General features: G+C 64.1%; 52 protein-coding genes and 1 tRNA gene. 29 read left to right on the forward strand and 24 right to left on the reverse strand.

Annotated elements, in window-relative coordinates:
• Nucleotides 1-357 precede the first annotated feature (357 nt).
• The 4 genes from rlmN to GGQ67_RS09435 all read left to right on the forward strand — a co-directional run bounded on the left by rlmN (nt 358) and on the right by GGQ67_RS09435 (nt 4,699).
• On the forward strand, nt 358-1,593 hold the full coding sequence (gene rlmN, locus GGQ67_RS09420) for a dual-specificity RNA methyltransferase RlmN (RefSeq protein ID WP_183899903.1): 1,236 nt from the start codon (nt 358-360) through the stop codon (nt 1,591-1,593).
• A gap of 119 nt (nt 1,594-1,712) precedes the next feature.
• Nucleotides 1,713-2,669, forward strand: coding sequence for an ABC transporter substrate-binding protein (locus GGQ67_RS09425; RefSeq protein ID WP_183899904.1), 957 nt, complete (start codon nt 1,713-1,715; stop codon nt 2,667-2,669).
• 357 nt (nt 2,670-3,026) lie between these two features.
• Complete coding sequence (locus GGQ67_RS09430; protein ID WP_183899905.1) at nt 3,027-3,908, forward strand: ABC transporter permease; 882 nt, start codon at nt 3,027-3,029, stop codon at nt 3,906-3,908.
• Nucleotides 3,905-4,699: an ABC transporter ATP-binding protein gene (locus GGQ67_RS09435; RefSeq protein WP_183899906.1), complete on the forward strand. Its 795-nt coding sequence runs from the start codon at nt 3,905-3,907 to the stop codon at nt 4,697-4,699. The genes GGQ67_RS09430 and GGQ67_RS09435 overlap by 4 nt, the downstream gene beginning before the upstream one ends.
• 12 nt (nt 4,700-4,711) lie before the next feature.
• On the opposite strand, the gene GGQ67_RS09440 is transcribed toward GGQ67_RS09435, so the two are convergent.
• Together GGQ67_RS09440 and GGQ67_RS09445 are read right to left on the reverse strand one after the other, a co-directional pair.
• Complete coding sequence (locus tag GGQ67_RS09440) at nt 4,712-5,362, reverse strand: LysE family translocator (RefSeq protein ID WP_183899907.1); 651 nt, start codon at nt 5,360-5,362, stop codon at nt 4,712-4,714.
• Nucleotides 5,363-5,460: 98 nt separating this feature from the next.
• Nucleotides 5,461-6,312, reverse strand: coding sequence for an SDR family NAD(P)-dependent oxidoreductase (locus tag GGQ67_RS09445; protein ID WP_183899908.1), 852 nt, complete (start codon nt 6,310-6,312; stop codon nt 5,461-5,463).
• Between the two features lie 97 nt (nt 6,313-6,409).
• On the opposite strand from GGQ67_RS09445, the gene GGQ67_RS09450 reads away from it, so the two are divergent.
• From GGQ67_RS09450 to GGQ67_RS09485, 8 genes are all read left to right on the forward strand, one after another.
• Nucleotides 6,410-6,652, forward strand: coding sequence for a type II toxin-antitoxin system ParD family antitoxin (locus GGQ67_RS09450; RefSeq protein WP_183899909.1), 243 nt, complete (start codon nt 6,410-6,412; stop codon nt 6,650-6,652).
• Between the two features lie 10 nt (nt 6,653-6,662).
• Nucleotides 6,663-6,905 carry a type II toxin-antitoxin system ParD family antitoxin gene (locus GGQ67_RS09455; RefSeq protein WP_183899910.1) on the forward strand — a complete coding sequence of 81 codons (243 nt, stop codon included), beginning with the start codon at nt 6,663-6,665 and terminating at the stop codon, nt 6,903-6,905.
• Nucleotides 6,906-7,117: 212 nt separating this feature from the next.
• Nucleotides 7,118-8,341 (forward strand): argininosuccinate synthase, encoded by a 1,224-nt coding sequence (locus GGQ67_RS09460; protein ID WP_183899911.1) that lies wholly within the window; start codon nt 7,118-7,120, stop codon nt 8,339-8,341.
• A 583-nt stretch (nt 8,342-8,924) separates the two neighbouring features.
• Nucleotides 8,925-9,836 carry a diaminopimelate epimerase gene (gene dapF / locus GGQ67_RS09465; RefSeq protein ID WP_183899912.1) on the forward strand — a complete coding sequence of 304 codons (912 nt, stop codon included), beginning with the start codon at nt 8,925-8,927 and terminating at the stop codon, nt 9,834-9,836.
• Nucleotides 9,833-11,107 carry a tRNA (N(6)-L-threonylcarbamoyladenosine(37)-C(2))-methylthiotransferase MtaB gene (mtaB, locus tag GGQ67_RS09470; protein ID WP_183899913.1) on the forward strand — a complete coding sequence of 425 codons (1,275 nt, stop codon included), beginning with the start codon at nt 9,833-9,835 and terminating at the stop codon, nt 11,105-11,107. The genes dapF and mtaB overlap by 4 nt, the downstream gene beginning before the upstream one ends.
• 15 nt (nt 11,108-11,122) lie before the next feature.
• Nucleotides 11,123-12,715 (forward strand): signal recognition particle-docking protein FtsY, encoded by a 1,593-nt coding sequence (gene ftsY / locus GGQ67_RS09475; RefSeq protein WP_183899914.1) that lies wholly within the window; start codon nt 11,123-11,125, stop codon nt 12,713-12,715.
• A gap of 129 nt (nt 12,716-12,844) precedes the next feature.
• Complete coding sequence (locus GGQ67_RS09480) at nt 12,845-13,489, forward strand: septation protein A (RefSeq protein ID WP_183899915.1); 645 nt, start codon at nt 12,845-12,847, stop codon at nt 13,487-13,489.
• The gene (locus GGQ67_RS09485; RefSeq protein ID WP_183899916.1) at nt 13,486-14,073 is read left to right on the forward strand and encodes a DUF2585 domain-containing protein; all 588 of its coding nucleotides are present in this window, start codon (nt 13,486-13,488) and stop codon (nt 14,071-14,073) included. Before GGQ67_RS09480 ends, GGQ67_RS09485 begins: the two co-directional genes overlap by 4 nt.
• Before the next feature lie 37 nt (nt 14,074-14,110).
• Here the strand turns inward: GGQ67_RS09485 and GGQ67_RS09490 are convergent, their stop codons facing one another.
• Together GGQ67_RS09490 and GGQ67_RS09495 are read right to left on the reverse strand one after the other, a co-directional pair.
• Nucleotides 14,111-14,941 (reverse strand): aldo/keto reductase, encoded by an 831-nt coding sequence (locus GGQ67_RS09490; RefSeq protein ID WP_183899917.1) that lies wholly within the window; start codon nt 14,939-14,941, stop codon nt 14,111-14,113.
• A gap of 148 nt (nt 14,942-15,089) precedes the next feature.
• Complete coding sequence (locus GGQ67_RS09495; protein ID WP_210279591.1) at nt 15,090-15,638, reverse strand: L,D-transpeptidase family protein; 549 nt, start codon at nt 15,636-15,638, stop codon at nt 15,090-15,092.
• Nucleotides 15,639-15,783: 145 nt separating this feature from the next.
• On the opposite strand from GGQ67_RS09495, the gene GGQ67_RS09500 reads away from it, so the two are divergent.
• Together GGQ67_RS09500 and GGQ67_RS09505 are read left to right on the forward strand one after the other, a co-directional pair.
• Nucleotides 15,784-16,467, forward strand: coding sequence for a response regulator transcription factor (locus GGQ67_RS09500; RefSeq protein ID WP_183899918.1), 684 nt, complete (start codon nt 15,784-15,786; stop codon nt 16,465-16,467).
• A 2-nt stretch (nt 16,468-16,469) separates the two neighbouring features.
• On the forward strand, nt 16,470-16,925 hold the full coding sequence (locus GGQ67_RS09505) for a cyclic nucleotide-binding domain-containing protein (RefSeq protein ID WP_183899919.1): 456 nt from the start codon (nt 16,470-16,472) through the stop codon (nt 16,923-16,925).
• Nucleotides 16,926-16,941: 16 nt separating this feature from the next.
• On the opposite strand, the gene GGQ67_RS09510 is transcribed toward GGQ67_RS09505, so the two are convergent.
• Nucleotides 16,942-17,745 carry an exodeoxyribonuclease III gene (locus GGQ67_RS09510; RefSeq protein ID WP_183899920.1) on the reverse strand — a complete coding sequence of 268 codons (804 nt, stop codon included), beginning with the start codon at nt 17,743-17,745 and terminating at the stop codon, nt 16,942-16,944.
• Nucleotides 17,746-17,968: 223 nt separating this feature from the next.
• Nucleotides 17,969-18,043 (reverse strand) — tRNA-Gly (locus GGQ67_RS09515).
• Nucleotides 18,044-18,306: 263 nt separating this feature from the next.
• Between GGQ67_RS09515 and GGQ67_RS09520 the strand changes: the two genes are divergently transcribed.
• The 4 genes from GGQ67_RS09520 to GGQ67_RS09535 all read left to right on the forward strand — a co-directional run bounded on the left by GGQ67_RS09520 (nt 18,307) and on the right by GGQ67_RS09535 (nt 20,863).
• Nucleotides 18,307-18,816, forward strand: coding sequence for a prolyl-tRNA synthetase associated domain-containing protein (locus tag GGQ67_RS09520; protein ID WP_183899921.1), 510 nt, complete (start codon nt 18,307-18,309; stop codon nt 18,814-18,816).
• A gap of 53 nt (nt 18,817-18,869) precedes the next feature.
• A complete protein-coding gene (trxA, locus tag GGQ67_RS09525; RefSeq protein ID WP_183899922.1) occupies nt 18,870-19,859 on the forward strand; it encodes a thioredoxin in 990 nt (329 codons plus the stop codon).
• A gap of 133 nt (nt 19,860-19,992) precedes the next feature.
• Nucleotides 19,993-20,664 carry an LON peptidase substrate-binding domain-containing protein gene (locus tag GGQ67_RS09530; protein ID WP_183899923.1) on the forward strand — a complete coding sequence of 224 codons (672 nt, stop codon included), beginning with the start codon at nt 19,993-19,995 and terminating at the stop codon, nt 20,662-20,664.
• 10 nt (nt 20,665-20,674) lie between these two features.
• Nucleotides 20,675-20,863 (forward strand): Trm112 family protein, encoded by a 189-nt coding sequence (locus GGQ67_RS09535; protein ID WP_018901898.1) that lies wholly within the window; start codon nt 20,675-20,677, stop codon nt 20,861-20,863.
• Nucleotides 20,864-21,496: 633 nt separating this feature from the next.
• On the opposite strand, the gene GGQ67_RS09540 is transcribed toward GGQ67_RS09535, so the two are convergent.
• Nucleotides 21,497-22,711 carry a ubiquinone biosynthesis hydroxylase gene (locus GGQ67_RS09540; RefSeq protein WP_183899924.1) on the reverse strand — a complete coding sequence of 405 codons (1,215 nt, stop codon included), beginning with the start codon at nt 22,709-22,711 and terminating at the stop codon, nt 21,497-21,499.
• A gap of 85 nt (nt 22,712-22,796) precedes the next feature.
• On the opposite strand from GGQ67_RS09540, the gene tesB reads away from it, so the two are divergent.
• The 6 genes from tesB to GGQ67_RS09570 all read left to right on the forward strand — a co-directional run bounded on the left by tesB (nt 22,797) and on the right by GGQ67_RS09570 (nt 30,950).
• Nucleotides 22,797-23,681 (forward strand): acyl-CoA thioesterase II, encoded by an 885-nt coding sequence (gene tesB, locus GGQ67_RS09545; RefSeq protein ID WP_183899925.1) that lies wholly within the window; start codon nt 22,797-22,799, stop codon nt 23,679-23,681.
• Nucleotides 23,682-23,892: 211 nt separating this feature from the next.
• Nucleotides 23,893-24,243: a P-II family nitrogen regulator gene (locus GGQ67_RS09550; RefSeq protein ID WP_183899926.1), complete on the forward strand. Its 351-nt coding sequence runs from the start codon at nt 23,893-23,895 to the stop codon at nt 24,241-24,243.
• 29 nt (nt 24,244-24,272) lie between these two features.
• A complete protein-coding gene (locus tag GGQ67_RS09555) occupies nt 24,273-25,637 on the forward strand; it encodes an ammonium transporter (protein ID WP_183899927.1) in 1,365 nt (454 codons plus the stop codon).
• Nucleotides 25,638-25,982: 345 nt separating this feature from the next.
• Nucleotides 25,983-28,664, forward strand: a complete 2,682-nt coding sequence (locus GGQ67_RS09560) for an FtsK/SpoIIIE family DNA translocase (RefSeq protein WP_183899928.1) — start codon at nt 25,983-25,985, stop codon at nt 28,662-28,664.
• Between the two features lie 168 nt (nt 28,665-28,832).
• Complete coding sequence (locus GGQ67_RS09565) at nt 28,833-29,510, forward strand: outer membrane lipoprotein carrier protein LolA (protein WP_183899929.1); 678 nt, start codon at nt 28,833-28,835, stop codon at nt 29,508-29,510.
• 111 nt (nt 29,511-29,621) lie between these two features.
• Nucleotides 29,622-30,950, forward strand: coding sequence for a glucoamylase family protein (locus tag GGQ67_RS09570; protein WP_183899930.1), 1,329 nt, complete (start codon nt 29,622-29,624; stop codon nt 30,948-30,950).
• An 81-nt stretch (nt 30,951-31,031) separates the two neighbouring features.
• On the opposite strand, the gene GGQ67_RS09575 is transcribed toward GGQ67_RS09570, so the two are convergent.
• From GGQ67_RS09575 to hglS, 7 genes are all read right to left on the reverse strand, one after another.
• Nucleotides 31,032-32,069, reverse strand: coding sequence for an ABC transporter ATP-binding protein (locus GGQ67_RS09575; RefSeq protein ID WP_183899931.1), 1,038 nt, complete (start codon nt 32,067-32,069; stop codon nt 31,032-31,034).
• Nucleotides 32,066-33,577 carry an ABC transporter permease gene (locus tag GGQ67_RS09580; RefSeq protein WP_246400155.1) on the reverse strand — a complete coding sequence of 504 codons (1,512 nt, stop codon included), beginning with the start codon at nt 33,575-33,577 and terminating at the stop codon, nt 32,066-32,068. Before GGQ67_RS09580 ends, GGQ67_RS09575 begins: the two co-directional genes overlap by 4 nt.
• Before the next feature lie 225 nt (nt 33,578-33,802).
• On the reverse strand, nt 33,803-34,834 hold the full coding sequence (locus GGQ67_RS09585; RefSeq protein WP_183899933.1) for an iron ABC transporter substrate-binding protein: 1,032 nt from the start codon (nt 34,832-34,834) through the stop codon (nt 33,803-33,805).
• Between the two features lie 135 nt (nt 34,835-34,969).
• Nucleotides 34,970-35,959: an Ldh family oxidoreductase gene (locus GGQ67_RS09590; RefSeq protein ID WP_183899934.1), complete on the reverse strand. Its 990-nt coding sequence runs from the start codon at nt 35,957-35,959 to the stop codon at nt 34,970-34,972.
• A 79-nt stretch (nt 35,960-36,038) separates the two neighbouring features.
• Nucleotides 36,039-37,577, reverse strand: coding sequence for an L-piperidine-6-carboxylate dehydrogenase (gene amaB / locus GGQ67_RS09595; RefSeq protein WP_183899935.1), 1,539 nt, complete (start codon nt 37,575-37,577; stop codon nt 36,039-36,041).
• A gap of 25 nt (nt 37,578-37,602) precedes the next feature.
• Complete coding sequence (locus GGQ67_RS09600) at nt 37,603-38,886, reverse strand: NAD(P)/FAD-dependent oxidoreductase (protein ID WP_183899936.1); 1,284 nt, start codon at nt 38,884-38,886, stop codon at nt 37,603-37,605.
• A gap of 22 nt (nt 38,887-38,908) precedes the next feature.
• Nucleotides 38,909-40,318: a 2-oxoadipate dioxygenase/decarboxylase HglS gene (gene hglS, locus GGQ67_RS09605; RefSeq protein WP_183899937.1), complete on the reverse strand. Its 1,410-nt coding sequence runs from the start codon at nt 40,316-40,318 to the stop codon at nt 38,909-38,911.
• A gap of 112 nt (nt 40,319-40,430) precedes the next feature.
• On the opposite strand from hglS, the gene GGQ67_RS09610 reads away from it, so the two are divergent.
• The 3 genes from GGQ67_RS09610 (at nt 40,431) to GGQ67_RS09620 (ending at nt 42,932) form a co-directional block, all read left to right on the forward strand.
• The gene (locus tag GGQ67_RS09610) at nt 40,431-41,321 is read left to right on the forward strand and encodes a LysR family transcriptional regulator (protein ID WP_183899938.1); all 891 of its coding nucleotides are present in this window, start codon (nt 40,431-40,433) and stop codon (nt 41,319-41,321) included.
• A gap of 72 nt (nt 41,322-41,393) precedes the next feature.
• Nucleotides 41,394-41,630 carry an Lrp/AsnC ligand binding domain-containing protein gene (locus GGQ67_RS09615; RefSeq protein ID WP_112425684.1) on the forward strand — a complete coding sequence of 79 codons (237 nt, stop codon included), beginning with the start codon at nt 41,394-41,396 and terminating at the stop codon, nt 41,628-41,630.
• Nucleotides 41,631-41,768: 138 nt separating this feature from the next.
• Nucleotides 41,769-42,932: a glycosyltransferase family 4 protein gene (locus tag GGQ67_RS09620; protein WP_183899939.1), complete on the forward strand. Its 1,164-nt coding sequence runs from the start codon at nt 41,769-41,771 to the stop codon at nt 42,930-42,932.
• Between the two features lie 79 nt (nt 42,933-43,011).
• Here the strand turns inward: GGQ67_RS09620 and GGQ67_RS09625 are convergent, their stop codons facing one another.
• The 8 genes from GGQ67_RS09625 to epmA form a co-directional block, all read right to left on the reverse strand.
• Nucleotides 43,012-46,320, reverse strand: a complete 3,309-nt coding sequence (locus tag GGQ67_RS09625) for an alpha/beta fold hydrolase (protein WP_183899940.1) — start codon at nt 46,318-46,320, stop codon at nt 43,012-43,014.
• Nucleotides 46,321-46,411: 91 nt separating this feature from the next.
• On the reverse strand, nt 46,412-48,886 hold the full coding sequence (locus GGQ67_RS09630; protein ID WP_183899941.1) for a glycoside hydrolase family 2 protein: 2,475 nt from the start codon (nt 48,884-48,886) through the stop codon (nt 46,412-46,414).
• Nucleotides 48,887-48,902: 16 nt separating this feature from the next.
• On the reverse strand, nt 48,903-49,865 hold the full coding sequence (locus GGQ67_RS09635) for a DUF1839 family protein (RefSeq protein ID WP_183899942.1): 963 nt from the start codon (nt 49,863-49,865) through the stop codon (nt 48,903-48,905).
• Nucleotides 49,866-49,873: 8 nt separating this feature from the next.
• Entirely contained in the window at nt 49,874-50,782 is a 909-nt protein-coding gene (locus GGQ67_RS09640) for an amino acid--[acyl-carrier-protein] ligase (RefSeq protein WP_113197578.1), read from the reverse strand.
• A gap of 5 nt (nt 50,783-50,787) precedes the next feature.
• Nucleotides 50,788-51,969, reverse strand: a complete 1,182-nt coding sequence (locus GGQ67_RS09645; protein ID WP_183899943.1) for an acyl-CoA dehydrogenase family protein — start codon at nt 51,967-51,969, stop codon at nt 50,788-50,790.
• Nucleotides 51,969-52,220, reverse strand: a complete 252-nt coding sequence (locus GGQ67_RS09650; RefSeq protein ID WP_183899944.1) for an acyl carrier protein — start codon at nt 52,218-52,220, stop codon at nt 51,969-51,971. The genes GGQ67_RS09645 and GGQ67_RS09650 overlap by 1 nt, the downstream gene beginning before the upstream one ends.
• Before the next feature lie 258 nt (nt 52,221-52,478).
• A complete protein-coding gene (locus tag GGQ67_RS09655) occupies nt 52,479-53,534 on the reverse strand; it encodes a lysine-2,3-aminomutase-like protein (RefSeq protein WP_183899945.1) in 1,056 nt (351 codons plus the stop codon).
• Nucleotides 53,531-54,595, reverse strand: coding sequence for an EF-P lysine aminoacylase EpmA (gene epmA, locus GGQ67_RS09660; protein WP_183899946.1), 1,065 nt, complete (start codon nt 54,593-54,595; stop codon nt 53,531-53,533). Before epmA ends, GGQ67_RS09655 begins: the two co-directional genes overlap by 4 nt.
• 151 nt (nt 54,596-54,746) lie before the next feature.
• Between epmA and efp the strand changes: the two genes are divergently transcribed.
• Nucleotides 54,747-55,316, forward strand: a complete 570-nt coding sequence (gene efp / locus GGQ67_RS09665) for an elongation factor P (protein WP_112982824.1) — start codon at nt 54,747-54,749, stop codon at nt 55,314-55,316.
• Between the two features lie 110 nt (nt 55,317-55,426).
• Nucleotides 55,427-55,630, forward strand: coding sequence for a hypothetical protein (locus tag GGQ67_RS09670; protein WP_183899947.1), 204 nt, complete (start codon nt 55,427-55,429; stop codon nt 55,628-55,630).
• 95 nt (nt 55,631-55,725) lie between these two features.
• Here GGQ67_RS09670 and GGQ67_RS09675 read toward each other — a convergent pair whose 3' ends face one another.
• Together GGQ67_RS09675 and GGQ67_RS09680 are read right to left on the reverse strand one after the other, a co-directional pair.
• Nucleotides 55,726-55,986, reverse strand: coding sequence for a YMGG-like glycine zipper-containing protein (locus GGQ67_RS09675; protein ID WP_183899948.1), 261 nt, complete (start codon nt 55,984-55,986; stop codon nt 55,726-55,728).
• Between the two features lie 27 nt (nt 55,987-56,013).
• A complete protein-coding gene (locus GGQ67_RS09680; RefSeq protein ID WP_081619995.1) occupies nt 56,014-56,169 on the reverse strand; it encodes a DUF3309 family protein in 156 nt (51 codons plus the stop codon).
• Between the last annotated feature and the right edge of the window lie 310 nt (nt 56,170-56,479).

A 56,479-nucleotide genomic window follows, 5' to 3' on the forward strand; every position in this document is an offset into this window, starting at 1 on the left:
ACGGCTGAGAAGGTGACGATCCGACAACCAGCTGCCGGGCGGGTGGCCACCCGCCCGGCAGAAACAACTATCTCATATTTTGATCATCCAAGAAGGTGGCCCGAAGGGTCGGATGAGGGGGCCACGCGGCATACCGCTAAACGTCTATTCCCCCACACCCCATCCCCTTGCGCCGGCCTTCGTCGTTTCCATCTATAGTGACGGATGGCAAAAATGATGCTAAAGGCGCGCACAACAGCGGATGGATCGCGGCTCGGCCGCCAAGGTCCGCATTCACTTTCTGCCTTCATGCCCGTTCCGCCCGCCAGTCGTTGAGACTATCGGGAGGATCGCATGTTGAATTCGGGATTAGATGAAATGTCCGTCATGGATGCGATGACCGTTCTCAAGCCCGCGGGCAACCAGTCCGCGCGCGGCGAAGCCCTGCCGAAGCCCTCGCTGATCGGCCTCACCCGCGAGGAGATGGGACAGGCACTGCGCGAAAAGGGCGTGCCGGACAAGCAGATCAAGATGCGCGTGGCGCAGCTGTGGAACTGGATCTATGTGCGCGGGGTCTCCGACTTCGACCACATGGCCAATATCTCCAAGGACATGCGCGAGACGCTGAAGGCGCACTTCACCATCGCAAGGCCGGAGATCGTCGAGGAGCAGGTCTCCAACGACGGCACCCGCAAGTGGCTGCTGCGCTTTCCGGCGCGCGGCGCCGGTCGTCCCGTCGAGATCGAGGCGGTCTATATCCCCGAGGAAGGGCGCGGCACGCTCTGCATCTCCAGCCAGGTCGGCTGCACGCTCACCTGTTCCTTCTGTCACACCGGCACGCAGCGCCTGGTGCGCAACCTGACGGCGGAGGAAATCCTGTCGCAGCTCCTGCTCGCCCGCGACCGGCTGGGCGATTTCCCCGATCGCGAGGCGCCGCAGGGCACGATCATGCCGGCCGAGGGCCGCAAGGTTTCGAACATCGTGATGATGGGCATGGGCGAGCCTCTCTACAATTTCGACAGCGTCAAGCAGGCGCTCCTGATCGCCACCGACGGCGACGGACTTTCCCTGTCGAAAAGACGCGTCACGCTCTCGACCTCTGGTGTCGTTCCCGAAATCTTCCGCACCGGCGACGAGATCGGCGTCATGCTGGCGATCTCGCTGCATGCCGTGCGCGACGACCTGCGCGACATCCTGGTGCCGATCAACAAGAAGTATCCGCTGAAGGAGCTGATCGACGCCTGCCGCAAGTATCCGGGGCTGTCCAACGCCCGGCGCATCACCTTCGAATATGTGATGCTGAAGGACGTCAACGACAGCCTGGAAGACGCCAAGGGGCTGATCCAGTTGCTGAAGGGCGTGCCGGCGAAGATCAACCTCATTCCGTTCAACCCATGGCCGGGCACCAACTACCAGTGCTCCGACTGGGCGCAGATCGAGAAGTTCGCCGATTTCATCAACTCGGCCGGCTATGCCTCGCCGATCCGCACGCCGCGCGGCCGCGACATTCTCGCCGCCTGCGGCCAGCTGAAGTCGGAATCGGAGCGCATGCGCAAGACCGAGCGTCTGGCCTTCGAGGCGATGATGATCGCCAATCACGGCTCGGATGACTGATGTTTGCGTGATGGGTGCGCGAGTGATCAGCAAGTTTGATCCTCACAGCATCTTCTGATGATTGATTTCGGGGCCCGCTTTTCCTACAAGCGGCCCAAAATCATAGTTGGAGGATACCCATGCGTTCCGTACTGCTCGCCGCCGTGGCCGCGACACTTGCCCTTTCCCTTCCCGCGAAAGCCGAAGACGTGACCGTCGCCGTCACCGCGATCGTCGAACATCCGGCGCTCGACGCCGCCCGCAAGGGCGTTCTCGACGTGCTGACGGCATCAGGCTACAAGGAAGGCGAGAACCTCAAGTTCGTGTTCCAGTCGGCGCAGGGCAATCCCGCGACCGCCGCCCAGATCGCCCGCCAGTTCGCCGGCGACGGCCCCAACGTCATCGTGCCGATCTCGACCCCTTCGGCGCAGGCCGTGGTCTCGTCGACCCGCGACATCCCGGTCGTCTTCACCGCCGTCTCCGATCCGCTCGGCGCGCAGCTGGTCAAGAACATGGACAAGCCGGGCGGCAACGTCACCGGCCTCTCCGACATGTCGCCGGTTGCCGAGCATGTGGCGCTGATCAAGGAAATCCTGCCGAACGCCAAGACCATCGGCTACCTCTACAATTCGGGCGAAGCGAACTCGGTGTCGCTGCTCGCCGTGCTCAAGGTCGAGGCTGAAAAGGCAGGCCTCAAGGTCGTCGAATCCGCCGCCACCAAGTCCGCCGAAGTGCAGGGTGCCGCCCGCGCCCTCGTCGGCCGCGCCGACGCGATCTACGTGCCCACCGACAACACCATCATCTCGGCGCTCGAGGGTGCCGTGGCCGTCGCCGAAGAGGCCAAGCTGCCGCTCTTCACCGCCGATACGGATTCCGTTTCGCGCGGCTCGGTCGCCGCTCTCGGCTTCAACTACTACGACGTCGGCAAGCAGACCGGCGAGATCGTCGTTCGCATCCTGAAGGGCGAGAACCCCGGCGACATCCCGGTCAAGGTCGCCGCCGGCAGCGACCTCGTCATCAACAAGGGCGCCGCCGCCAAGATGGGCGTGACGTTGCCCGAGAGCGTGCTGAAGCGCGCGACGAAGACGATCGACTGAGGACATATTCTCCACCCTCATCCCTGTGCTCGTCACAGGGATCCAGCCAACCCAAGTCCTTGGGTTGAAAAGACTCTTCCGCATCGCAGACGCGATGCTGCTGGATCCCGGCACAAGGCCGGGATGAGGGGGATAACAGTTGCAGCCGCTCCCGTTTGCACGGGGGCGGCTGATCGCATAGAGATGAAGACCCCTCCCAACCCTCCCCACAAGGGGGAGGGCTTAACCTGGCCGAGCCCTCGACGCCCAATTGAGGCAATCGAGTGCCACGGGTCTTCTCCCCCCTTGTGGGGGAGATGGCCGGCAGGCCAGAGAGGGTCTTTGCCACGGAAAACAGCACAGGAAAGGGCAAAAGCCTTGAGTCAGATCGCATTCTGGGGAGCCGTGGAGCTGGGGCTGGTCTATGCCTTCGTCGCGCTCGGCGTTTACCTCGCATTCCGTGTGCTCGATTTTCCGGATCTGACCGTGGACGGCTCGTTTCCGCTCGGCGCCGCCGTCACCGCGGTGCTGATCATCGCGGGCGTGAACGCCTGGCTGGCGGCGCTGATCGCCATGGCGGCGGGGGCGGCGGCCGGCATGGTCACCGCCATGCTCAACGTCCGCTTCAAGATCCTCAACCTGCTCGCATCGATCCTGACGATGATCGCGCTGTTTTCCGTGAACCTGCGCGTCATGGGCAAGCCGAACGTCGCGCTGATCAATGCCGACACGATGATCAGCCCGTTCTTCGGCCTCGGCTTGCGCGATTTCTACGTGCGGCCACTCTTCGTAGGCGTGCTTGTCGTCGTCGCCGTCGTGGTCGTCTGGCGCTACCTTGAGAGCGATTCCGGTCTGGCGATGCGCGCCACCGGCGCCAATGCCCGCATGGCCCGCGCCCAGGGCGTCGATACCAACCGCCAGATCTATCTCGGCATGGCGATTTCCAACGCGCTGGTGGCGCTCGGCGGCGCGCTGTTCGCGCAGACCAACGGCTTCGCCGACGTGACCTCGGGTGTCGGCACCATCGTCGTCGGCCTTGCCGCCGTCATCATCGGCGAGACGCTGCTCGGCCGGCGCGGATTGCTGATCGCGCTGATCGGCTGCGTCATCGGCTCGATCCTCTACCGCATCGCCATCCAGCTGGCGCTGTCGAGCGACGTCATCGGCCTGCAGGCCTCCGACCTCAATTTCGTCACCGCGGCCCTGGTCACGGTGGCGCTCATCCTTCCCCGCCTTCGCCGCGGAGGTGCCTCGTCATGATCACGCTCAAGGATATCAAGGTCGTCTTCGGCAAGGGCACGCCGCTGCAGAAGCAGGCGCTATCAGGCGTCAGCCTGACGATCGAGGAAGGCTCGTTCGTCACCGTCATCGGCTCCAACGGCGCCGGCAAGTCGACATTGCTTGGCGTGCTCGCCGGCGATGTGCTGGCAAGCGAGGGACAGGTGATGATCGGCCACACCGACGTCACCCGCAAGCCGACGGCCGCGCGCGCCGGCCTCGTCGCCCGCGTCTTCCAGGACCCGCTGACGGGGAGCTGCGGCGCGCTGTCGATCGAGGAGAACCTGGCGCTGGCCGCACGGCGCGGCGAGCGGCGCGGGCTGACCTCGGCGCTCGGGCCACGTCGGCGCGAACATTTCCGCGAACGCATCGCCGAGCTCAATCTTGGGCTCGAAACCCGGATGAAGGACCGCATGGACCTGTTGTCCGGCGGCCAGCGGCAGGCGATCTCGCTTGTGATGGCGACGCTTGCCGGCTCCGAAGTGCTGTTGCTCGACGAGCATACGGCGGCTCTCGATCCAGGGATGGCCGAGTTCGTCATGGGGCTCACCGACCGCGTGGTCTCGGAGCGCAAGCTGACGACGCTGATGGTGACGCACTCGATGCGCCAGGCGCTGGATTACGGCCACCGCACGATCATGCTGCATGGCGGCGAGATCATGCTCGATGTGTCGGGCGACAGCCGCAAGGACCTGCAGGTCGAGGACCTGATCGACATGTTCCGCAAGATGCGCGGCCAGACGCTCGACGACGACGCGCTGCTGATCGGCTGATATCGTCCGATATCAGCGCGCCTGGGTGAAGAAGATCTTGGCCGCGAAGACGGAGAAGACGCCGGCGAAGGTGTAATCCATCCCGCGCAGCACCTTCCTGTTGTTCTGCAGCCAGGTCGCCAGCCAGTCGGAGGCGAGCACGACGAGCGCGTTCACCGGCATGCCGATGACGATAAAGAAGAAGCCGAGGAAGAGCAGCTTCTGCGTGACATCAGGATCACCTGACGTGACGAACTGCGGCAGGAAGGTCATGAAGAAGATGATGACCTTGGGGTTCAACAGGTTGACCCAGAAGCCGCTCGATATGTTCGACAAAGGCGTGCCTTTCGCGTCCTCGACCTTTTCGACCGAGAGCTTGGAGCCGTAGCGGATCGCCTGAACCGCCATCCAGAGCAGATAGGCGGCGCCGCCCGTCTTCAGGATCATGAAGGCCGTCGGCGAGGCGGTGATCAGCGCCGAGATGCCGAAGGCGACCAGCATGGTGTGGACGACGATGCCGAGGCTGGTGCCGAGCACGACATAGAGCGCCGGCTTCTTGCCCTGCGACAGCGCCCGGCTGATCGACAGCGTCATGTCAGGGCCGGGTGTCGCGGCCAAAAGCAGGCTCGCGGCGGAGAAGGTCAGAAGCGTCGGCAGGCTCGGCAGGCTCGGCAGAAAATCCATGGCACACTCTTGAAGCCGGATGTGAAAGCAATGTCTCATATCCGGCTTTCCAGGAATGCACCAATCAAACCTTCTAATAGGCCCGATCGCTTCAGCTCTTACTTGCCTTCGAGAAACGCCTTGAAGCGCTCGGCGTAATCGGGATGCCAGCGCGACAGCGGCGGGCGGTTCTCGATGATGTCGCCGATCGCCCAGGCCATGCGGCGCTCGTCGACCGGGCGGGCGACGTCGTTATCGGGGCAGAGGATGTAGAAGTCGCCCTTTTCGATGCTCTCGATCATGAAATCGACCGTCTGTTCCGGGGTCCAGGCGGCGGCGGGCTTGTCGGTACGGTCGCCCTTGGTAAGCCCGGTGAAGACGAAGCCGGGGATCAGCAGGTGGGCGGAGATTTTCCCGCCCTTGGTGTTGCGCAGCTCGTGTTCCAGCGCCTCGGTGAACACCTTCACACCTGACTTGGAGACGTTGTAGGCGGGGTTGCCGGGTGGCGTGGTGATGCCCTGCTTGGAACCGGTGTTGATGATCAGGCCCGGCTCACCATGGGCGAGCATGCCGGGGCCGAAAGTACGCGTGCCGTTGACGACGCCCATCAGGTTGACGCCCAGGATCGCGTCCCAACCGCTGTCGTCGCTGAAGATCGAGGTCTCCGGCCCGATGCCGGCATTGTTCATCAGCACATGCACCTTGCCGAAGCGCTGGACGACCTGCCGCTCGAGAGCCTGCAGCGCTGCCTTGTCGGAGACGTCGGTCTCGACCGCCATGACCCGGTCTTCGCCGGACATGGCCGCGACCGCCTTTGCCGCCTCAGCCAGCCGGTCGGCGCCGAGATCGGCGATGACGACGTTCATGCCTTGTGTCGCGAAGTGCTTGGCGGCCGCCAGGCCTATGCCAGAGGCGCCACCGGTGATGACGGCAACGTTGGAGGGCTTGATGATATCGGTGAGATCGGTCACGGCTTCAGCCTTTCGCCTGGGATTGTTCGCTCGCGGCCAGATATGGTAATCTCGAAGGGCAAGTCAAACCACGGGCAAGCGGATCGCGGGAGCCTTGATGACCAGGGTCATGTCGGTAACGATCGATGATCGCATGGAAGATTTCATCGAAGAGCAGCTCGGCGATGGCCGTTACGCCTCGGCGGGCGAAGTCATCGATCACGGCCTTCAGCTCTTGCGCGACCAGGCCGAGATCGAGGCGATCCGGGCAGCCATCATCGAGGGCGAGCAGTCAGGCGAGCCGGAGGAATTTGACGGCGAGGCATTCCTGAAAGAGGTGCATCGCAAATATATCCGCTAGGAGCTCCCGCATGGACAGGCTGGAAACGATCCGCCTCGACGCGCAGATGGAAGAGTTCATCGATACACAGTTGCGGGACGGCAATTACGGTTCCGTCGACGAGGTCGTCGATGCGGCATTGCGTGTGCTGCAGCACAAGGCCGAGCGTGATGCGATCGAGGCGGCGATCATCGAGGGTGAGGAATCCGGTGTTCCGCGCCCCTTCGATTTCGATGCTTTCATAAAGGCAAAACGCGTGCGACGCGCTCGATGATCAGGCAATTCGTCTCAGCGATCGCGCGGTCGGCGACCAACTCACCATCATCCGCATCCTGCATCGTCGCATGAACATCGCAAAGCACCTCTAGCGGCCCGGTTTCTCGACGTCCTTGCCCTTGCGTCCGGCGTCAATCTCGCTAAAAGTGCCCGGCGATACCGGGTCTTGCGGCTGGCCGCGACCCTCCTGGCACAACGGATCTCATCATCATGGCATCGCACAAAGACGTAAAGAAAGTCGTCCTCGCCTATTCCGGCGGTCTCGACACCTCGATCATCCTGAAGTGGCTGCAGACCGAGCTTAACGCCGAAGTCGTCACCTTCACGGCCGACCTCGGACAGGGCGAAGAGCTCGAGCCGGCGCGCAAGAAGGCCGAGATGCTTGGCATCAAGGAGATCTATATCGAGGACGTGCGCGAGGAATTCGTGCGCGATTTCGTCTTCCCGATGTTCCGCGCCAATGCCGTCTACGAAGGCGTCTACCTGCTCGGCACCTCGATCGCCCGCCCGCTGATCTCCAAGCACCTGATCGACATCGCCAGGAAGACCGGCGCCGACGCGATCGCCCATGGCGCCACCGGCAAGGGCAACGACCAGGTTCGCTTCGAGCTCTCGGCCTACGCGCTGAACCCGGACATCAAGATCATCGCTCCCTGGCGCGACTGGTCGTTCAAGTCGCGTACCGACCTGCTCGCCTTTGCCGAAGCCCACCAGATCCCGGTTGCCAAGGACAAGAAGGGCGAAGCGCCGTTCTCCGTCGACGCCAACCTGCTGCACTCCTCTTCCGAGGGCAAGGTTCTGGAAGATCCGGCCGTCGAGGCGCCCGAATACGTGCACATGCGCACGATCTCGCCGGAAGCCGCACCCGACAAGGCCACCATTATCAAGGTCGGCTTCGAGAAGGGTGATGCCGTCTCGATCAACGGCGTGCGCATGAGCCCGGCGACGCTGCTCGCCGCGCTCAACACTTACGGCCGCGACAATGGCATCGGCCGCCTGGACCTCGTCGAGAACCGCTATGTCGGCATGAAGTCGCGCGGCGTCTACGAGACCCCCGGCGGCACGATCCTGCTGTCGGCTCACCGTGCGATCGAGAGCATCACGCTCGACCGTGGTGCCGCCCACCTCAAGGACGAGATCATGCCGCGCTACGCCGAGCTGATCTATTACGGCTTCTGGTTCTCGCCGGAACGCGAAATGCTGCAGGCGCTGATCGACAAGAGCCAGGAGCATGTCGAGGGCGAAGTGACGCTGAAGCTCTACAAGGGCAACGTCATGGTCATCGGCCGCGAGAGCGACAAGTCGCTCTACTCCGACAAGCTGGTTACCTTCGAGGACGACCAGGGCGCCTACGACCAGAAGGACGCCGCCGGCTTCATCAAGCTCAACGCGCTGCGCCTGCGCACGCTGGCCAAGCGCAATCTGGTCAAGTGATCGACTGCTGATCTGGTTTCGAAAGGCCCGCCTCGCGCGGGCCTTTTTGTATTCGGATGCTGCTCTTGTATGGGGTGGACGGCGCGTACCACGAAACCCCGCGCGGAGCAAAGCTCGGCGACGGCGGCGGACCCAAAAACGGGAACGGGCAGGCGGCATTGTATGGGTGGTATGTGTGTCAGGCGGTCCGCCTGCCCGGCTGCTTCGAGGTTTCCGGGTCGTCCGGGCCGACAGGAGCGTCTCTCGGCCTTTCCTCGCCGGATGGATGTCGGGCCCCGACGGCCTTCGATCCACCTCTGACAACCATCACCAAACGCCGGATGCCAACCTTGGCGTTACCGGTTCGCGAACCCGGCTCCCTGTCCGATGACCTGGACAGTGTGTGGCGATCGCGGGCGACGGGGATGAAAAACTGTCGCGAATTTCGCTATGCTGCTGATAATGTCGCGATGTTTCTTGGCCACGGCGCGAAATTTTCCCCGTTGCGACGGGATGAAGGAAGCAGATGGACCGCGCGCCGCCCACTGGTAATTCCCGCGCATTTCCGCCATATACAGCCCGAACAGACATGGATCAGAGACAAATGAGCGCAACGGTCGAATTCGCGAAGATGAACGGGCTTGGCAACAAGATCCTGGTTGTCGACATGCGCGGGCGCACCGACAAGGTGACGCCTCAGGCCGCCATCGCGCTCAATGCCGATGCCGCGACTGCGTTCGACCAGATCATGGCGATCCATGATCCGAAGGCCGAGGGCACCGATGCCTGGATCGACATCTTGAACTGCGACGGCACCAAGGCGCAGGCCTGCGGCAACGGCACGCGCTGCGTGGTGCAGGCGCTTTCGGCCGAAACCGGCCAGAAGGTCTTCACCTTACAGACCGTTGCCGGCATCCTGAACGCCGCCGAACTCGCGGACGGGACCATCTCGGTCGACATGGGCAGACCGGTGTTTGAGTGGGACAAGATCCCGCTGGCTGAAGAGTTCTTCGATACCAGCCGCATCGAGCTGCAGATCGGCCCGATCGACAATCCGGTGCTGCATTCGCCTTCAGCCATGTCGATCGGCAATCCGCACGCGATCTTCTGGGTCGACAGGGATCCGATGAGCTTCGATCTGGAGCGCTTCGGGCCGCTGCTCGAAAACCATCCGATGTTTCCCGAGAAGGCCAACATCACGCTGGCGCAGGTGACGTCCGACGCAAGCCTGCGCACCCGCACCTGGGAACGCGGCGCCGGCCTGACGCTTGCCTGCGGTTCGGCCGCCTGTGCTGCCGGCGTTTCCGCCGCGCGCACCGGCCGCACAGGGCGCAAGGTCACCATCGACGTCGCAACCGCGCCGAGCCGGCAGCCGCTCACCATCGAATGGCGTGAGGACGACCACGTTGTCATGACCGGTCCCGCCGAATGGGAATGGTCGGGCACCGTCGATCCCGTGACCGGCGCCTGGCAGCGCGATGAGGCGGTCGAGGCTCCGGGGGCGGAAGCCAAGTGAGCGGGGTCGAGGTCATCACCTTCGGCTGTCGTCTGAATATCTACGAATCCGAAGTGATGCGGGCCGAGGCCGAGAAGGCCGGGCTCAACAACGCGATACTGGTCAACACCTGCGCGGTAACCGGCGAGGCCGTGCGCCAGGCGCGCCAGGCGATCCGCCGCGCGCGTCGCGACAATCCCGAAGCCCGCATCATCGTCACCGGCTGCGCCGCGCAAACCGAGAAGGAGACCTTCGCCGGGATGGCCGAGGTCGATGCGGTGCTCGGCAACGAAGAGAAGCTCGCAAGCGCCAATTACCGCGCGCTGCCGGATTTCGGCGTCTCGGCCGAAGAGAAGCTGCGCGTCAACGACATCATGAGCGTCAAGTCGACCGCGCCGCAGATGGTCAAGCACATCGACGGCCACGTGCGCGCCTTCATCCAGGTGCAGAACGGCTGCGACCACCGCTGCACCTTCTGCATCATCCCCTATGGCCGCGGCAATTCGCGCTCGGTGCCGATGGGGTCGGTGGTCGATCAGGCGCGCAAGCTCACCGAAAGCGGCTATCGCGAGATCGTGCTGACGGGCGTCGACGCCACCAGCTACGGCGCCGACCTGCCGGGCGAGCCGACACTCGGGCTGCTGGCGAAGACGCTTCTGAAGCAGGTGCCGGATATCCGGCGTCTCCGGCTATCGTCGATCGACAGCATCGAGGCGGACCGGCATCTCCTCGATCTCATCGCCGACGAAGCGCGCTTCATGCCGCATCTGCATCTGTCGCTGCAGCATGGCGACGACATGATCCTGAAGCGGATGAAGCGCCGGCACTCCAGCGCCGATGCGCTTGATTTCGTCAACGAGGTCAGAAGGCTGCGGCCGGAGATCTCGATCGGCGCCGACATGATCGCCGGTTTCCCGACCGAGACGGAAGCGATGTTCGACAACGCGGTGAGGCTCGCCGAGGACGCGCGGATCGCGCATCTGCACGTCTTCCCCTACAGCCCGCGACCGGGAACCCCGGCGGCACGGATGCCGCAGCTCGACCGGCGGCTCGTCAAGGAGCGGGCGGCGCGGCTGCGCGCCACTGGACATATGCTGCATCAGTCCCATCTCGACGGCATGGTGGGCACGCGGCAATGGCTGCTGGTGGAAAACAACGGACTGGCCCATACGGAAAACTTCACGCTTGTCGCGGCACCGGGGCTCAAGCCACGGGCGCTGGTCGAGGTCGATATCATCGGCCACGACGGCAAGCACCTCGACATGCAACTGACGGCCGCCGACGCGGCCTGACCTGACGGAATTCTCATGGCGTTCAGCTTCATCAAAAAGGTCTTCACCTTCGGCCCCGACAAGACGGCGGAAGAGCAGGCGCCGGATACCAAGACCCCCCCTGGCCTGCCGGCCATCCCCCCCACAGGTGGGGGGACGGACACGGGGCACGATCGTCGCCAACCATCCGACGACCTGCCTGTTGCCGCCGATCCGGCGCTGCCGGAGGAGATGGAGACGGCCGGTGGACCTTCGGCCGATCGTCAGGATGTCGCCGAGGACGAGGTGTCCGAGGATTTGCCGACGGCGCTGGCGACCGATGATGTCGGACTGGTGCCTTTGTCCCTGCTGGAGGCCGAGGCGGAGGCGGAGTCTGTTGAAAAGACCCCCCCTACCCTGCCGGGCATCCCCCCCACAGGTGGGGGGATTGAGCTGGAGCACGACCTTCGCCAGCCGGCTGACGACAGCGCGGATGGACCCGATGCCGACCTCGCCAAGAGCGAAGACGATATCGGGGCGCAAGACGCCGCCGCGAGTCTCCCCCCACCTGTGGGGGGGATGCCCGGCAGGGTAGGGGGGGAAGCCGCGGACGCCGACGCCCCCGAACCAACGCAGGTCAACACAGACACCCCCATCCTCCCCAAGGGCTTCTCCACCGCCGCCGCGACCCCCGAATCCGTCGCCATCGTGGCCCCGGCCAAGCTCAACTGGTTCCAGCGCCTGCGCGCCGGGCTGGCCCGCACCTCCTCGCAGCTGACAGGCCAGATCTCGGCGCTCTTCACCAAGCGCAAGCTCGACGACGACACGCTGCAGGATCTCGAGGACCTCCTGATCCAGGCCGATCTCGGCGTCGAGACGGCGCTGCGCGTCACCGATACGCTGGCGTCGGAACGCTACGGCAAGGACGTGTCGGGCGAGGATGTGAGCCGGATCATGGCGGCCGAGATCACCAAGGTGCTGAAGCCGGTCGCCAAGCCCCTGCAGCTCGATCTCAGCCACAAGCCGCATGTCATCCTGGTCGTCGGCGTCAACGGCACCGGCAAGACCACCACGATAGGCAAGCTCGCCGCCAAGCTCTCCGGCGCCGGACTGAAGGTGATGGTTGCTGCCGGCGATACGTTCCGCGCGGCGGCGATCGAGCAGCTGAAGATCTGGGCGGACCGCACCAAGTCGGAATTCGTCGGCACCAAGCTCGGCGCCGATGCGGCCGGGCTTGCCTATGATGCCTTCGAGCAGGCCAGGCAGAAGAAATGCGACGTGCTGATCATCGACACGGCCGGCCGCCTGCAGAACAAGACCGAGCTGATGGCCGAACTCGAGAAGATCGTGCGCGTGCTCGGCAAGCTCGACCCCGACGCGCCGCACACCGTGCTGCAGACGCTCGACGCGACCACCGGCCAGAATGCCCTGAGCCAGGTCGAGATCTTCCGCAACGTCGCCGGCGTCAACGGCCTGATCATGACCAAGCTCGACGGCACGGCGCGCGGCGGCATCCTCGTCGCCATCTCCGCCAAGCACAAGCTGCCGGTCTATTTCATCGGCGTCGGCGAAGGCGTGGACGATCTGGAGCCCTTCGAGGCCGAGGATTTCGCTCAGGCGATCGCGGGGCTGGGAGAGGCGCGGGGCTGATCGGCCCGATCAGCGCGGTGCCATTGCCGTCAATGGCGATTGATGCCACAGATATGCCCGCAACGGCGCGCAAGCGTCGCGGATCAAGACTAGACCCAAGACTACACCAGGGAACGGATTAGGGACCTCATGACGACCGAAAGCGATATCACCCCGTCGGCTGCCGACAAGCATCATCCGATGCTCAAGCTGGCGCTGGAGCTTGGGCCGTTGCTGATCTTCTTCTTCGCCAATCTGCGCGGCCCCTGGCTGGTCGAGAAGTTCCCCGTCCTGGCCTCGCTCGGCGGCCCCCTCTTCGTCGCCACGGCCCTGTTCATGGCGGCGACGGTGATCTCGCTCACCATCTCGAAGATCGTCCTCAAGCACCTGCCGGTCATGCCCTTCGTTTCGGGCGTCGTCGTTTTGATCTTCGGCTCGCTGTCGATCTATCTGCAGGACGAGACCTTCATCAAGATGAAGCCGACGATCATCAACGCGCTGTTCGGCCTGACGCTGCTCGCCGGGCTTCTGTTCGGCAAATCATTGCTCGGCTACGTCTTCAACGCCGCCTTCCAGCTCGACGCCGAGGGATGGCGCAAGCTGACGGTCCGCTGGGGCCTGTTCTTCCTGTTCCTCGCCGTTCTGAACGAGATCGTCTGGCGCAACTTCTCCGACGACACCTGGGTCGCCTTCAAGGTCTGGGGCACGATGCCGATCACCATCCTGTTCACGCTGGCGCAGATGCCGCTGATCATGAAGCACACGATCGCGCCCGAGGGAGAAGCCGGCCAGTGACGGCGCTCGGAGCGGCGGAGAGAGCCAGGAACCAGACCTTCTGGTTCATCGCCTGCCTGGCCGTTCTGCTGGCGCAGATCGTCGCCGAATATCTGATGGGGCGCACGCTGATCTGCACCTGCGGCTATGTCAAGCTGTGGGAGGGCACCGTCAATTCCAGCGGCAACTCGCAGCACATCTCCGACTGGTACACGCCGTCGCACATCATCCACGGCTTCGTGTTCTACGGCCTGGCGCATCTCGTGCTGCGCGGCAAGCCGATCGCGATGAAACTGCTCCTGGCGGTGGTGATCGAATCCGGCTGGGAGCTTCTGGAGAACTCGCCCATCATCATCGACCGCTATCGCACCGCAACGATCTCGCTCGACTATTACGGCGACAGCATCCTGAACTCCGCGATGGACACCGTGTTCATGGCGCTCGGCTTCTTCTTCGCCTGGCGTGCGCCGGTCTGGCTGACGGTGACGCTCGCCATCTTCTTCGAGCTCTTCACCGGATACATGATCCGCGACAACCTGACGCTCAACGTGCTGATGCTGGTCTGGCCGCTGGAGGCGGTGAAGACGTGGCAGGGCGGGGCCTAGAGCTGCAAGCTCCAGGCCCAGACCTTAATTCAAATCCTTAGAACGTCGCCATCTTCGGGTCCGGCCCCATGCGCGCCGTGCTGCTGTCGAGCTTGGCGATCTCGGCCATGTCGTCGCCATCGAGCTTGAAGTCGAAGACCTGGAAGTTCTCGACGATGCGCGACGGCGTCACCGATTTCGGGATGACGACGAGGCCGCTGTCCATGTGCCAGCGGATGATCACCTGCGCCGGCGTCTTGCCGTGCTTCTGAGCGATCTTGGCGAGAACCGGGTGGGCGATCAGCTTGCCCTGGCCGAGCGGGCTCCAGGACTGCGTGGCGATGTTGAGCTTCTTGTGCGCCTCCTGCGCCACCTTCTGCTGGAAGTCGGGATGCAGCTCGATCTGGTTGATGACGGGCACGGCGCCGGTCTCCGAAACCAGCCGTTCGATATGCTCGGGGTAGAAGTTCGATACGCCGATCGATTTCGCCCGGCCCTCTTCGCGCAGCTTGATGAAGGCCTTCCACGTATCGACATAGGCGTCGCGGTTCGGCGCCGGCCAGTGGATGAGGTAGAGGTCGACGTAATCGGTGCCCAGTCGCTTCAGGCTGTTGTCGAACGCCTTCAGCGTCGTCTCGTAGCCCTGCTCCGAATTCCAGAGCTTGGTCGTGAGAAAGATGTCCTTGCGGTCGACGCCCGACGAGCGGATGCCCTCGCCGACGCCCTCCTCGTTTTCATAGACGGCGGCCGTATCGACATGGCGATAGCCGGCCTCGATGGCCGCGCGCACCGCGGGTGCCGCCATGTCGTTGGGCGTCTGCCAGACGCCGAGGCCGACCTGGGGAATGGAATGCCCGTCGTGAAACGTGATGATGGATTGCTGTGCCACAATAAATCTCCGCGAAAGCGATGAATGGAACGGGGCGTGTTGAACGGCGACCGTGCCGCCGTTTCCCGAAGCGCCTCTCAGCCCGGGCGCCGGTCGCATTGCATATAGGTCAGGCGGGCGGCGATATCACCCCTCGCCCGCGCCAGCTTCATAAAACCCTGACGACGGTACCCTTGCGCAGATGCGGCAATACCCGGTTCATGTCGCGCCGATGAATGGCGATGCAGCCCTCCGTCGGCTGGTAGCCGGGGCGGATCAGGTGGAAGAAGATCGCCGAGCCCCGGTTGCGGACGCGCGAGGTGACGTTCCAGTCCATGACCAGGCAGACGTCGTAGAGCCCGTCGTCGCGCTTCATCTTTTCGTGGCTTTTGCCAAACGGCGCCCTGACCAGCCTGTTGTAGTTGGCGTTTTCAGGCTGATCGCACCACAGCATGTCGGCACGGATCAGGCGAATCGGTAGCCGGGTTCGCAGGCCGGAGATTCTTTCGCCGCGCGCGAAGCCCGAAAGCAGCCGCATTTCGCCGATCGGCGTGGCGCCGTCGCCTTCACGCTTGCGTGTGGTGCGCCCCGAGCGACCAACAGCGGCGGGCACCGTGATTGTCCCGAATTGCAGCAAAGCCCGGCTTTTCTGCCCCGGTGACGGTCGAACGGTGATGATCCTTGGTTGTATAGACGGTTTCCGCCTTGTTTTTTCCATGTTTCTCACATGTTTTTGCAATTGCCGGGGCAGTGATTGAAATCATATAGCACCATATACGACAACAGCTTGGTATCCTGATCTTTGCCAACATCCTAAAGTTGGCGTAGGAGTAAGGGGACCAGATGGCGAGGGACATAGCCGCATGACAGCACGCACCATTTTGTTGGTGGATGATGACGACGACCTCCGCGAAACCCTCACGGAGCAGCTCGCGCTCTATGACGAGTTCACGGTTCTCCAGGAATCCACGGCTGCCAAGGGCGTCGAGCGCGCCCGCGCGACGGCCATCGATCTCCTGATCATGGATGTCGGCCTTCCCGATATGGATGGCCGCGAGGCGGTGAAGCTCTTGCGCAAGGGTGGCCTCAAGGCGCCGATCATCATGCTGACGGGCCATGACACCGATTCGGATACCATCCTCGGCCTCGAGGCCGGCGCCAACGACTACGTGACGAAGCCCTTCCGCTTCGCCGTGCTGCTTGCCCGCATCCGCGTGCAGCTGCGCCAGCACGAGCAGAGCGAGGACGCCACCTTCAGTGTCGGCCCCTATGTCTTCAAGCCGAGCCAGAAGCTTCTGACCACGGAAAACGGCCAGAAGATCCGCCTCACGGAAAAGGAAGCGGCGATCATCCGCTATCTCTACCGCGCCGAACAGAAGGTCGTGACCCGCGACGTGCTGCTCGAGGAAGTCTGGGGCTACAATTCCGGCGTCACCACCCATACGCTCGAAACCCACGTCTACCGCCTGCGCCAGAAGATCGAGCGCGATCCGTCGAACGCCGAGATCCTGGTCACGGAAAACGGCGGCTACAAGATCGTACCGTAGCCATGGCACTGAATGACGATATCCAGCTGCTGGCGCAGCTTCCGCTTTTCAACGGAATGTCGGAGGATCAGCTGCGGCTGATCGCCTTCGGCGCGGATCGGCGCGTGATCTCCAACGGGCAGATGCTTTTTCGCGAAAGCTCTCCCGCCGACAGTGCCTACGTCATCGTCAGCGGCAGCGTCGAATTGAGCCAGACCGGACGCGACAACAAGCCTGAGGTTCAGGCGGTGGTCGGGTCCGGCACGCTTCTCTCGGAGCTTGCGCTCGTCACGCTGGTCGAGCGCAAGTTCACGGCGATCGCCCGCGAGGACACGGCGATCATCCGCGTCACCCGCGCGCTGTTTCATAGGCTGATCGAGGAATATCCGGACGCGGCGCTTCTGATCCAGCAGCGCATCCGCGACAATATCGCAGCCCTGGCGGCCAAGGCCGCCGCCGAGCTTCACCGCTTCGCCTGAGGCTCTTTTTCTACGTTTAAAGATCGAAATGCGCCGTCACCGGCACATGGTCGGACGGCCGGTCCCATCCGCGCGCCTCTTTCAGGATCTCGACGCGCTGCAGATGCGGCCCGAGGTCACGCGACGACCAGATATGGTCGAGACGCCGGCCGCGATCGGCTGCTTCCCAATCCTTGGCGCGGTAGCTCCACCATGTATAGAGCTTCTGCGTCTCCGGCACGTTCTGGCGCATCAGGTCCAGCCACTGGCCGCGCTTCATGACATCAAGCAGCCCCTCGGTCTCCACGGGCGTGTGGCTGACGATCTTCAACAGCTGCTTGTGCGACCAGACGTCGTGTTCCATTGGCGCGATATTGAGATCGCCCACCAGGATCGCCGAGGTATTGGCTTCGCCGTCGGCCTTGAGCAGCTTCATCTCCTCGATGAAATCGAGCTTGTGGCCGAATTTCGGATTGATCGTCCGATCCGGCTCGTCGCCACCGGCCGGCACATAGAAATTGTGGATGCGGATGCGCTTTCCCCCGCGCTCGAACACCGCCGAAATATGCCTGGAATCGCCCACCTTGCAGTAATCCTGACGATGGTCCTCGGTGAGCGGAAAGCGCGAGGCGATCGCCACCCCGTGATAGCCCTTCTGGCCATGGATGATCACATGCTCGTAGCCCATCGCCTTCAGCGGCGCCAAGGGAAACAGCTCGTTCGGCACCTTGGTTTCCTGCAGGCAGATGATATCGGGGCGATGCTTGAGGACGAGCTGCTCGACGATCGGCATGCGCAGCCGGACCGAATTGATGTTCCAGGTGGTGATCGAGAAGCCCATTGCGCTGCCTTTTCCAGTTCCGTTCGACTGGCTTTAGAGCAAAGGCCGCATGGATGGAACGGACGCGCGTGAAGAAAATGGGGGGAGAGGCGCGCCGTTCCGGGAGACAGGCCTGGCGCTTCCGGGATCGCTATCCAGGAGGATAGCCGGCTTGCACGGCTAGCTCGGTCGATACGATCGCCGGGCGATCACATTCTAATTATATCAACTGGTTGGGAAGATTTGGAGCGGGCGAAGGGGTTCGAACCCTCGACCCCAACCTTGGCAAGGTTGTGCTCTACCACTGAGCTACACCCGCTCATAATCCCGACGGCCTGTGGTAGTTTGGAGGACCGTGGGCGCCACCTTGCGGCGACGGGCGCTATATCGCCCAAACGATTTTCAAATGCAACAGGGAAATGACGGAAAGGCGAAGAAAAATTTGAAAAGCTTTTCCCGCCCCACCTAAAATGCCGCAAATGCAGGGAAAAGCGGCGAACAGGCACGTTGCAAAAAACCGGAGGGAGACGTAATCAGGGGCGCCCTACCTTATGCGCCCCAATGCTAATGCTGGAACGAGCCATGACCGAGAAGACGCCGAAGACCGCAGCCGAACTCTACGCCTTTCTCGACGGGCTCGGCATCAGGCACAGCACCAAGACGCATGCGCCGGTCTTCACCGTGGCCGAATCGGTGGCGCTGCGCGACGAGATTCCCGGCGGCCACACGAAGAACCTGTTCGTGAAGGACAAGAAGGACCAGTTCTTCCTGCTCACCGTCGAGGAGAATGCCTCGGTCGACCTGAAGACGGTGCATACGCTGATCGGCGCCGCCAGCAAGGTGTCGTTCGGCAAGCCGGAAAAGCTGATGGAATATCTCGGCGTCATTCCAGGCGCGGTGACCGCCTTCGGCGCCATCAACGATTCCGATCACAAGGTCACATTCGTTCTTGATGCCGATCTGATGAAGGACGAGATTATCAATTGCCATCCGCTGTCCAACGACGCGACGACGTCGATCGCAAGCGCCGACCTCGTGCGCTTCATGGAAGCGACCGGTCATACGCCGCTTGTCTTGAAAGTGACGTCCTGACATACGATTTTAACGCTAGAAAAGCCGGCTGACCGGCGCGGCGGGAGATATTCATGAGCGGCAACGACAACCCCTACAGCAATTCCTTCGGCCAGATGTCGGCAACGGCGAGCTATGGCGGCGCGCCCGCGGCACCCGCCCAGGCAGCGGCGCCAGTGGCAGCCGGCGGCTACATCAAGGATACGACGACGGCGACCTTCGGCAAGGACGTCATCGAGGAGTCGCGCAATCAGCCGGTGCTCGTCGATTTCTGGGCGCCCTGGTGCGGCCCGTGCAAGCAGCTGACACCCGTGATCGAAAAGGTGGTCAACGAGGCCCAGGGCCGCGTCAAGCTCGTGAAGATGAACATCGACGACCATCCCTCGATCGCCGGCCAGCTCGGCATCCAGTCGATCCCCGCTGTCATCGCCTTTGTCGGCGGCCGTCCGGCCGATGGCTTCATGGGCGCGGTGCCCGAAAGCCAGATCCGTGAATTCATCGATCGCGTGGCCGGTCCCGCCGGTGCCGACCAGGCCGCCGAGATCGAGGCCGTGCTCGTCGAGGCCGACGGCCTGCTCGCCAATGGCGACGTCAATGGCGCGGCACAGCTCTACGGCGCCGTCATGCAGGCCGATCCGGAGAATGCCAGGGCGCTGGCCGGCATGGCGCAGTGCATGATCGCCGCCAACCAGCACGAGCGCGCGCGCGAGGTGCTGAGCGAGCTGCCGGAGACGATGGCGGCCGATCCTGCGATCCAGGCGGTGGTGAAGAAGCTCGAGCAGATCGAGGAAGCCCGCAAGCTCGGCGACCCCGTGGCGCTGGAAGATACGCTCGCCGCCAACCCCGACGATCACGAGGCGCGCATCAAGCTCGCCAAGATCCGCAATGTCGAGGGCGCGCGCGAGGAAGCGGCCGATCACCTGCTTTATATCATGCGCAAGGACCGGACCTTCGACGACGACGGCGCGCGCCGTCAGCTGTTGCAGTTCTTCGAGGTCTGGGGCTTCAAGGACCCGGCCAGCGTTTCGGGACGGCGCAAGCTTTCGGCTCTGCTGTTCTCGTAAGGCACGCGGGCGCGCGCGACATTTCGCCCCGCGCTTTGCCGCCGCCTGCCCTTGCGTTTTCGGCGACGTACCCCACATTCCCTTGGATGCGGGCGCGTGATTTAGGCCCGCCGATTATGCGGGACGAGTGCCGATGCAAGTGGGCAATGCACGATATCTGAAGAGCGGCGATGTGCCCGACACGATCGCCGTCTTCCCCTTGACCGGTGCGCTGCTGCTTCCCACCGGCCAGCTCCCTCTCAACATCTTCGAGCCGCGCTATCTCGCCATGTTCGATGCCGCGATCGCAGGCAACCGCCTCATCGGCATGGTGCAGCCGGCGCTCGGCGACAGCGACGAGAAGCACAGCGAAGCCAATCTCAGCGCCGTCGGCTGCGTCGGTCGCATAACCTCCTTCGCCGAGACCGGCGATGGCCGCTACATCGTATCGCTGACGGGCGTCTGCCGCTTCCGGCTGCTCGACGAGAAGGAGACGCACCAGCCCTACCGCACCTTCCGCATCGCGCCGTTCATCTCCGATTTTTCGGCGCGCAACGAGGAGGACGCGGTCGACCGCGCAGCCCTTCTCGCCGCCTTCAAGGCCTATCTCGAGGCCAACAAGCTGGAGGCGGACTGGGAAAGCGTGGAGCGCGCCAGCAACATGACGCTGGTCAATTCGCTGGCGATGATGTCGCCCTTCGGCCCGGCGGAAAAGCAGGCGCTGCTGGAGGCGCCCGACCTCAAGACACGGGCGGAAACGCTGATCGCGATCACCGAGATCGTGCTTGCCCGGGTCTTCGGTGACTCGGACACGATTTTGCAGTAGAAGCGGTCGCATGGACGAAAAACTGAGCCGCGTCGATCCCAAGCTTCTGGAACTGATGGTCTGCCCACTGACCAAGGGGCGACTGACCTATGACCGCGAGCACAACGAGCTCGTCTCCGAAAAGGCAAAGCTAGCCTACCCGATCCGCGACGGCATTCCGATCATGCTGGTCTCGGAAGCGCGCGAGATCGAGGAATAGATCAAGCCCGTTTTCTTTCTGATAAATTCTGTTGCTTCCGCAAACCAGCGTTGCAATTATGCACGCCTAAGCAATCCGGGCTTTTTCCATGGGCGACAGTGAAGAAACATCGAGCACCAGACGGCTCGAGCCAGATTTGGTGGAAATAGAATCGACGAAGTTCCTCGCGAACTTCATAGACCGAGCGGCAACCGCGCTTCTGGTCGGTGGCGTGATAACGCCGTTCTTTACGTCGGCCGGGCTTGAGCTATTGCCGAGCGTAGGGAATCCAGCATCCACCGCGGGCGTTTGGATCTTCTGCGCTATTGTGCTACATTTAGTCGGTCATGCCACTCTTTCGAGATTGAGACGCCAACCATGACGGACAGCCTCTACTGGTCGTTCTATCTCGTGCCGCTCGGCGTTACAGCGGCATGTCTTCTTCTTTATGCCGGGCACGGCCTTTACCTTGGCTACCGCAGGCGGCTTAGAGTGGCCCGAGCGTCCGGCAGCGCTCCGCTTGATTCCAGTCGCATCAAGGCAGTCATTCCCACTCGCGAAGATTGGGGATGGTTTCCCGCGTTCGCAACGGCTTGGATTTTGATCGGCATATTTGTTTTCGCCACCAGACCACCGCTAGCCTGACGCTACGTCCTAAATTCGCTCACCCGCCAGCAGGCGCGGGTTGCCCGCCGCCGTCGTGCCGGCGGCCTGGTCGATGAAGTAGGATTTGAGGCCCGGCAGGCGGTCGACGAGGCCGAGGCCGAAGTCGCGGGCGATGCGGATCGGCGCGAGATCGTTGGAAAACAGCCGGTTCAGCACATCCGTCGTCACACCCATGCGGAAAGTGTCGAAGCGGCGCCAGGCCTGGTAGCGCTCGAGAATGTTGATCGAGCCGATATCGAGCCCGAGACGATCGGCCTCGACGATGGTTTCGGCAAGGGCCGCCACATCCTTGAAGCCGAGATTGAGGCCCTGGCCGGAGATCGGGTGGATGCCGTGGGCGGCGTCGCCTGCCAGCGCCAGGCGCGGCGCGACGAAGGCGCGCGCCAGCGTCAGGCCGAGCGGGAAGGCGCGCTTGTCGCCCACCACCTTCAGCGCGCCGAGCTTGTGGCCGAAGCGGCGCTCCAGTTCTTCCTCGAAAATCAGGTCGTCGGAGCGCACCAGCCGGTCGGCGTCAGCCGTCGTTTCCGTCCAGACCAGCGAGGAGCGGTTATCCTTCAGCGGCAGGATGGCGAAGGGGCCCGACGGCAGGAAATGCTCCTCGGCGCAGCCATTGTGCGGGCGCTCGTGTTCGACGGTGGTGACGATGCCGGACTGGCCGTATTCCCAGTGCACCGTCTTGATGCCGGCCAGATCGCGCAGGTGCGAGCGCACGCCGTCGCAGGCGACGACCAGTCTGGTCTCGATCGTGCTGCCGTCGGAGAGCGTGATCTCGGCGTGGGTGTCGAGCGTCTTCAGGCCGGTGGCGCTAAGGCCGTGGGTGATCTCGATGCCGAGCCGTTCGCAGGCGCCGCGCAGCGCGCCGACCATGGCGACGTTCGGGATCATGTGGGCGAAGGGCTTGCCGTCCTCGACCTCGCCGTCGAAGGTGAGAAACACGGGGCGGACGGGATCGGAGGTCTTGGAATCGGTGACGATCATCTTGGTGATCGGCTGCGCCGTCGGCTCGATCTCGTTCCAGATGCCGAAAACGTCGAGCATCTTGGTGGCGGCGGCGATGATGGCGGACGCGCGCGGGTCCTTGCGCCAGACGTGCTCGGGGGCTGCTTCGACCACCGCGACGTCGAGATGCGGCGCCGCCTGCTTGACCGCGACAGCCATGGACAGCCCGACATAACCCCCGCCAACCACAAGCATGTCACGCATAACGCCCGTCCCGTTCTTTTAGAATATCCTATTGATCTATATAGATCATCATCGCCTCACTTCCTACCTGCCGGAGCCATACAAAATGACGCGCCACACCGAAAAGCCGACCGCGATGGAAACCCTGCTCGCGACGCTTGATCTCGAGCCGATCGAGGTGGACATCTTCCGCGGCACCAGCCCGCAAGTCGGATGGCAGCGGGTCTTCGGCGGACAGGTGATCGCGCAGGCGCTGATGGCGGCGCAGCGCACCGTCGACATCGAGCGGCTGGTGCATTCGCTGCATGCCTATTTCATGCGGCCCGGCGACCCCTCCGTGCCGATCGTCTACCAGGTCGAGCGCATCCGCGACGGATCGAGCTTCAACACCCGCCGCGTCGTCGCCATCCAGCATGGCAAGGCGATCTTCGCGCTGTCGGCGTCGTTCCAGATCGTCGAGCCGGGCTTCGAGCATCAGGTCGCCATGCCCGACGTACCGATGCCCGAAACGCTGATCGACGAGAACGAGATCGCCAAGCGCTACCTCGCCAATGCGCCCGAGGCGATCCGCAAATACTGGGGCCGCGAGCGGCCGGTCGAGATCCGGCCGGTCTCGCTTACCCACTATTTCTCCGACAAGAAACTCGATCCGCTCCAGCATGTCTGGGTGCGCGCCAACGGTCCCGTCCCCGACGACCGGCACGCCCAGGCGGCGGTGCTCGCCTATATCTCCGACATGACGCTGCTCGACACGTCGCTCTACCCGCACGGCACCTCGATCTTCGACCAGACGATCCAGGTCGCAAGCCTCGACCATTCGATGTGGTTCCACCGCCCGGTCAAGCTCGACGACTGGCTCCTTTATACACAGGACAGCCCCTCCGCATCCGGCGCCCGCGGTCTGACGCGCGGTAGCCTCTATACGCGAGATGGTGTCCTGATTGCGTCGGTGGCGCAGGAAGGCCTGATTCGTAAAAGGGCAAATGACTAATTTGGGTGCAAATTTGTCCGTTTGCATATTTCTTGGGCGATTATTAGGCAATCATTTGCCTGTTTATTGACGCCAATAAATATCCTCCTTATTTTTCAATACCTTAACAAATCGTTTCGAATCTGGCACGGGCCTTGAATGTAGGAGGCTGGTCGCTGGTCGCAAACGGCAGTGGCAAGGAGAGTCGGCTCCGTGCCGAGGGTAACGAAGGATGGGAAACCAGATGAAAATTGTGATGGCCATTATCAAGCCGTTCAAGCTGGATGAGGTGCGCGAAGCCCTCACCGCGATAGGCATTCAGGGCCTGACCGTGACCGAAGTGAAGGGTTACGGGCGCCAGAAGGGACATACCGAAATCTATCGCGGCACCGAATACGCGGTCAGCTTCCTGCCGAAGCTCAAGATCGAGATCGCCGTCGCAACGGAGATCGTCGACAAGGCCGTCGAAGCCATCGCCGCCTCGGCCAAGACCGGCCAGATCGGCGACGGCAAGATCTTCGTTTACTCGATCGACCATGCCGTGCGCATCCGTACCGGCGAAACCGACGCAGAAGCGCTGTAAGTAACGGTAGAGCCAAGGAGCTTTTCTCTATGTCAATTTCGAAGTTTTCTCCCACTCTGGCGCGCCTTGCCACTGCGTCCGCGGCGCTCCTCGCGCCGGTCGTCGCCTTCGCGCAGGATGCCGCCACGACGGCCGCTCCGGCTGCCGCCGCCGCGCCGGTTCCCGATAAGGGCGACACCGCCTTCATGTTCATCTCCACGCTTCTCGTGCTGTTCATGATCCTGCCTGGCCTGGCGCTGTTCTACGGCGGCCTGGTTCGCGCCAAGAACATGCTGTCGGTACTGATGCAGTGCACGATGGTCGCCGCCGTGATGATGCTCATCTGGGTCATCTACGGCTACTCCTTCGCCTTCGGCGGCTCCGAGAGCGCCTATTGGGGCGGCACGGCGAAGATGTTCCTCGCCGGCATCACCAAGGATTCCACCGCCGCGACATTCTCGCAGGGCGTCGTCATCCCCGAGTACATCTTCGCGATGTTCCAGATGACCTTCGCGGCCATCACCCCCGCCCTGATCGTCGGCGCCTTCGCCGAGCGCATCAAGTTCTCGGCCGTGGTGCTCTTCTGCGCATTGTGGGCCACCTTCGTCTACTTCCCGATCGCCCACATGGTCTGGGACGCCAACGGCCTGCTCTTCAAGATGGGCGCGCTCGACTTCGCCGGCGGTACCGTCGTTCACATCAACGCCGGCGTCGCCGGTCTGATCGGTGCGATCATGGTCGGCAAGCGTACCGGCTTCGGCAAGGACATGATGGCGCCGCACTCGATGACGCTCACCATGGTCGGCGCCTCGATGCTCTGGTTCGGCTGGTTCGGCTTCAACGCCGGCTCCAACCTCGAAGCTTCGGGCGGCGCGATGCTCGCCACCGTCAACACCTTCGTCGCCACGGCTGCCGCCGTCGTGTCGTGGGCCGTCGTTGAAACGCTCACCCGCGGCAAGGCCTCCATGCTCGGCGGCGCGTCCGGCATGGTCGCAGGTCTGGTCGCCATCACGCCGGCTGCCGGCATCGTCGGCCCGATGGGCGCCATCATCATGGGCTTGATCGTTTCGCCGCTTTGCTACTTCTTCGTCTCCGTGGTGAAGAACAAGTTTGGCTACGACGACACCGCTGACGTCTTCGGCGTTCACGGCATCGGCGGCATGTTCGGCGCGATCGGAACCGGCATCTTCGCCAGCGCGTCGCTCGGCGGCGTCGGCTATGCCGAGGGCGTCACCATGGGCGGCCAGGTCATGACGCAGATCACCGCGATCGCCATCACCATCGTATGGTCCGGCGTCGGCTCGGCGATCCTCTACAAGGTCGTCGACATCATCGTCGGCCTGCGTGTCCCGGTCGAATCCGAGCGCGAAGGTCTCGACCTCGCAACGCACGGCGAAGCCGCCTACCACTCGTAATCAAGGCTCGCGGCGCCCGAACAAAGGGCGCTGCCGAACAGCCTGTCACGGCCTGATCAACACTTGTGCCGCTCCTGGCCCGGACCTCGCAAAGGTTCGGGCCTTTTTATTTTCCGATGCCGGGCGTGCGTCGCGCCCCCCAGGATTCGCCCGTCCGGCTTTAAGCCCTTGTTTTATCGCATGTCGGCGCCGCGAAATCGCCGCGCGCTTTCGCGCGACATGCTTGGGACGGACCCCGCATGGTTAACATCGCTTTAACCGTCCTTTGATTAGGTGGAGCGGACGCATTGGGCGCGAAGTGCATTGGCGATTCGCACGCTTTCAGGCATTGGACGGGTACAACACATGGCAAGAAGCACATCGCCAGCAATGGATGGCCGGCCGGACCGTTTCTCCCTCTCGGGGTTCATCTTCCGGCAGGCGCAGACCCTTTTGGGGTTCGCGATCTTCATCGCGCTGGCACTGGCAATCGCGGCACTGGCGACCTGGAACGTCGCCGATCCGAGCTATTCCTACGCCACCGGCAACGAGCCCACCAATGTGCTCGGCTATAGCGGCGCCGCCTTCGCCGATATCCTGATGCAATTCTTCGGGCTGGCGAGCGTCGTGGCGCTGCTGCCCGTGGTCGCGTGGGCGCTGGCGCTGATCTCCGGCCGCCGCTTCACCCGCATTCCGGCGCGCGCCGCCGCCTGGGGCCTCGGCTCCGTTCTGTCCTCGGCCGTGCTCGGCTGCTTTCCGCCGCCGCTGACCTGGCCGATCCCCAACGGCATCGGCGGCGTCATCGGCGACATGATCCTGCGCTTCCCTGCGCTGTTCGTCGGCGCTTACCCGACCGGCACCTTCGCCATCGTCGTCGGCTGCATCTTCGCGGTGCCCTGCGTCTGGATGATGCTGTTTGCCGCCGGCATCATCGGCCGCACCGAGGAGGAGGAAGCCGAGGAAGAGGAAGAAAACTACGCCGCCAGCCGCTCCAAGCTGCGCTCGGTGGGCGATGAGGACGAGGATGACGACGAGGGCGGCTGGCTCGCCTTCGGCGCGCTGACACACGCCTGGTACATGAGCCAGGCCCGCATGCGCCGCATGCTCGGTATGGGCCCACGCAAGCGCAAGCTTGATGATTACGACGCCCCTTACGATTTCAACGATGACGAGTTCGGCAAGCTCAACGAGCCGGTGCGCGCCAAGGCGCCCCAACGCGGCGAGCGCATGGATCCGTCGATGGATCCGTCGATCGCTCCCCGGGCCGGTTCGCCGCGCCGCGTGGTCTCGGCGCCGTCGATCTCGCTCAACGACGATGACGACGACGATATGGGCTACGGCGACATGCCGCCGCGCCCGGCCGATATCCTGCCCGACGACGAGGACGACAATGGCTGGATGATGCGCGCCCCCGCCAGGCAGGCCGGCGGTCGCCCCGAGCCGCGCGTGCAGCAGGCCGCCGCCCGGCCCAAGCCCGGCGCCCGCATGGAGCGCGAGCAGCAGGGCTCCTTCATCCGTCCCGAAGGTTTCCAACTGCCGTCGGTGCACCTGCTCGCGGAGCCCAAGGCCGTCGTGCGCGATTCGACGCTGTCCGCCGACGCGCTGGAACAGAATGCCCGCATGCTTGAAGGCGTGCTCGAGGATTTCGGCGTCAAGGGCGAGATCATCCATGTGCGCCCTGGGCCCGTCGTCACGCTTTACGAACTGGAGCCGGCCCCCGGCATCAAGTCGTCGCGCGTCATCGGCCTTGCCGACGATATCGCCCGCTCGATGAGCGCCATCGCCGCCCGCGTCGCCGTCGTGCCCGGCCGCAACGCCATCGGCATCGAACTGCCGAACAATATCCGCGAGACCGTCTACCTGCGCGAGATGATCGCCTCCAGGGATTTCGAAACCTCCAAGGCCAAGCTCGCCATGGCGCTGGGCAAGACCATCGGCGGCGAAGCCGTCATCGCCGATCTCGCCAAGATGCCGCATCTGCTCGTCGCCGGCACCACCGGCTCGGGTAAATCGGTCGCCATCAACACCATGATCCTGTCGCTGCTCTACCGCATGACGCCGGAGCAGTGCCGCCTGATCATGATCGATCCGAAGATGCTCGAACTCTCCGTCTATGACGGCATCCCGCATCTGCTCTCGCCTGTCGTTACCGATCCGAAGAAGGCCGTCGTGGCGCTGAAGTGGACGGTGCGCGAGATGGAAGAGCGCTACAAGAAGATGTCGAAGATCGGTGTACGCAACATCGACGGCTTCAATTCCCGCGTCGAGCAGGCGCTCGCCAAGGGCGAGGCGATCTCGCGCACCGTGCAGACGGGCTTCGACCGGGAAACCGGCGAGGCGATGTACGAGACCGAAGAGTTCGACCTGAAGCCGCTGCCCTATATCGTCGTCATCATCGACGAAATGGCCGACCTGATGATGGTCGCCGGCAAGGACATCGAAGGCGCCGTGCAGCGCCTGGCGCAGATGGCGCGCGCCGCCGGCATCCATGTCATCATGGCGACGCAGCGCCCCTCGGTCGACGTCATCACCGGCACGATCAAGGCCAACTTCCCGACCCGCATCTCCTTCCAGGTGACCTCGAAGATCGACAGCCGCACGATCCTGGGTGAACAGGGCGCCGAACAGCTGCTCGGCATGGGCGACATGCTTTACATGGCCGGCGGCGGCCGCATCCAGCGCGTCCACGGCCCGTTCGTGGCCGACATGGAAGTCGAGGACATCGTCGCCTACCTGAAGACGCAGGGCGCGCCGCAATATCTCGACGCGATCACCGCCGATGACGACGAGGATGGCGATTATGGCGGCGGTCCCGCCGGCACCGGCAACCTCGCCGACAGCGACGATCCCTACGACCAGGCCGTCGCCATCGTCCTGCGCGACGGAAAGGCCTCGACCTCCTACATCCAGCGCCGTCTCGGCATCGGCTACAACCGCGCCGCATCGCTGATCGAGCGCATGGAGCAGGAAGGCGTGATCGGCCCGGCCAACCACGCCGGCAAGCGCGAAATCCTGGTGCCGACGGAAGGCGATATTCTCGACCGCTAGGGGCGAAAGCGCCCTTGATTCCCGCGCAGGCGTTACGATTTATCTCGTATGGACCGGGACTTCACGGAAACCTGATCGGTGCGAAAACGTTACGTTTGGCCGGTCCTGCGAACACGCCATGAAGACGCCGCGTTTCGGCAGCATGCAGACTGCATAAAGGAGACTTTCATGAACCACTCCGACACTTTCCTGGATCGCCTCACGCTGACACGGCGCCACATGCTGGGCGCGCTTGCTGTCGCGGCGGCGTCCACGGCGCTGCCGCTCAACGTCTTCGCCCAGGCCGCCGCCGCGGCCGCGCCCAGCGCCAACACCGCGCAGGCGATCGCCGATCATTTCTCCTCCGTCGCCACGATGCAGGGCGAGTTCGTGCAGTTCGGCCCCAAGGGCGAGCAGACCGGCGGCAAGTTCTTCATCCAGCGCCCCGGCAAGCTGCGCTTCAACTATGACGACCCGTCGCCGATCCGCGTCATCGCCGACGGCAGGAACGTGGCGATCGGCAACATGAAGCTGAAGACCTGGGACCTCTACCCGCTGTCGAAGACGCCGCTCAGCCTGCTTCTGGCTCAGAAGATCGACCTGTCGGCCGGCTCGGTGAAGAGCGTCAAGGAAGAATCCGACCTGACGACCATCGCGCTCGGCAACAGCACGGTGTTCGGCAACTCGACCATCACCATGATGTTCGATCCGAAGACCTTCGACCTGCGCCAGTGGACGATCACCGACAACCAGGGCAAGGACACCTCCGTCATGGTGTTCAACGTCCAGACCGGCGTGCAGTTCGACGACAAGGTGTTCAAGGTACCCTACGAGGTCATTCCGGGGACGGCTGCCTATCGGGATTGAGTTCGGCGGCGGGGTGACTGCTCCGCCGTTCCGGCCCCTCAAAACATTGATTTGCGCATCGTTCTTGCCCATGTTGAACCAGGGGCAGGACAACGGATCGGGCGGGAGCACATGCTGCAACGGACTGATGAAACAGATGCCGCGCTGATCGACAGGCTGCAGCAGGCGGCGTTCAACTACTTCCTGAAACATGCCAATCCCGATAACGGGCTCATCGCCGACACCTCGGTCGCGGGCGTGCCCTGCAGCATCGCCGCCGTCGGCTTCGCGCTGTCGTCCTACCCGGTCGCCGTCGAGCGCGGCTGGATGACGCGGGCCGATGCGATATCGCGCACCACGACGACACTCTGCTTCTTCGCCAACGGCCACCAGGGCCGCGAGCGCCACGCGATCGGCTACAAAGGCTTCTTCTACCACTTCCTGCACATGGACACCGGCAACCGCGCCTGGAACAGCGAGCTGTCGACCATCGACACGACGCTGCTCGTGGCCGGCGTGCTGACGGCAGCCGCCTATTTCGATGGCGACAGCGAGGCCGAGACCGAGATCCGCCGTCTCGCGACGCTGATCTACGAGCGCATCGACTGGCGCTGGGCGCTGAACAAGGGCGAGACCGTCTGCATGGGCTGGAAGCCCGGTAGCGGCTTCCTTCGCTGGCGCTGGCAGGGCTATGACGAGGCGGTGCTGCTCTACACGCTGGCGCTCGCCTCGCCGACGCATCCGATCCCGCAATCGAGCTACGACGCCTTCACCGCGAGCTATTCCTGGATGCTGTTCGGCGACAAGTGCTATCTCTACGCCGGTCCCTTCTTCATCCACCTGTTCTCGCATGCGTGGATCGATTTTCGCGGCATCCGCGACAAGCCGATGGCGGCGCGCGACAGCGATTATTTCCGCAACACGCAGATCTGCATCGAGGTGCAGCGCGATTACGCCGAGCGCAATCCCGGCAATTTCGTCGGCTATTCCAGGGATATCTGGGGTCTTTCCGCCTCCGACGGCCCGCCGCCGTCGCGCAGACGTCATGGCGACCGGCGCCCGAACGTGCTCGGCTACGCCGCCCGCGGCGCGCCGCTTGGCCCCGACGACGGCACGCTGGCGCCCTGGTGCGCGCTGGCGTCATTGCCCTACGACCGCGAGGCGGCGATCTCGGGCACGCGCGCGCTGCTGCAGACCTATCACAACCTCTGCGGCGAAGGCCGCTTCCCCGGCGGTTTCAACCCGTCGGTGAAGACGGCGGGACCCGAGGGCTGGGTGGACGATCGCTGCGTCGGCATCGACCAGGGACTGCTCGTCATGTCGATCGAAAACGACCGCTCCGATTTCGTCTGGAGCCTGATGCGCAAGTCCGACATCATCCGCACCGGCCTCACGCGCGCCGGCTTTACCGGCGGCTGGCTCGAAGACGAGGCGGAAGACGACGAGCGCAAGTTCGCCTAAGTGAAGTTCGCCTGAATGACGATCGCCTGATTGGCGGTTTCGGGCGGGCGCGAAAAGCGCGCGCCACGATGCGAAGACGGCTCAGCGCGCGAAGACATGCGCCTTGCCGGCGATCTCCAGCCGCACCCGGTCGCCGCGCGAAGGCAGCGCCACGCTGGAGGTCTTGATCAGGATCGGCGGCAGCGCCACGCCGTCGAGCGATACGGCGACCGTGCAGGTCGCGCCCCCGAAATCCACCTCGACCACGCGCCCGCCATAAGGCTGCTCGCTGCTGTCGGTGACGACGCGGATCTGCTCCGGCCGCAGCATGATCTCGACCTTGCCCTGATGCTCGCTGTCGACCGCGACATGGCCCAGCGCGCAATCGGCATGGCCGTTGCGGATGATCGCCGGCAGCATCACCGCATCGCCGAGAAACAGCGCCGTCTCGCGGTCGCGCGGCGCCAGATAGAGCGATTGCGGCGATCCGGCCTGCACCAGCCTGCCGTCGCGAAGCACCGCCACCTGGTCGGCGTAGGAGAGCGCCTCGGCCTGGTCGTGGGTGACGAGGATGCTGGTGATGCCGGCCGCCTGCAGCACGCGGGCCACCGCCTTGCGCATGTTTTCGCGCAGGCCCGTATCGAGCGCCGAGAATGGCTCGTCGAGCAGCATCAGGCGCGGTTCGCGGCCGAGCGCGCGCGCCAGCGCCACGCGCTGCTGCTGGCCGCCGGAGAGCTGGTGCGGGCGGCGCGTCAGCATGCCGCGATCGAGCTCGACCATGTCGAGCAGCTCGAGCACCCGCTTGTCGCGGTTATCAGCGCCGCGCGCGATGCCGAAGCCGATATTGCCGGCCACGTCGAGATGCGGAAACAGCGCGCCTTCCTGCGAGACGATGCCGATGCCGCGCCTGTGCGCCGGAACGGCGGCCGGCCCGTCGGCCAGGAGCTCGCCGTCAAGCATGACCCGGCCGCTATCGGGCTGCTCGAAGCCGGCGATGATGCGAAGCAGCGTCGTCTTGCCCGAGCCGGAGGGACCGACCACGGCGGTGCGGCTGCCCGCCGTCACGTCGAGCGAGATAGTGTCGAGCGCCTGCACCTGACCGTAACGCTTGCTGGCACCTTCGATCGTAAGCAGCGTCATTGTCCGGCGGTCCGTTTCGATTGAGCATGAAGGAGAAGGGTCAGCGGCAGCGACAGCACGACCATCATGAAGGCGTAAGGGGCGGCGGCGACGTAATCGATCTCGCTGGTGAGCGACCAGAATTTCGTGGCCAGCGTCTGGACGCCGTTGGGCGACAGCATCAGCGTCGCCGTCAGCTCGTTGGTGATGCCGAGCGCCACCAGCGCGATGCTGGCCGCGGCACCCGGCGCGGCAAGCCGCATGGTCACCTGCCGCACCGCCTGGCCCGGCGTGCGTCCGAGCGCCATCGCCGCCCGCTCCAGCTCCACCGGCGCCTGCGCGATGCTGGCCCTGAGGCCGACCATGGCGCGCGGCAGGAAGAGCAGGATATAGGCGAGCAGCAGCGTCGCGAAGGTCTGGTAGAGCGGCAGCACCAGCCGCACGGTGATCGTCACTAGCGCCAGCGCCACGACCACGCCCGGCAGCGAGCCGACGTAATAGTGGCAGGCCTCGAGAACGCGCTGCACGCGGCCCGGCGCGCGCACCGACAGCCAGGCCATCGGGGCCGCCGCGATCGTCGCCAGGATACCGCCGGCGAGCGCCAGCACGATCGACTGGACGAAGGCATTGCCGACCTCGACGCGCCAGATGCCGGCGCCGCCGAGATAGAGCCAGCGCACCAGCGTCACGAAGGGAACGCCGAGCGTCAGCGCCGCGACGACGAGAGGCAGAAGCATGGCCGGCACCGTGTACCAGCCGAGGCGGCGGCGATCGGCCGGCCGCGCCGAGCCGGAGCCGACGCGGGCGTAGCGCTCGTTGCCGCGCACCAGCACCTCGATGGCGAGCAGAAGCAGGCAGAAGGCGACCAGCACGCCGCCGAGCATATTGGCGGCCGGGCTGTTATAGGCCGACTGGAACTGATCGACGATCGCGGTCGCGAAGGTGTCGAAGCGGATCATCACGAAGAGCCCGTATTCCGACAGCAGATGCAAGGCGATCAGGAGCGAGCCGCCGCAGATGGCAAGTCTCAGCTGCGGCAGGATGGTGCGGAAGAACACCGCCCAGGGTCCAAGCCCGAGCGAGGCGGCGGCATCCTCGATCGCCGGATCGAGCCGGCGCAGCGCCGCCGCCACGGGCAGATAGAGGAACGGATAGTAGGCGAGCACCGAAACGAAGACGCCGCTCTGCAGCCCGCGCATCCCCGGCACCAGGCTGACCCAGGCATAGGAATGCACGAAGGCGGGTACGGCCAGCGGCGCCACCGCAAGCCACGCCCAGAGCCGCGCCAGGGGCACGTCGGTGCGCTCGGTGATCCAGGCGAGCGTCACCGCCAGCACGATCGCCAACGGTACGGTGACGACTTCGAGAGCCACGGTGTTGACGAGCAGCTCGCCGACGCGCGGACGGAAGATCAGTTGCTTCACGGTGTCCCAGCCGACATCGACGGTGATCCAGGCGATGAAGCCGAGGGGAACGAGGCTGAACAGGGCGACGATGGTCGCGAAGGCGACGACAGGCGTGTACGGCATGCGCCGACGCGGCGGCGCCAGCTTCAGCGCCGGCCGGGCTGCCGGCGCGTTCGGGCCGGCGTTGAGAAATCTGTTGTCCTGCAGCAAGACCGCCGCCTCTGACACGCTGAAAAAGGAGGGCAACCGCCGTTTAAAGCGGTTGCCCTTTATCGTCTTGCCCTAAGGTTTTCTTGAGCCAAAAGCAATAGTTTTCGCCCGAAACGCCACGGACGGAAGGACAGCCGGTCAGATGAGGCCGGCGGCGGTGATCATCTCCACCACCTTCTTGCTGTCGAGTTGCGAGGCGTCGACCTTCGGCGCCTGCAGCTCGTCCATCGGCACCAGCTTGTCGTTGGAGGCGACACCCTTGCCGACGACATACTCATAGGAGGTGCCGTTCTTCAGGATCGTCTGGCCGGCCTTGCCGGTGATGAATTTCAAAAACGCCTGCGCTTCCTTCTGGTGCTGGCTCGATTTCAGGATGCCGCCGCCCGACAGGCTGACGAAGGCGCCCGGATCCTGGTTCTTGAAGTAGTACAGCCCCACGTTCTTGCTGTTTTCGGCCGTCCCCGCCTGATCGCCGAACCAGTAGTAGTGATAGATGATCGCGCCTTCGACCTCGCCCGCGTTGACGGCCTTCATGGCGACGGTATTGCTCTTGTAGGAGATTCCGTTTTCCTTCAGCGCCTTCAGCCAGGCGGCCGTCGCCTCTTCGCCCTTCAGCTGAAGCAAGGCGCTGACGATCGCCTGGAAATCGGCGCCGACAGGTGCCGCGCCCCAGCGGCCCTTCCAGGCCGGATCGGCGAGATCGAGCATCGACTTCGGCAGCTTGTCTTCGCTGAGCTTCGTCTTGTCATAGGCAAACACCGTGGAGCGCGCGCCGATACCGGTCCACATGCCGTTCTTCGAGCGGAACTGCTCGGGCACCTGGTCGAGCGTTTCCTTGTCGATCGGCGCGAACAGGCCGGCGGCATCGACCAGCGTCATCGCCGGCGAATTCTCCGTGAGGAACACGTCGGCGGGCGACGCCTCGTCTTCCTGGATGATCTGGTTGGCGAACTGCATGTCGCCGCCCTGGCGCATCGTCACCTTGATGCCGGTCTCCTTGGTGAAGGCGTCCACCCACTCCTGGCCGAGAGCCTGGTGCTGGGCGTTATAGACGACGATCCCCTCCGAATCGTCCTCCTGCGCCACGGCGCCCGAAGTAAGCGATGTCGCGGCGAAAAGCACCGCGCCGAGAGCGGCGGCATGCGAGAGGCGACTAAGGGAGACGGTCATGATGCCCTCCATGGCATTCACCTGCGATATCCGGATGATGGCAGCGGTATATTTTCCTTGCCACTCAATTTCAAGTTTGCGCACTCCGGGAGCCATCACAAAGGCTTGAAATAATTGGTATATTTTAGAACGATTCTAGAGCGCTCGGATGAGCGAGACCAGTTCGTCCTCGACCTCGATGCCGTTCTCGATCGCCATGCGCCGGGCGTTCTGCCCGCGCCGGCCCGGTAGCCGCGCATCCGGATCGGACGTGATCTCCTCGGCGAGCCGGCCCATGCGCGCGGCGGCGACCGCGCCGCCGGCGGCATCGGGATTGATGACAACAAGCATATGCCCGAGCGCCGGAGCGGCCCCCTGATCGTCGAACAGCGACGACGCCTCGAAGGAGAAGTTGGCGCCGGTGAGCGCGCCGGCCATGATCTCGACCATCATCGCGAGCGCCGCGCCCTTGGCTTCGCCCGATGGGATCATGGTGCCGGCCAGTGCTTCGACGGCGTCCGTGGTCGGCTGGCCATTGCGGTCGAAGGCCCAGCTGTCGGGGATCGGCACGCCCTTCTGCCTGGCCGCCATGATCTTCCCACGCGCGACGCGCGACAGCGCCATGTCGATGACAACGGGATCGGCGTCCGGCACGGGGGCGGCGAAGGCGATCGGATTGGTGCCGAACACGGGCTTGCGGCCGCCCCATGCCGCCATCGAGGCCGGCGCATTGGCGACCATCAGCGCCACCAGCCCCATTTCGGCGAAGCGCTCGACCGTCAGCGCCAGCACGCCGGCATGGTGCGAGCGGCGGAAGGCGGCGGCCGCGATGCCCTGCTCGCGCGCGATATCGGGAACGACGGACAAGGCGAGATCGATAGCCGGATAAGCGTAGCCGTGATTGGCATCGATCTGCACGACGGCGGGAAATGGCCGCAGCAGAGACGGCGTCGCGAAACCATCGACCTTGCCGGCCCTCGCCTGGCTGGAATAGGCCTCGACGCGCCTGAGCCCGTGCCCGCCCTGCCCGGCTGCTTCCGCCGCCACCAGCGCGCGGGCGACCGAACGGGCATTGGCCTCGCTCACCCGGTTTCTGGTCAACACCTCGAAAACCAGGGCTTCAGCGGCGGCAAGTGTCAGATGCATGAGGAACCCACGTCATGAAAAAGGCGATAACGCGGTTACGTTATCGCCCTTCCTGCGATGCAGCAATCGATCGCGACGCTTATTCGACGTCGAACTTGACGCCCTGCGCCAAAGGCAGCGTCTTGCCGTAGTTGATCGTGTTGGTGGCACGGCGCATGTAGGCGCGCCATGCGTCTGAGCCCGACTCGCGGCCGCCGCCGGTTTCCTTCTCGCCGCCGAACGCGCCGCCGATCTCGGCACCCGAGGGGCCGAGATTGACGTTGGCGATGCCGCAATCGGACCCGCGCGCCGAGACGAAGGTTTCGGCCTCGCGCATGTCGTTGGTGAAGATCGACGACGACAGGCCCTGCGGCACGGCGTTGTGATCTTCCAAAACCGCGTCGAAATCGCTGTACTTCATGACGTAGAGGATCGGCGCGAAGGTCTCGTTCTCGACCGGGCCTGTCTGCGCGGGCATCTCGACCAGCGCCGGGCGCACGTAGAAGGCGTCGGAAGCACCGTTTTCGACACGCTCGCCGCCCGTGACCTTGCCGCCCGCGGCCTTCGCCTGCTCCAGCGCCGACTGCATGTTGCTGTAAGCCTGTTTGTCGATCAGCGGACCGACGAGCGTGCCATTTTCCAGCGGATTGCCGATGCTGACGGAGCCGTAAGCCTTCTGCAGGCGCGGAACCAGCGCGTCGTAGACGCTCTCATGCACGAACAGGCGGCGCAGCGTGGTGCAGCGCTGGCCGGCGGTGCCCATGGCCGAGAAGGCGACGCCGCGCAGCGTCAGGTCGAGATCGGCCGTCGGGCAGATGATCGCGGCATTGTTGCCGCCGAGTTCGAGGATAGCGCGGGCAAAGCGCTGCGACAGGCGCGGACCGACGGCGCGGCCCATGGCAGTCGAGCCGGTGGCCGAGACGAGCGGCACCTTCGGATGATCGACCAGCGCTTCGCCGACATCGCGGCCGCCGATCAGAAGCGTCGAGAGATTGGCCGGCGCGGTGCCGCCTTCGGCGACGAAGCGCTTCAGCGCCTTTTCGAACAGCGCCTGCGTGGCGAGTGCGGTCAGCGGCGTCTTTTCCGACGGCTTCCAGACGGTGGAATTGCCGCAGACCAGCGCCAGCGCCGCATTCCACGACCAGACGGCGACGGGGAAGTTGAAGGCCGAGATGATGCCGACGACGCCGAGCGGGTGCCAGCTTTCCATCATCCGGTGCTCGGAACGCTCGGTCGCGATCGTCAGGCCGTAGAGCTGGCGCGACAGGCCGACGGCGAAATCGCAGATGTCGATCATTTCCTGCACTTCGCCGAGACCTTCGGAGGTGATCTTGCCGACCTCGATCGACACCAGCCGGCCGAGCTCGGCCTTGGCCGCGCGCAGCTCCTCGCCGAGCAGGCGCACAAGCTCGCCGCGCTTAGGCGCCGGAACGGCGCGCCATTCGAGAAACGCCTTGTGGGCATTATCGATCGCGGTCTTGGCGTCGGCGACCGACACTTCCTTGAGCGCGCCGATGTCCTTGCCTGTCACGGGCGACGTCACCCGCAGCGTGCCGCCGGTGAAGCTGGTGGCGCTGACGCCGAGCTTGGACATGAGGGTCTTGGTTTCGGTGGCGAGATCGAGCGTTTCGATGGTCATTGTCGTGGTTCCAACCTTATTGTTCTTAGAAGCGGGCATCGGCGAAGTGGGCGACCTGGGCGCCGGCTTCGTACCATAATTCCTTGGCGGCGCGGAAGCGCGGCTCGGCGGGATCAGTCAGTGGCAGCGGCAGCTCGGCCTCGCCCGTCTCGCCCAGGATGTGGCGGGCAAGCGTGCGGCCGAACACCGTTCCCGGCGCGATCCCCCGGCCATTATAGCCGGAAAAGCCGACGACATTGTCGGCGAACTTGTGAAAGCGCGGCAGCGCATTGTCGGTCATGCCGATCTTGCCGTACCACTCGCATTCGAACTCGACCTCGCCAAGCTGCGGAAAGAGCTTCTTCAGCGCGCGCCGCGCCCAGCCCTTGTGGACGGAAAGCCCGGTATTGCGCAGGGCTCCGACGCTGCCGAACACCAGCCGGCCGGCCTGGTCCATGCGGTAGGAGGAGAGGATTTCCTTGGTATCCCAGACACCCTCGCGGCCAGCCAGGATCGACTTGCGCAGATTGTCGCCGAGCGGCCGGGTCGCCAGGTTGAAATAGGGCAGATGCACCTGCTCGTTGCGCACCTGTTCCCAGGGGCCGGTGCTGTAGGCATCCGTCGAAACGATGATCCAGTCGGCGGTCACGGAGCCCTTCGCCGTCCTCACCGTCCAGCGATTGCCGTTTCTCTCGGTGGCGATGACGGGGCTCGACGTATGCAGCGCCACGCCGGCCTTGACGGCGGCGTGCGCGAGGCCGCGCGCATAGGCGAGCGGCTGCAGCGTGCCGGCGCGCATGTCGAGCAGCGATCCGGTATAGGCGCTGCTGCCGACGCGTCGTGCCGTCTCGGCGGCGTCGAGCAATCTGACGTTGGCACCGCGCGCCGCCCACTGGCTGGCGCGATCGGTGATTTCCTTGAGGCCATCGGCGCCGACGGCGACATGCAGCGTGCCGTTGCGCTCGAGCTCGCAGGCGATCTGGTGCTTGTCGATCAGCTCCATCACCAGCTTCGGCGCGTTGCCGAGCAGGTCGAGCAGGCGCTCGCCATAGACGGGGCCAAGCACACCGGGAAGATCGTCCGGCATCACCCACATGCCGGCGTTGATCAGCCCGACATTGCGCCCCGCGCCGCCGAAGCCGACCTCGTTGGCCTCGAGCAGCACCACCGACTTGCCCGCCTCCGCCAGATGCAGGCTGGAGGACAGCCCGGTATAGCCGGCGCCGACCACGACGATATCGGCGGTTACAGCGCCCGCAAGCGGCACCGTTGCCGGCGGCTGCGGCGCGGTCTTTTCCCAGAGGCCATGGGAGCGCGGATCTTTCAGCATCGGGGGCTCCGTTCGCGGATATTCAGGCGACGTCGCTCAGCCGCAGGCCGGAAAGCCCGAGCAGATCGATCGCCGCTTCCAGCGAGCGTGCCTGACGTTCCGCGTAAAGGTCAAGCTCATCCGTGACGGTGGCGCCGAGCGCCTCCTCGAAGGCCGAGCGGTTGGAGCGGGTCGCATAGTTCTGCTGCTGGTCCGTGCCGAGGTTCGACTGGAAGATCCCGGCCGCGCTGACAGGCAGGAAGTCCTCGTAGACGATGGGATCGAAGGTGAGATAACCCATCTCGATCAGCGCTTCCGCATCATCGGGCAGCGCGCCGTCGACGGCCGCGGCAACGCCCTTGGGCGTCGCGGAATAATGGAAGAAGGCAAGCTGCTCGGCTCGAAGCGCCGCCCAGCTGTCCGGCAGTTCGCGGAACCGCTCGGCAAGCTCGCTGTCGTAATCGCCGGCCTTGGCCCCGCCGGCGCCCACCTGCACCTCGCCGCGAACCGATGCCAAGAGCCGGTCGTAGAGCGCCCGGCCCCTGGCCGTCAGCGCCACGCCGCGCTGCTCGATCTCGCCGAAGCGGGCCGTATGCGTGCCCTTGGCAGCACTCGTCTCGCCGGCAAAGGCGATCACCTCTTCCAGCGCCTTGAAGCTGGTCTGGCGCAGGAGGATATCGCAATCGCGGCGCGGCGGCCCCTCGATGACCGCCTTCGGCGTGATGCCGCGCTCCGGCATGCGAGCCTGCACGGCGTCGATATCGAGCGTACGCGGGGTCAGGTGGTTGATATGCGGCCCCTTGAAGGAGACGACGTCGGCGATCAGCCGATGCGCGTCGTGCAGACGCTTGTAGGTCTCGGCCGTCACTGTCGCCTCGCCATGCCAGCGGAAGGTCTCCAGCGCCTCGGCGACGAATTCCTGCGCTTCCGCCTCCGTCAGCCCGCCGGCCTCTTCATGACGCTCGATCAGCTGGATGGCACGCGCGGTATAGATGCGACGCTTCGCGAGAATATCGGCGGCCTCGGCGCGCAGAGCCTCGTCCTCGATCAGTTCGAGCCTGAGCAGCGAGGTGAAGACCCGGAACGGATTGACGCTGAGCGCCGCCTGGTCGACCGGGCGGAAGCAGGTGGAATGCACGGGCACGCCGGCCACCGAGAGATCGTAATAGCCGACCGACTGCATGCCCATGACGGCGAAGAGGCGGCGGATGGTGAAAAGCTCTTCGGGAGTGCCGAGGCGAATGGCGCCATGGCGCTCGACATCGATGCGCTCCAGCTCCCCGGCCCGCGTCAGGCGCTCGCGGAGCGCTGTGTCCCTGGCCAGCACCTCGGCGTTGACGTCGGCGACAAGTTCCAGCAGCGTTCCATATTGCGGCACCTCGGCGCGATACATCCGCGACATCGCTTCGGTGAACAGCGAGCGAATGCGATCTGTGGAAACGAAGCCTGCCATGAAAGAGATCCCCACGTTCATTCCGATTTTGATTAGTGAAGCTATTTACAAGCGCCCGAAAGCCATAAATATCGACATTTCGGAACTAGCTCATTCTGAAATGGAATGACCCATGCTGACGTCAAGGCGTTTTCTACCCTCCACCGCGCTGCTTTCCGCCTTCGAGGCGGTATCGCGCACCGGCAGCGTCACGGCCGCCGCCAAGGAACTCGACCTGACGCAGAGCGCCGTCAGCCGCCAGATCAAGACGCTGGAGGAACAGCTCGGCGTCGAGCTCTTCATCCGCGAGCGCCAGACGGTGCGCCTGACGCTTGCCGGCGACGGCTATGCCCGCGAAATCCGCGAGGCGCTGCGGCGCATCTCCAGCGCCTCCTTGAACCTGCGCGCCAATCCGCACGGCGGCACGCTCAACCTGGCAATCTTGCCGACCTTCGGCACCCGTTGGCTGGCGCCTCGCCTCGGCCGCTTCCTCGCCGCCAACCCCGGCGTCACCATCAACCTCGTCACCCGCCTCTCCTCCTTCGATTTCCGTCTGGATTCGATCGACGCCGCCATTCACTTCGGTCATCCGCTCTGGCCGGGCGCCGAGCTGACCTTCCTGATGTCGGAAAAGACCGTGCCCGCCTGCAGCCCCGATTTCCGCGACCGCCACGGCATCAGCCAACCGTCAGACCTCGTCGACGTGCCGCTGCTGCATCTGACCACCCGCCCCGATGCCTGGGAACAATGGTTCGCCGACAACGGCGTACCGCCGCAGACCGTTCACGGCATGCTGTTCGACCAGTTCGCGACGGCGGCACAGGCAGCGATCGCCGGCCTCGGCGTGGCGCTGCTGCCGACGTTCCTGATCGAGGACGAGCTGAAGCGCGGCGATCTGGTGGCATCAGTCAATCGCGAGATGGAGAGCAAGGAGCGCTATTACCTGGCCTTCCCGGCCGAGCGCGCCGATTACGCCCCGCTTTCGGCCTTCCGCGACTGGGTGGTGCGCGAGGCCGCCCTCTAAGACTATGGCTTGCGCCGGGCGGGTGCTTTCGAGCATTATGCGGCGCAACAGAATTCGATGCAGGAAATTCCCATGAAGCCGATCTTCGTCCAGCTCCAGTGCGCCCCCGGCAAGACCTATGAGGTCGCCGACGCCATCTACAAGACCGAACGCGTCTCGGAGCTTTATTCGACCAGCGGCGATTACGACCTGCTGCTCAAGGTCTATATCCAGGAAGGCGAGGACATCGGGAAATTCGTTAACGATCAGATCGCCAGCATTCCCGGCATCGTCCGCTCGCTGACCACGCTCACCTTCCGGGCATTCTGAGATCGGGTCACGGTCGGTTAACTCTCCGCAAAGGCAGATCCCCGGGAAGGCGGACATTTAACGCCGCCTTAACGCGGGCGGTTGTCATGTGGCATCGATGAAAGCCGCGACCAGCAATCGCGGCCGAAGGAATGACATATGTCCGCCGCCGAACTCTATACCCATGACGCCGAACCGGTCGCCGCCAGCGCGCCGCTGATCGTTCACGTCATCCGCCAATTCCTGCCCAATCGCGGCGGCCTCGAGGACGTGATCGCCAACCTCTCGCGCCAGACTCTGAAGCGCGGCTACCGCGTCCGCGTCGTCACGCTTGATAGTCTGTTCACAGCACGCGACAACAAGCTGCCGTCACGCGAGACCATCGACGGCATCGACATCATCCGCATCCCGTGGTCGGGCAGCACGCGCTATCCGCTCGCGCCAGAGGTCTTCCGTCATCTTGGCGACGCCGACCTGATCCATGTGCACGCCATCGACTTCTTCTTCGATGCGCTCGCCTGGGGCCGGCTGCTGCATCGCAAGCCGATGGTGGTCACCACCCATGGCGGCTTCTTCCACACGACGAAATACGCGGCGATCAAGAAGATCTGGTTCCAGACCATCACCCGCGTCTCGGCCATGGCCTATCAGCGGGTCATCGGCTGCAGCATGTCGGATCTCGCGCAGTTCGAAAAGATCGCCGCGAGCCGCACCATCGTCATCGAAAATGGCGCCGACATCGGCAAGTTCGCCGACCGCGCGTCGCGGGCGCCCAAGCGCCGGATCGTCACGATCGGCCGGTTTTCGATCAACAAGCGCCTCGACAGGCTGATCGACGCGATGGCCGTGCTGAAGGCGCGCGATCCGGACTGGCATCTCGATATCGCCGGCGTCGAATCCGATCTGACACGGCAGGACCTGATAGCCCAGATCGACCGGCTGCAGCTGAACGACGCCGTCACCCTCCATGTCGGCGCCGACAACGACGCGGTCGGGCGTATCATCGCCGACGCCTCGATCTTCGCTTCGGCCTCATCCTATGAGGGGTTCGGACTGGTGGCGCTGGAAGCCATGAGCGCCGGCCTGCTGCCGGTGCTCAACACGAATGAGGCCTTTAGGACACTCGGCGAGCGCCACAAGGACATCCTGCTCACCGACTTCGCCGATACGGCGGCAGCGGCGGACGCGCTGGAAACAGCCTACAAGCGCCTGGAAGCGCAAGGCCCGGCGGTGCGGGCTGCCCTTCTCTCCGATGCGTCGGCCTATTCCTGGGACGTCGTCGCGGAGCGTTATATCGGCGTCTACAAAGAGCTCATCGGCTAGGACAGCCGGCACCTTTTCCCTCGACAAGCCGAACAATCGGCCGATCCGAAACCAGCGAGCGCGGGCCGCCGGGGCGCGCTCAAGCTTTCGCCAGTCGCGCGATCTCGGCGAACACCGTCTTGCGCGCTTCCGGCGGCGTCAGATTGTGGTCGGCCTCGGGCAGCATCACCAGACGGACGTTCGGATGACGCTCGAATTTGCGGCCTCCGGGACCGAAGTGGAAATACATGTGCTCCAGCCCGACATCGCCTTCGCTGTAGATCAGCGTCAGCGGCACCTTGCGCTTGCCGACGGTGATGAAGGATTTCTTCACCTCGCTCGCCGTGTGCCGGCGGCTCGGAAGATATTCGAGCAGCGGCGCGATGCGCACCGACATGCGGCGTGAAAAGGCGATGATGACATTGCGCGTCGCCGCCAGCACGTCGATATCGCCCTTCACCAGGCGCTTGACCGTGGCGAAGCTGGAAAGCCGCTGGCCGTAATCCTCGAAGCTGCGCGGCACAGAGACGACGTGCTTGCGCTCGACCGGCTGGTTCGGGTCCCAGTAATAGACGAAGGGGTTGATCGACACGGCGGCCTTGACCCTGACATCGTCGACGGCCGAACGGATGGCGACATAGCCGCCGCTGCAACGGCCCGCGACCATCAGCGGCCCCGGCACCATGCCCTCGAGCAGATCGAGCGCCGCCTGCGCATCGGCATTCTGGGTGGCGGAATAGAGGATCTGATCCGGTGCATCGGGACGCGGCGGGCTGTCGCCGACATTGGCGGAATCGAAGCGGATCGAGGCGACGCCCTGGCGGGCGAGCCCCCTGGCCATATCGGTGATCGCGCGACCCCAGCCGGACTGGCGGTCATAGGCCGTCGACAGGAACACCACGCTGTTGCCGCGCGGCCGTCCGACCGGACGCGTGACGATGCCGACGAGATGATTGAACGCGCCGAAGCGGACCGGCACTTCCTCGAAGCCGTCGCCCGAGAGCGACTGGACATCGACCGCTGTGGCCGAAGGTGTAGCGGCCGGATCGGCCGACGTGTGTTCGCCCACCCACTGCGCCAGCGTCTCGACGACCTCCATCGGCGTTCGCGAGAACACCGGATCGGAAATCAGCCTGTCGTAGCCTTTGAACGTGAACTGCTCGACCGTCGCGCCGAGCGCGGTGAGATTGTCGGCAAGCGTCGTGTCGTCGGCGCGCTCCGGGCGTTCCAGAATGAAGTAGCGCTGTGCTGCCAGCATTTCCGGCGCGGCGATGCGGACCTTCGATAGTTCCGCGGCGATCCCATCGGGCATCTGCAGCCCGGCGATCATGTGCTTGCCCTCGGGAATGGCATCCTCGCCCAATCCGAGATGATGATTGATGAACGTCGCCCATGCGCGAAGCTCGCGCAGATAGGCGCGGCCATTGACGACGGGACCGAGCAGAGCGATGGCATCGACGCCTTCGATCGACGGCGCGGTTCGCTGCGCAAGTGCCGCACCGAGCCCCTGCGCGACGATGATGATGCGGCTGCAGCCGCTCAACTGCTTCAGCCGCGCGGCGGCGTCGCGGATCGCGTCTTCCCAGATCGCGAGGCCGACGGTGTCGTCGATATCGAGCGCATCGCCGGCGCCGGGATAGTCGAAGCGCAGGCTGGGCACGCCAAGGGCTGCGAAATGCTCGGCCGTGACACGGAAGAACCGCCGGCTGCACATTTCTTCAAGCCCCCAGGGATTGACGAAGAGCACGGCGGTGGAGCGCTTGGCGACGCCCGCATTTTCCGGCTTGAACAGGCCGATCGTGCCATCGAAGGCAAATGGAAGGGCGGCCTCGTTGCCGGCGCCTTCGGCAAGACCGGTTTCGACCGTGATCTCGATGGGCTCGTCCCGCGCCGTCTTGCTGCTCGATGGCGCGACGAAGGCGATGGCCTTGCTGGCGGATTTTCTTATCGAGGCCGGCAATTTATCGACAATGGACAACATAACATCGGCATCCTCTTGCGGAATTGCCTTTAAAAGCTTGAGCGCGACAATATATCCAGCGCCCCCAAGAACGACTGCGAGAACAAGTCCAATAGAACCATTGATATAATGTAAAATTCCAAGGGCTATAACTGCGCACAAGGCGGCGGCCGCGAGCGTCTTGAATAAAGTGACATATAGACCCGAGAGCTGGGAGCCGAATCCGGTCAGCCGCACCATGAGGATACACATTATCGTGAAAACGCCGATGCGCACCATCGCGGCACCCTCGGCGGCAAAGAACGGCACGACCGCAAGGCAGCCGAGCGTCATCACCACGGCGGCGACGACGCTGACTTTCAGCCGGTCGCGGGCGCGGTCCATGGACAGCAGATACAGGCTGAGCGTCTGCATGAAGGTGTAGGCCGGAGCGGCCAGCGCCAGGAGCGCCACGACGGTTCCGCTGCGCGCGAACGCCTCGCCGAACACTTCGCGCACCAGCTCACTCGATATGGCGGCGAGCCCGAGGCTCATCGGCAGGATGATATAGGCCATGCTGCGGGTGACCGCCGCGAACACCTCGACCGGCAGGCTGCGGTCATCGCTCGAATGGCGCCGCTCCGAATAATAGGGAAGCAGGCTCCCGGTCATCTGGATCGGCAATTGCAGCGCGATATTGGCTATGGACAGGCCCACGGCATAGAAGCCGACCATCTCGACCGACCAGAACTGCTGCAGGAACAGGAGCTCCAGCCTGTTGAGAAAGATGGAATCGATCAGGAACTGCGCCGAGAGCAGCATGGAGGAAGCGGCGAGATACTTCAGGGGAACGCCGCAACGGTCGCGCGGCGTCATCAGGATCGGGATGGTGGCGATGAAGAACACCATCTGCCCGAGCAGATAGCCGACCAGCACGCCCTCGACCCCATAGAGCACCGCGCCGGCGCCGACACCGATCAATTGCAGCAGGCAGACGCCCATGGCGAGCTTGAAGAAATCGGTCAGCCGCCGCTCACCGATGAGATAGAATTTGACGAAGGACCCGATCGCCTGCACGAAGAACAGCGCCGCCGTCACATAGGCGATCGACGGCGTTGTCTTCGCCCAGTGCATCTTCTCCGAGGTCAGGAAGAACAGCGCGTAGAGGCCAAGCAGAAACAGCGTCGAGCACAGCATGACGGTGACGAGCAGCGAGGCGAAGCCAAGCCGCCGGCGCGCATCGAAACCCTCCGCCTGCAACTGCGGCAGCGTCTTCGACAGGGTGATGCTGGAGCCGAGCTCGGCGATCGACGCGCCGGTGACCACGAGCCAGAGCGAGAAGGCGATGATGCCGTTCGCCTCCGGCCCGAGCAGCCGGGCGGTGATGATGGAAGACAGGAATCCCGTTATCAGGAGCAGCATGCCCGCCGCGCCGTTCATCACAGAATTCGCAATAATTCCCTTAGACATACCGTATCCGCTTCAGGCCATTCCAGACGGCCCATATTAGTAAGAAAGTCTTTCGAAATTGATTGCGCCTCATCTTTCGCGACGCGCGCCCCTAGAACGAAAAGGCACGCGCGCCACCAGGCGTCAGCACGTCGCCGGCGGGCTTTTCCTCCGCGTTTCGTGCGGAGAGCGGGCGCAGGAGAACGCGTTTGGCCGCACCCGGCGCCAGATGGAACCAGTCGTCGTCGGGCCGATAGCCGTCGATGCTGAAATGCACCGACTGCGCCAGCCGGTCGGTGGCGAGATCCGCGAACCACGCGCCGCCATCCTCGACCAGCGACACCTGGATCTCGGCATCCTGCACGGCTTTCGAGCGGCCCTGCGGGAAATGGAAGGCATCCGCCACCACCGCGCCACCCTCGGGAAGCCTGAGCCGCGCCACCGTGACGTCATGCGCCGGCGGCCCGAAGCGGAATGCGTAGGTGGTGTCGAAGAAGGCGCCGAACAGGTCGGTCGCGGCAAACGTTTCCGTGCTGCGCGGCGCAAGCGTCAGGATTCGCCCGCCGCTCGCCACATGCTGCCGGCCGTTTCTGAAGCAGACGACCTCGAGATCGAGCTGCAGATTGTGTTCGGTCTCGTTGATCACATGCACGTCGAGACCATTGGTCCCCTCGTCGGTCACCAGCACCTGCACCGGCCGGAAGGCGCGGCGCAGCGCATACCAGATCGGCTTTGGCGCGCCGGTCGAATCGATCACGCCCCAGCCGGCGCCGGGCAACAGGTCCTGAAGCGTCCAGACGAGCGCGCCATTGCAGCTCGACCCCTTGCGCCGCCATTCCGCGAAGGTCTCCTCCGCCACTTCGCCGGTGACGGCGCGCGACAGGTCGAGATAGAGATCGCGGTTCTCGCGGCGCAGGCGCGCAGGATCGACGTCGTAGAGTTCGCCGAGATAGAAATCGCGCACATCCTCGAAATCCCAGGAAGCGCCGCGATCCCTTGGTACGCGCGATTTCCATAGCGGGCTGTGCACCGGGGGTACATCGAGATGCCGATGCAGCGTCTTCTGCTGCGGCACATTGGCGAAGGCGAGGCTCTCGGCCGCGAAGCGCACATGCGCGCGGCGGGCATCTTCGAGCGGCCGCATATAGGCGCCGACGCCGTAGTAATGCGTCACGCCGGCATTCGGCGAAAACGGCATGGCACCGCCCGAGGGCGAATTGGCGACATAGGGGATTTCGGGGCAGAGCCGCGCCGCGATCGCCGGAATGATCTCGTCGGTGATCGGGCCGGACCAGAATTCCGGCGGCAGGCCGAGCATCGCCGCCTGCTGATAGATCTCGCTGCCGCCGCACAGCACCGTAAGCGATGGCGAACCCTGCACGCCATGCAGGAACTCCTCGACCTCGGCGTGGACATGGGCGGTAAACGCCTTGTCGTTCTTCGGATAGTCGAAGTTGGCGAACATGAAGTCCTGCCAGACCATCAGCCCGAGCTCGTCGCAAAGCTGGAAGAAATCGGGCGTCTCGTAGGCCATCGTGCCGCCGATGCGGATCATGTTCATGCCGGCCTCGGCGGCCAGCCGCAGGAACGGCTCATAATCCGTCCGCGCGCCGGGAAGCTTCACGATATCGGCTGTCGTCCACACCGCGCCGCGGCAAAACACCCGCTCTCCGTTGATGAGAAGCGCGAAGTCGCTGCCATCGGCGCCGCGATCGGCCACCACACTCCGGAAACCGGTCTTGCCGAGCGGATGCTCGACGCCATCGACGACGACGGCGTAGTCGTACAAGCGCGGCGCTCCGTGCGTGTGAGGCCACCAGGGCTCCACGTCCTTCAACCTCAGAATGGCCGAGTAATGCCGCTCGCCGACCCTTTCGAACGCCTGCTCGATACTGCCGCAGCGCAGCGACAGATCGGGCGCCTCGGCGTCGGTGCGAAGCGACACGCTGAGCTTGCCCGAGCCATCCGGCTCCAGCACCGCCCGCACGCTGACATCATCGAGCGAAACGACGTCGCGGCGAACCAGCGTGATCGGCCGCCACGGGCCGGCGGCGTGGATCTCGGGGCACCAGCCGGGCATGCGGCCGAGCAGCGTCGTGCGGACATTCTTCAAACCCTGCGGCGTGATCATCTGCGGCCGCCAGCGGGCGCGCGGGCCGTTGTCGGCGATCCGGGGCGCGAGCGCGCGAAAACACAGCGCCAGCTCGTCGCCGCCTGACAGCGTCACCGGCACCTCGTGCATGGTGAACATGCTCTCGGACGAAAGGATTTCCTGGCCGTTGAGGAACACATGGCAAAGCGTCGCCAGGCCCTCGAAGCGCAGGATGGCGTCACCCGGCGCGGCGTCGAACAGGCGGCAGACATACCAGGCGTCCCTGCTGTCGAGCGGCACGGGGTTTTCGCGATCGAACAGACCCGCTCTCTCGAGCGCGGCGGCGACCGTGCCGGGCACATCGGCGGGGATGAACTGGGCGGAAAGCGGCAGGTCGTGCGGATTGGCGCAGGCGCCCGGTTCCGTCAAAACCAGGTTCCACCCCTCGCCGAGCGCGATCTCCTCCGCCGCGATGCTCGCCAGTCTCCCACGCATGATCAGACCTCCGGCTTCAAAGACGTTTCGTGAGCGAAGCCATCATCGAATCCCACGCATCGGCCGCCGGATCAAGCGCGGTCGTTAGCGGCTCGAACTTCCTGCGCGTGACGGCGCGCGCCAGCTGGAACTGCACGGATTTCGCGGCCTCCGACAGCTTGCGCGCATGCTCGGCGGCCTCGCCGAACTCGGCTTGCGAATGCCAGACCAGATGATCGGCCAAGAGCTCGGAATTGGCGCCGAACTGGCGCAGCGTGTTGAAGGCATACTTGTGGAAGAATCCGAAGGGCCGTTCGGCCACCGCCGCGACCTGCTCCGGAAACACCGACGCGAAGGCGCGGATCGGGTTTTCGCGTGGGCGGCGGGCGAAATGAGAAGACAACAGCGTGCGGGAAACGCCGCGCGTCGCCTGCGGATCGACAGGCACATCGGGGAACTTGGCGAACTCCGTATAGGGCAGGAACTGCGGATCCTCGTCGCGAAGATCAAGCTGGAACAACCCGTCGAAATCCTCGCCCTCAAGCGAAAAGAAGCCGCCGTTATGGAAGTAGTCGACACGCTTCTCGGCGACATCCAGGCGGTTGATCGCAACGGTCGTCTTGCCGTGCTCCTGCCGGTAGGCGGTGCCCTGCGTGTCGGGCATGTAGAAGCTGTCCATCTCTATCAGGCAAAGACGCCCGCGCGTGATCTGCGTCGCGACGTGCCGCTCGACCTTGTCGAAGATCGCAAGCTCGGTGACCCTGATGCCGTAGAGCGCGTCCAGATCCTCGAGCGGCACCTTGAAGAAGGTGAACTGGTCGCCCTCGAAATCCTGGCCGAGCGTGAAACCAAGCATCGCCTCGGGCGCGAGCCCGAGCGTGCTCAGCACCTCGATCCAGAGGTCGATATAGCAATTGGTCTCCGGCCACATGCGCTCCATGGAATGCAGCGCATGCGGGCGGTAGCTGTCCGGGCTGATCCCCGGGAAGACGGATGCCATCGTTGCCCTCAGCCCCAGAGCGCCTGGCGCACGGAGGCCGGCCACAGCTTGACGTCGAGGCCGTGGTGATGGAACAGCGCCAGCGCGATGCGTTCCAGGCCGAAGCCGACGCAGGCCGTGAATGCGACGCTGCCGTCCTCGAGGTTCAGGCCCCACTTCTGGCCGAAGGAATCCTGATGGAAGTTGAAGCTCATGCAGGCGGTCGGATTGGCTGTCGAGGTGATCGGGATCAAAAGCTCGAACTTCAGGTTCTGGTCACGCTGGTTGTTGACCATCATCTTGCCGGCGCGGCCGAAGAACGGATCGTTGGCGACGTCGATGGTGACCTCGAGACCGACCAGCTTCATCATCTCCAGACCGCGATCCATCCACTTCTGGCGGAAATCGGTGACATGCAGCTCGGTGCCCATGCAGACATATTCGCGCATGCGGAACAGCTGCTGGCGGGCCGGATCGCGCGACGGCTCATGGCGGAAGCAATAGGACTGCAGGTCGAACAGCGCGCCGTCCTTCGGCAGGTTGCCGCGGCGGGCGACCGTCGGATAAAGCGGATAGCAGGCGGCCGGCGTCAGCACGATCTCGGTGGCTTCCTGGCCCTTGGTCCAGTCGTCGCCCACTTCCATGCACTGCAACAGGTTCATGTGGTCGAGCTCGTTGCCGCAGAAGCTGTGCACCGTGCCGGCCAGCTGCGGGAAGCTCTTCATGTAACCGCTTTTCTCGAAGATCTCGCGGTTCATGCCGGGCGGAAAGCGCATCGCTTCCGCGCCATCGGCGCCGCCGAAACGATCGATCAGGCGCTCGAAGGCGGCGATAACATCCTCGAACTGGCCGCTGCGGCCATAAAGACCGTCGACGCCCATGTCGATCAGAAGGCCGGATTCAAAGAGCCGGTCCAAAAAGGAGGTCTGCATATCCATGTCGTTCACCCCAGTAGGCTAGTGTCCTGCTTGTGGACAAGGAGCATGCTCGACGTGTTGCCAAGGATGCGGTCGTTGGAAATCATCAATTGTGCGGAATGCGCGTCGCGCAGATGTCGTCCGAGGCTGAACGGCGTGCCGTTCTTGTAGCCCATGATGCCGCAGATCAGCATGGCGTGGTTGACGATCTCGAGGATCGTTTCCGACGATGCGATCTTGACGTTGTTCATCGCAACGGCGAACGCCATGGACGACAGCTTGTCGGGATCGGCCTTGGCATCCTCGTAGGCCTTCAGGCCCGCGACGACGTTGGACTTCACCATCTGCAACAGGTTCGACACTTCGGCGAGACGCAGCGCGCCCGGAGGCGGAGCGCCCGGCGATTTGCGGGCGGCGGCGCGCACGAAAGCCTGCGCGCGCGAGAAGGCATCGATGGCGATGCCGTACCACACGCCGCTCCACAGCAGGTGCGAGGAGGCCAGCATCGACTGCGCCGCGATCTCGGCGAAAGGCTTCGGCAGGATCTGGCTCGCCGGCGCTTCGCCCTTGAACAGGAAGCCGTCGGAGCAGGTACCGCGCATGCCGAGCGTGTTCCAGGCATGCGTCTTTTCGAGCGTGTACTGGTCCTTGAGAAATGCCGTCAGAACCTGGTCCGATGGAGCGGCGTCCGCATGAGCGCGCGAGGTGATGAGGATCGCATCGGCGTGCGCGCCGTAGGAAATGACGGTCGCATCCTTTTCGAGACGGCAAACCCCGTCCTCGACGATGACGGCGCAGATGCTGTTGCGCAGATTGCCGCCGATGCCGCCTTCGGTCGTCGCCGATGCGATCAGCAGCTGTTCGGCCGCGATCCCTCGCATGAAATCGGCGTGCCAGGCGCTTTCGGCCCCATGTTCGACGAGGCTGGAGAGCTTGATGTGGTGCATGGCGAAAACCATGGCGCTGGCGGCGCAGGCCTGGCCGAGCATCGAGCAGAGCTCGGCGATCTCGGTCGTGGTGGCGCTTTCGCCGCCGAGGCTGCGCGGGATCTGAATGCCGAGCAGGCGTTCCGCCTTCATCGCATCCACGGCTTCCCGCGGAAACCGGCCTTCAAAATCGACGGCGTCCGCGAATTTCGCCGCGACGGCGGCAACGCGGGCAGCCCTTGCCGCGAAACTGTCTTCCGTGATTTTGACCGGAAAGTTCATCAGGCGACCTTCCGGCTATCCTTGATCAGATCGACGGTCCGCGCGATGGCCGAGATGCTGGCGAAGGACTTGCGATTGAGGAGATTGTCCGGGAACTCGATATCGAAGGCGTCCTCGATGCCGAGCATCAGCTGCACCGATGCGAAGGAGGTGAGCCCTGCCGCGTAGAGATCGGCATCGTCGGCCACGGTGTCGATGGACACGGGCAGCTTGCCGAATTTCGCAAGCAGTTCGCGGATCGTTGTATTCATCCTCACATCTCCAAGCTGTCATAACCAGAGCGGGCGCTCATCGCCCTGTCATGGAGGTGCTTTTAAGGAGGAAAACCCAATATTCCGCTAAGGCACGTGGTTAAATCTGGCTCCGAAGAAAAGCTAAGAATTTAGCGTCTTCGTCCGATCAGTAGAGATAAAGCAAATCAGATCATTGCTTTGCGCAAAAAGCTTAAACAACGCTTGGCGAACGCGCCGATGAGCGCAAGTGCTGAAATGAAACGAAGAACGGAACAGTCAAGCCCCGCGCGGCGGGTAGATATGCTCTTGCCCGTTGTAGTCGGAAACCGAATAGCAACCCTCTCCGGTTTTGCGGATCGAGCTCTCGCCGATCTCGGCTTTGCCGTATCCTCCGGGTATGTCCAGAATATAGGTCGGCTGGCACAATCCGGAGATGCGGCCGCGCAACGACGCGACGATCGCCTGCCCTTCTTCGATCGAGAGCCGGAAATGGCTGGTGCCGGGCGCGAGATCGGGGTGATGCAGGTAGTAGGGTTTCACGCGGGTTTCGACGAAGGCCTTCATCAGCTCCGCCAGAACCGCGGGATCGTCATTGACGCCCCTGAGCAGCACCGACTGGCTGACCATGACGATGCCGGCATCGACGAGCCGGGCGCAGGCGGCGCGCGCCTCGGTCGTGAGCTCGCACGGATGGTTGGCATGCAGCGCGACATAGACGGTCTTGCCGCTCGCCTTCAGTGCCTCAATCAACGCCGCATCGATCCTGTCAGGGTCGACGACCGGCACGCGGCTATGAAAACGGACGATCTTGACGTGGTCGATATCGGCGAGCTGTTCGAGAATATCCCGCAGCCGGCGCGGCGACAGCACCAGCGGATCGCCGCCGGTGAGGATGACCTCCCAGATCGCGTCATCGCCTCTGATATAGTCGAAGGCGGCCGTCATCGCGGCCGGATCGAGCGTTCCCAGCCCCTGCGGCCCCACCATCTCGCGGCGAAAGCAGAAGCGGCAGTAGACGGGACAGACATGCACCGCCTTCAGAAGCACGCGATCGGGATAGCGGTGAACGATGCCCTCGACGGGACTGTGCGCGTGATCGCCGATCGGATCGGCCCGCTCTTCCGGCGTCATCAGGAGTTCAGCGGCATCGGGCACGAACTGGCGCGCGATCGGATCATTGACATCATCGCGGTCGATCAGTCGCGCCATGTCAGGCGTCACCGCGATCGCATAGCGTTCCGCGACCGCGTCCAGCGCCTCGCGGTCGCGATCAGCGATGAGCCCGGCGTCGGCGAGCTCGTCCACCGTCTTGATCGGCCGGGTGATCGTCACTGCCCATACTCCGCCACCGGCGCCCACAGCACCTGATCGATCCGCCGCGCGCCCGTCGCCAGCATCACCAGCCGGTCGAAGCCGAGCGCGATGCCGCTGGCGTCGGGCATGATTGCCAGCGCGTCGAGCAGATCGTCGTCGATCGGATAGGTCTCGCCGTAGATCCGTTTCTTCTCCGCCATCTCGATCTCGAAGCGGCGGCGCTGCTCGACGGGATCGGTCAGCTCCCCGAAACCGTTCGCCAGTTCGACGCCGCAGGCATAGACCTCGAAACGCTCGGCCACACGGGGATCGGCGGCCGACGGCCGCGCGAGAGCCGCTTCGCAGACCGGATACTCATCGAGGATCGTCACCCGCCCCATGCCGAGATGCGGCTCGACCTTCTCGACCAGCACCCGGCTGAAAAGATCGGCCCACTGGTCATCCTCGGCGACACGCATGCCGTTGCGCCTCATCTCGTCAGCCAGGTGGTCGCGGTCGGTCGAGCCATCGGCGCTGACCGAGGCCAGAAGATCGATATCGGCGTGACGGCGAAACGCCTCGGCGACGCTCAACCGCTCCGGCCCGGCGAAGGGATCGCAATTAGTCTCACGATAGCCGAGCATGGTCGTCTGCATGGTTTCGGCCGCGAGTGCTACGATGCGCACGCAGTCCATCATCAGGCTCTCGTAGCTTTCGCCGGTGCGATACCATTCGAGCATGGTGAACTCGGGATGATGCAGCGGCCCGCGCTCGCGGTTGCGGTAGACATGCGCGAAGCAGGCGATGCGCTCCTCGCCGGCGGCGAGCAGCTTCTTGCAGGCGAATTCGGGCGAGGTGTGCAGATAAAGCAGTGCGGCCTGCCCGTCCGTGGTCAGCGCCTCGGTGGCAAACGCATGCAGATGCGCCTCGTTTCCCGGCGACACCTGGAGCGTCGCCGTATCCACCTCGATGAAGTCCTCGTGGGCGAAATAGCCACGCAGAGCCGCCTGTATCCGGTTGCGTCCGATCAGGAACGGCCGGCGGTCGGCATGCACACTGGGCGTCCACCAGGGAGACGCTTTGGCGATCGAGGGTTTCATCGAATGCTGTCCTGACCGGATCAACCAACGCAAGGGCTGGCTATTTGCCGGATTTTAGGTTAGTTGCGCCCCCAAAGAACACCTGATTGCGTCTTCGGGGCCATTTCGACAGTCCTCTACGACGCCAAAAGCCGAGTTACAAGGAACTCTTATGGTCAAGGTCATCGCCTCTTCCGTCCGCAAGGGCAACGTCCTCGATGTGGACGGCAAGCTCTACGTCGTTCTGACGGCCAACAACTTCCACCCGGGCAAGGGCACGCCGGTCACCCAGGTTGACATGCGTCGCATCGTCGACGGCGTGAAGGTGTCCGAGCGCTGGCGCACGACCGAGCAGGTCGAGCGCGCCTTCGTGGAAGACGTCAACCACCAGTTCCTCTACGAGGACGGCGAAGGCTTCCACTTCATGAACCCGGAATCCTATGACCAGGTCGTCGTCGACAATGAGACCATGGGCGACCAGAAGGCCTACCTGCAGGAAGGCATGGTCTGCATCCTGTCGATGCACGAAGGTGTGGCGCTTGCCCTGCAGCTGCCGCGCCACGTGACGCTCGAAATCACCGAGACCGAGCCGGTCGTCAAGGGCCAGACGGCATCGTCCTCCTACAAGCCGGCCATGCTCTCCAACGGCGTCCGCACCTCGGTTCCCCCGCACATCGACGCCGGCACCCGCGTCGTCATCGCGACCGAAGACAACTCCTACGTCGAGCGCGCCAAGAACTGATCCGGCGCCGACCCAAGCTTCAAAGGCCGTATCGCTCCGCGATGCGGCCTTTTTCTTTGGCGTGGGGCGTCGAGCCGTGTAGGCTTCCGCCACGTCGAAAGGAGATCTGTATGTTCGCCTCGGATACTTCTCAAGAACTTCAAAACGAAAATGAATACAGGGCCGCATTGGCCGAGATCAGGCCGTACTTCGAAGGCGAACCTGACGAAGGGTCCGACGAAGCAGCGCGTTTTCGCATGCTATTCATACTGATCGAAAATTACGAAGCAGAGCACTATCCCGCCGTGCCAGCAAAGGCGACTAAGACCAGATAGGTCGCCCCCGGTGGGCTTCATAGTGACAACAAAAAAGGCGCCGGAAACCCGACGCCTTTCTCGATCCGTGGACCTGATCGCTCAGGCCGAAGCCGTTAGCGCGGGCAACGCGCTTCGTAGCGGCGGCCGTAGCGGTCGCGGTAGACGCAGTAGCCGCGGCGTTCGACCGACTGGCCGATGAGCGCGCCGGCAAGGCCACCGGCAACAGCGCCGACGGCCGCGCCGCCCCAGCTGTGGCTGACCGCGCCGCCGATGACCGCGCCGGTGCCGGCGCCGATTGCCGTGCCCTGTTCCGTGGCCGTGCAGGATGCCAGCGCGCCAACCATGGCAGCGATGAGTACAATCTTCTTCATCATGACATTTCTCCCAGGTTTTTCGGGCGCTTAGATACGGCCCATGAGTACAAGAATGATAATAATGACGAGAACTAGCCCCAATCCACCGGAAGGTCCATAGCCCCAGCTACGACTATAACCCCAATTTGGTAGGGCTCCGAGCAAAAGCAGAATGAGGATAATGAGTAGTATTGTTCCAAGCATGTCCCGTGACCTCAACGCACTTTAGGTTTGAATGAGCCAGAAACACCTAAGCCGGCTTTTGGTTCCGCCCATATGGTCCGGCAGGACAATATTTTTTTCGTCGGCAACCCGAAGCCGCCTGGCATCCCGGCCCGGACGCCGGGCCGGCGGCACATTTTCGCCTATGGTTAACATTTCCATAAAATACAACAGGTTGTCGTGAACAAACCGGGAAGTCAATGACGTCGCTGATTCGTCTGCCGTTTGTTCCGGATTTGGTCGAGCCGGCTTCGAAACGGATTTTTTACGTTTCGGACGGAACCGATGTCGC

Origin of the sequence: Rhizobium metallidurans, from assembly GCF_014196505.1 — a bacterium.
In the GTDB taxonomy this organism is placed as follows: domain Bacteria; phylum Pseudomonadota; class Alphaproteobacteria; order Rhizobiales; family Rhizobiaceae; genus Rhizobium; species Rhizobium metallidurans.

What these genes read in the sequence shown, in the direction of transcription:
- GGQ67_RS09510 (WP_183899920.1), bottom strand. Translation starts at nt 17,745, where the DNA reads ATGGGCTTCTCGATCACCACCTGGAACATCAATTCGGTCCGGCTGCGC.
- ftsY (WP_183899914.1), top strand. Translation starts at nt 11,123, where the DNA reads ATGGCGTTCAGCTTCATCAAAAAGGTCTTCACCTTCGGCCCCGACAAG.
- GGQ67_RS09440 (WP_183899907.1), bottom strand. Translation starts at nt 5,362, where the DNA reads ATGGATTTTCTGCCGAGCCTGCCGAGCCTGCCGACGCTTCTGACCTTC.
- GGQ67_RS09580 (WP_246400155.1), bottom strand. Translation starts at nt 33,577, where the DNA reads ATGCCGTACACGCCTGTCGTCGCCTTCGCGACCATCGTCGCCCTGTTC.
- tesB (WP_183899925.1), top strand. Translation starts at nt 22,797, where the DNA reads ATGACGCGCCACACCGAAAAGCCGACCGCGATGGAAACCCTGCTCGCG.
- GGQ67_RS09590 (WP_183899934.1), bottom strand. Translation starts at nt 35,959, where the DNA reads ATGCATCTGACACTTGCCGCCGCTGAAGCCCTGGTTTTCGAGGTGTTG.
- GGQ67_RS09435 (WP_183899906.1), top strand. Translation starts at nt 3,905, where the DNA reads ATGATCACGCTCAAGGATATCAAGGTCGTCTTCGGCAAGGGCACGCCG.
- GGQ67_RS09560 (WP_183899928.1), top strand. Translation starts at nt 25,983, where the DNA reads ATGGCAAGAAGCACATCGCCAGCAATGGATGGCCGGCCGGACCGTTTC.
- GGQ67_RS09530 (WP_183899923.1), top strand. Translation starts at nt 19,993, where the DNA reads ATGCAAGTGGGCAATGCACGATATCTGAAGAGCGGCGATGTGCCCGAC.
- trxA (WP_183899922.1), top strand. Translation starts at nt 18,870, where the DNA reads ATGAGCGGCAACGACAACCCCTACAGCAATTCCTTCGGCCAGATGTCG.
- GGQ67_RS09500 (WP_183899918.1), top strand. Translation starts at nt 15,784, where the DNA reads ATGACAGCACGCACCATTTTGTTGGTGGATGATGACGACGACCTCCGC.
- rlmN (WP_183899903.1), top strand. Translation starts at nt 358, where the DNA reads ATGTCCGTCATGGATGCGATGACCGTTCTCAAGCCCGCGGGCAACCAG.
- dapF (WP_183899912.1), top strand. Translation starts at nt 8,925, where the DNA reads ATGAGCGCAACGGTCGAATTCGCGAAGATGAACGGGCTTGGCAACAAG.
- GGQ67_RS09680 (WP_081619995.1), bottom strand. Translation starts at nt 56,169, where the DNA reads ATGCTTGGAACAATACTACTCATTATCCTCATTCTGCTTTTGCTCGGA.
- GGQ67_RS09455 (WP_183899910.1), top strand. Translation starts at nt 6,663, where the DNA reads ATGGACAGGCTGGAAACGATCCGCCTCGACGCGCAGATGGAAGAGTTC.
- GGQ67_RS09460 (WP_183899911.1), top strand. Translation starts at nt 7,118, where the DNA reads ATGGCATCGCACAAAGACGTAAAGAAAGTCGTCCTCGCCTATTCCGGC.
- GGQ67_RS09505 (WP_183899919.1), top strand. Translation starts at nt 16,470, where the DNA reads ATGGCACTGAATGACGATATCCAGCTGCTGGCGCAGCTTCCGCTTTTC.
- GGQ67_RS09630 (WP_183899941.1), bottom strand. Translation starts at nt 48,886, where the DNA reads ATGCGTGGGAGACTGGCGAGCATCGCGGCGGAGGAGATCGCGCTCGGC.
- amaB (WP_183899935.1), bottom strand. Translation starts at nt 37,577, where the DNA reads ATGACCATCGAAACGCTCGATCTCGCCACCGAAACCAAGACCCTCATG.
- GGQ67_RS09565 (WP_183899929.1), top strand. Translation starts at nt 28,833, where the DNA reads ATGAACCACTCCGACACTTTCCTGGATCGCCTCACGCTGACACGGCGC.
- GGQ67_RS09625 (WP_183899940.1), bottom strand. Translation starts at nt 46,320, where the DNA reads ATGTCTAAGGGAATTATTGCGAATTCTGTGATGAACGGCGCGGCGGGC.
- GGQ67_RS09610 (WP_183899938.1), top strand. Translation starts at nt 40,431, where the DNA reads ATGCTGACGTCAAGGCGTTTTCTACCCTCCACCGCGCTGCTTTCCGCC.
- GGQ67_RS09585 (WP_183899933.1), bottom strand. Translation starts at nt 34,834, where the DNA reads ATGACCGTCTCCCTTAGTCGCCTCTCGCATGCCGCCGCTCTCGGCGCG.
- GGQ67_RS09550 (WP_183899926.1), top strand. Translation starts at nt 23,893, where the DNA reads ATGGGAAACCAGATGAAAATTGTGATGGCCATTATCAAGCCGTTCAAG.
- GGQ67_RS09480 (WP_183899915.1), top strand. Translation starts at nt 12,845, where the DNA reads ATGACGACCGAAAGCGATATCACCCCGTCGGCTGCCGACAAGCATCAT.
- epmA (WP_183899946.1), bottom strand. Translation starts at nt 54,595, where the DNA reads ATGAAACCCTCGATCGCCAAAGCGTCTCCCTGGTGGACGCCCAGTGTG.
- GGQ67_RS09575 (WP_183899931.1), bottom strand. Translation starts at nt 32,069, where the DNA reads ATGACGCTGCTTACGATCGAAGGTGCCAGCAAGCGTTACGGTCAGGTG.
- efp (WP_112982824.1), top strand. Translation starts at nt 54,747, where the DNA reads ATGGTCAAGGTCATCGCCTCTTCCGTCCGCAAGGGCAACGTCCTCGAT.
- GGQ67_RS09640 (WP_113197578.1), bottom strand. Translation starts at nt 50,782, where the DNA reads ATGGATATGCAGACCTCCTTTTTGGACCGGCTCTTTGAATCCGGCCTT.
- GGQ67_RS09540 (WP_183899924.1), bottom strand. Translation starts at nt 22,711, where the DNA reads ATGCGTGACATGCTTGTGGTTGGCGGGGGTTATGTCGGGCTGTCCATG.
- GGQ67_RS09450 (WP_183899909.1), top strand. Translation starts at nt 6,410, where the DNA reads ATGACCAGGGTCATGTCGGTAACGATCGATGATCGCATGGAAGATTTC.
- GGQ67_RS09620 (WP_183899939.1), top strand. Translation starts at nt 41,769, where the DNA reads ATGTCCGCCGCCGAACTCTATACCCATGACGCCGAACCGGTCGCCGCC.
- GGQ67_RS09520 (WP_183899921.1), top strand. Translation starts at nt 18,307, where the DNA reads ATGACCGAGAAGACGCCGAAGACCGCAGCCGAACTCTACGCCTTTCTC.
- hglS (WP_183899937.1), bottom strand. Translation starts at nt 40,318, where the DNA reads ATGGCAGGCTTCGTTTCCACAGATCGCATTCGCTCGCTGTTCACCGAA.
- GGQ67_RS09535 (WP_018901898.1), top strand. Translation starts at nt 20,675, where the DNA reads ATGGACGAAAAACTGAGCCGCGTCGATCCCAAGCTTCTGGAACTGATG.
- GGQ67_RS09555 (WP_183899927.1), top strand. Translation starts at nt 24,273, where the DNA reads ATGTCAATTTCGAAGTTTTCTCCCACTCTGGCGCGCCTTGCCACTGCG.
- GGQ67_RS09615 (WP_112425684.1), top strand. Translation starts at nt 41,394, where the DNA reads ATGAAGCCGATCTTCGTCCAGCTCCAGTGCGCCCCCGGCAAGACCTAT.
- GGQ67_RS09495 (WP_210279591.1), bottom strand. Translation starts at nt 15,638, where the DNA reads ATGGAAAAAACAAGGCGGAAACCGTCTATACAACCAAGGATCATCACC.
- GGQ67_RS09600 (WP_183899936.1), bottom strand. Translation starts at nt 38,886, where the DNA reads ATGCTGAAAGATCCGCGCTCCCATGGCCTCTGGGAAAAGACCGCGCCG.
- GGQ67_RS09425 (WP_183899904.1), top strand. Translation starts at nt 1,713, where the DNA reads ATGCGTTCCGTACTGCTCGCCGCCGTGGCCGCGACACTTGCCCTTTCC.
- GGQ67_RS09645 (WP_183899943.1), bottom strand. Translation starts at nt 51,969, where the DNA reads ATGAACTTTCCGGTCAAAATCACGGAAGACAGTTTCGCGGCAAGGGCT.
- GGQ67_RS09635 (WP_183899942.1), bottom strand. Translation starts at nt 49,865, where the DNA reads ATGGCATCCGTCTTCCCGGGGATCAGCCCGGACAGCTACCGCCCGCAT.
- GGQ67_RS09670 (WP_183899947.1), top strand. Translation starts at nt 55,427, where the DNA reads ATGTTCGCCTCGGATACTTCTCAAGAACTTCAAAACGAAAATGAATAC.
- GGQ67_RS09650 (WP_183899944.1), bottom strand. Translation starts at nt 52,220, where the DNA reads ATGAATACAACGATCCGCGAACTGCTTGCGAAATTCGGCAAGCTGCCC.
- GGQ67_RS09675 (WP_183899948.1), bottom strand. Translation starts at nt 55,986, where the DNA reads ATGATGAAGAAGATTGTACTCATCGCTGCCATGGTTGGCGCGCTGGCA.
- GGQ67_RS09570 (WP_183899930.1), top strand. Translation starts at nt 29,622, where the DNA reads ATGCTGCAACGGACTGATGAAACAGATGCCGCGCTGATCGACAGGCTG.